The sequence below is a fragment of the Bacteroides luti genome (genome assembly GCF_900128905.1).
In the GTDB taxonomy this organism is placed as follows: Bacteria; Bacteroidota; Bacteroidia; order Bacteroidales; family Bacteroidaceae; genus Bacteroides; species Bacteroides luti.
Window position 1 is genome coordinate 57,672 of record NZ_FQTV01000009.1, and the last position, 57,671, is coordinate 115,342.

48 protein-coding genes and 1 tRNA gene (2 of these 49 cut by a window edge) are annotated in these 57,671 nt (G+C 36.7%); 20 read left to right on the forward strand and 29 right to left on the reverse strand.

All coding sequences use genetic code 11. The features are described from left to right. A protein-coding gene (locus BUC21_RS09560) for an aminoacyl-histidine dipeptidase (RefSeq protein ID WP_073401640.1) crosses the window boundary here: on the forward strand, positions 1-1,066 show its 3' portion. 395 nt of this gene lie to the left of the window's left edge; only the last 1,066 of its 1,461 coding nucleotides appear in the window; the start codon falls outside the window, past its left edge; the stop codon is at positions 1,064-1,066. Between the two features lie 136 nt (positions 1,067-1,202). Here the strand turns inward: BUC21_RS09560 and BUC21_RS09565 are convergent, their stop codons facing one another. The 7 genes from BUC21_RS09565 to BUC21_RS09595 are packed head-to-tail and all read right to left on the reverse strand — an operon-like array spanning position 1,203 to position 8,710. Next, positions 1,203-1,928, reverse strand: coding sequence for an MBL fold metallo-hydrolase (locus BUC21_RS09565; protein ID WP_073401641.1), 726 nt, complete (start codon positions 1,926-1,928; stop codon positions 1,203-1,205). A gap of 26 nt (positions 1,929-1,954) precedes the next feature. Further along, positions 1,955-2,764 carry a 3-ketodihydrosphingosine reductase gene (gene kdsR, locus BUC21_RS09570; RefSeq protein ID WP_139261386.1) on the reverse strand — a complete coding sequence of 270 codons (810 nt, stop codon included), beginning with the start codon at positions 2,762-2,764 and terminating at the stop codon, positions 1,955-1,957. A gap of 29 nt (positions 2,765-2,793) precedes the next feature. Continuing rightward, positions 2,794-3,552, reverse strand: coding sequence for a creatininase family protein (locus BUC21_RS09575; RefSeq protein WP_073401644.1), 759 nt, complete (start codon positions 3,550-3,552; stop codon positions 2,794-2,796). Positions 3,553-3,604: 52 nt separating this feature from the next. Beyond that, positions 3,605-4,327 (reverse strand): LytR/AlgR family response regulator transcription factor, encoded by a 723-nt coding sequence (locus BUC21_RS09580; RefSeq protein WP_073401646.1) that lies wholly within the window; start codon positions 4,325-4,327, stop codon positions 3,605-3,607. 12 nt (positions 4,328-4,339) lie between these two features. Continuing rightward, positions 4,340-5,404, reverse strand: coding sequence for a sensor histidine kinase (locus BUC21_RS09585; RefSeq protein WP_073401648.1), 1,065 nt, complete (start codon positions 5,402-5,404; stop codon positions 4,340-4,342). A 2-nt stretch (positions 5,405-5,406) separates the two neighbouring features. Continuing rightward, positions 5,407-6,339 carry a DUF4249 domain-containing protein gene (locus BUC21_RS09590; protein WP_073401650.1) on the reverse strand — a complete coding sequence of 311 codons (933 nt, stop codon included), beginning with the start codon at positions 6,337-6,339 and terminating at the stop codon, positions 5,407-5,409. Between the two features lie 4 nt (positions 6,340-6,343). Beyond that, positions 6,344-8,710 (reverse strand): TonB-dependent receptor, encoded by a 2,367-nt coding sequence (locus BUC21_RS09595; RefSeq protein WP_083547667.1) that lies wholly within the window; start codon positions 8,708-8,710, stop codon positions 6,344-6,346. Positions 8,711-9,390: 680 nt separating this feature from the next. Here BUC21_RS09595 and BUC21_RS09600 point away from each other — a divergent pair. The 3 genes from BUC21_RS09600 (at position 9,391) to meaB (ending at position 17,496) form a co-directional block, all read left to right on the forward strand. Continuing rightward, a complete protein-coding gene (locus tag BUC21_RS09600) occupies positions 9,391-15,219 on the forward strand; it encodes an alpha-2-macroglobulin family protein (RefSeq protein ID WP_073401797.1) in 5,829 nt (1,942 codons plus the stop codon). 91 nt (positions 15,220-15,310) lie between these two features. Continuing rightward, positions 15,311-16,396, forward strand: coding sequence for a DUF1573 domain-containing protein (locus tag BUC21_RS09605; RefSeq protein WP_073401652.1), 1,086 nt, complete (start codon positions 15,311-15,313; stop codon positions 16,394-16,396). Next, positions 16,396-17,496: a methylmalonyl Co-A mutase-associated GTPase MeaB gene (gene meaB, locus BUC21_RS09610; protein ID WP_073401654.1), complete on the forward strand. Its 1,101-nt coding sequence runs from the start codon at positions 16,396-16,398 to the stop codon at positions 17,494-17,496. Before BUC21_RS09605 ends, meaB begins: the two co-directional genes overlap by 1 nt. A gap of 93 nt (positions 17,497-17,589) precedes the next feature. On the opposite strand, the gene pfkA is transcribed toward meaB, so the two are convergent. From pfkA to porQ, 4 genes are all read right to left on the reverse strand, one after another. After that, the gene (gene pfkA, locus BUC21_RS09615) at positions 17,590-18,570 is read right to left on the reverse strand and encodes a 6-phosphofructokinase (protein WP_073401656.1); all 981 of its coding nucleotides are present in this window, start codon (positions 18,568-18,570) and stop codon (positions 17,590-17,592) included. A gap of 102 nt (positions 18,571-18,672) precedes the next feature. Beyond that, positions 18,673-19,542: a 4-hydroxy-3-methylbut-2-enyl diphosphate reductase gene (locus tag BUC21_RS09620; protein WP_073401658.1), complete on the reverse strand. Its 870-nt coding sequence runs from the start codon at positions 19,540-19,542 to the stop codon at positions 18,673-18,675. A 4-nt stretch (positions 19,543-19,546) separates the two neighbouring features. After that, positions 19,547-20,239, reverse strand: a complete 693-nt coding sequence (cmk, locus tag BUC21_RS09625; RefSeq protein ID WP_073401660.1) for a (d)CMP kinase — start codon at positions 20,237-20,239, stop codon at positions 19,547-19,549. Positions 20,240-20,255: 16 nt separating this feature from the next. Next, positions 20,256-21,233 (reverse strand): type IX secretion system protein PorQ, encoded by a 978-nt coding sequence (porQ, locus tag BUC21_RS09630; RefSeq protein ID WP_073401662.1) that lies wholly within the window; start codon positions 21,231-21,233, stop codon positions 20,256-20,258. 206 nt (positions 21,234-21,439) lie between these two features. Between porQ and BUC21_RS09635 the strand changes: the two genes are divergently transcribed. From BUC21_RS09635 to BUC21_RS09675, 9 genes are all read left to right on the forward strand, one after another. Next, positions 21,440-22,177 (forward strand): energy transducer TonB, encoded by a 738-nt coding sequence (locus BUC21_RS09635; protein WP_083547669.1) that lies wholly within the window; start codon positions 21,440-21,442, stop codon positions 22,175-22,177. Positions 22,178-22,211: 34 nt separating this feature from the next. Beyond that, a complete protein-coding gene (locus tag BUC21_RS09640; protein ID WP_073401666.1) occupies positions 22,212-23,186 on the forward strand; it encodes a polyprenyl synthetase family protein in 975 nt (324 codons plus the stop codon). 24 nt (positions 23,187-23,210) lie between these two features. Then, entirely contained in the window at positions 23,211-23,912 is a 702-nt protein-coding gene (locus BUC21_RS09645; protein ID WP_073401668.1) for a hypothetical protein, read from the forward strand. A gap of 8 nt (positions 23,913-23,920) precedes the next feature. Further along, complete coding sequence (locus tag BUC21_RS09650) at positions 23,921-24,691, forward strand: TatD family hydrolase (protein ID WP_073401670.1); 771 nt, start codon at positions 23,921-23,923, stop codon at positions 24,689-24,691. Positions 24,692-24,759: 68 nt separating this feature from the next. Continuing rightward, a tRNA-Ser gene (locus tag BUC21_RS09655) sits at positions 24,760-24,847 on the forward strand. Positions 24,848-25,564: 717 nt separating this feature from the next. After that, complete coding sequence (locus BUC21_RS09660; RefSeq protein WP_073401800.1) at positions 25,565-26,365, forward strand: MotA/TolQ/ExbB proton channel family protein; 801 nt, start codon at positions 25,565-25,567, stop codon at positions 26,363-26,365. 15 nt (positions 26,366-26,380) lie between these two features. After that, the gene (locus BUC21_RS09665) at positions 26,381-26,839 is read left to right on the forward strand and encodes a hypothetical protein (RefSeq protein WP_139261378.1); all 459 of its coding nucleotides are present in this window, start codon (positions 26,381-26,383) and stop codon (positions 26,837-26,839) included. 2 nt (positions 26,840-26,841) lie between these two features. Beyond that, positions 26,842-27,426 carry an ExbD/TolR family protein gene (locus BUC21_RS09670; RefSeq protein WP_073401674.1) on the forward strand — a complete coding sequence of 195 codons (585 nt, stop codon included), beginning with the start codon at positions 26,842-26,844 and terminating at the stop codon, positions 27,424-27,426. Beyond that, positions 27,423-27,878, forward strand: a complete 456-nt coding sequence (locus tag BUC21_RS09675; protein ID WP_073401676.1) for a biopolymer transporter ExbD — start codon at positions 27,423-27,425, stop codon at positions 27,876-27,878. The genes BUC21_RS09670 and BUC21_RS09675 overlap by 4 nt, the downstream gene beginning before the upstream one ends. Positions 27,879-27,888: 10 nt before the next feature. Here BUC21_RS09675 and BUC21_RS09680 read toward each other — a convergent pair whose 3' ends face one another. Together BUC21_RS09680 and BUC21_RS09685 are read right to left on the reverse strand one after the other, a co-directional pair. Next, the gene (locus tag BUC21_RS09680) at positions 27,889-28,425 is read right to left on the reverse strand and encodes a GNAT family N-acetyltransferase (protein WP_073401678.1); all 537 of its coding nucleotides are present in this window, start codon (positions 28,423-28,425) and stop codon (positions 27,889-27,891) included. A 10-nt stretch (positions 28,426-28,435) separates the two neighbouring features. Next, complete coding sequence (locus BUC21_RS09685; RefSeq protein WP_073401680.1) at positions 28,436-29,680, reverse strand: M64 family metallopeptidase; 1,245 nt, start codon at positions 29,678-29,680, stop codon at positions 28,436-28,438. A 174-nt stretch (positions 29,681-29,854) separates the two neighbouring features. Here BUC21_RS09685 and BUC21_RS09690 point away from each other — a divergent pair, with 174 nt between their 5' ends. Further along, entirely contained in the window at positions 29,855-30,352 is a 498-nt protein-coding gene (locus tag BUC21_RS09690; RefSeq protein ID WP_073401682.1) for an Lrp/AsnC family transcriptional regulator, read from the forward strand. Here the strand turns inward: BUC21_RS09690 and BUC21_RS09695 are convergent. The 3 genes from BUC21_RS09695 to BUC21_RS09705 form a co-directional block, all read right to left on the reverse strand. Further along, complete coding sequence (locus BUC21_RS09695) at positions 30,337-30,831, reverse strand: dihydrofolate reductase (protein ID WP_073401684.1); 495 nt, start codon at positions 30,829-30,831, stop codon at positions 30,337-30,339. The two genes, BUC21_RS09690 and BUC21_RS09695, sit on opposite strands and share 16 nt — an antisense overlap. Positions 30,832-30,842: 11 nt before the next feature. Next, entirely contained in the window at positions 30,843-31,637 is a 795-nt protein-coding gene (locus BUC21_RS09700; RefSeq protein WP_073401686.1) for a thymidylate synthase, read from the reverse strand. 103 nt (positions 31,638-31,740) lie between these two features. Further along, on the reverse strand, positions 31,741-32,664 hold the full coding sequence (locus tag BUC21_RS09705; RefSeq protein WP_073401802.1) for a DMT family transporter: 924 nt from the start codon (positions 32,662-32,664) through the stop codon (positions 31,741-31,743). Between the two features lie 245 nt (positions 32,665-32,909). On the opposite strand from BUC21_RS09705, the gene BUC21_RS09710 reads away from it, so the two are divergent. Together BUC21_RS09710 and BUC21_RS09715 are read left to right on the forward strand one after the other, a co-directional pair. After that, a complete protein-coding gene (locus tag BUC21_RS09710) occupies positions 32,910-34,175 on the forward strand; it encodes a hypothetical protein (RefSeq protein ID WP_073401688.1) in 1,266 nt (421 codons plus the stop codon). A 29-nt stretch (positions 34,176-34,204) separates the two neighbouring features. Next, positions 34,205-35,011 carry a PstS family phosphate ABC transporter substrate-binding protein gene (locus tag BUC21_RS09715; RefSeq protein ID WP_073401690.1) on the forward strand — a complete coding sequence of 269 codons (807 nt, stop codon included), beginning with the start codon at positions 34,205-34,207 and terminating at the stop codon, positions 35,009-35,011. A 66-nt stretch (positions 35,012-35,077) separates the two neighbouring features. Here BUC21_RS09715 and porE read toward each other — a convergent pair whose 3' ends face one another. Further along, positions 35,078-37,060, reverse strand: coding sequence for a PorE family type IX secretion system protein (porE, locus tag BUC21_RS09720; RefSeq protein WP_073401692.1), 1,983 nt, complete (start codon positions 37,058-37,060; stop codon positions 35,078-35,080). 104 nt (positions 37,061-37,164) lie between these two features. Next, positions 37,165-39,174, reverse strand: a complete 2,010-nt coding sequence (locus tag BUC21_RS09725) for a DNA topoisomerase 3 (RefSeq protein ID WP_073401694.1) — start codon at positions 39,172-39,174, stop codon at positions 37,165-37,167. Between the two features lie 175 nt (positions 39,175-39,349). Between BUC21_RS09725 and BUC21_RS09730 the strand changes: the two genes are divergently transcribed. Further along, positions 39,350-40,582 carry an ROK family protein gene (locus BUC21_RS09730; RefSeq protein WP_073401696.1) on the forward strand — a complete coding sequence of 411 codons (1,233 nt, stop codon included), beginning with the start codon at positions 39,350-39,352 and terminating at the stop codon, positions 40,580-40,582. A gap of 672 nt (positions 40,583-41,254) precedes the next feature. On the opposite strand, the gene scpA is transcribed toward BUC21_RS09730, so the two are convergent. Next, a complete protein-coding gene (gene scpA / locus BUC21_RS09735) occupies positions 41,255-43,402 on the reverse strand; it encodes a methylmalonyl-CoA mutase (RefSeq protein ID WP_073401698.1) in 2,148 nt (715 codons plus the stop codon). A 7-nt stretch (positions 43,403-43,409) separates the two neighbouring features. Further along, a complete protein-coding gene (mutA, locus tag BUC21_RS09740; protein WP_073401700.1) occupies positions 43,410-45,314 on the reverse strand; it encodes a methylmalonyl-CoA mutase small subunit in 1,905 nt (634 codons plus the stop codon). Positions 45,315-45,554: 240 nt separating this feature from the next. Between mutA and BUC21_RS09745 the strand changes: the two genes are divergently transcribed. Further along, the gene (locus tag BUC21_RS09745) at positions 45,555-47,234 is read left to right on the forward strand and encodes a putative transporter (protein WP_073401702.1); all 1,680 of its coding nucleotides are present in this window, start codon (positions 45,555-45,557) and stop codon (positions 47,232-47,234) included. 137 nt (positions 47,235-47,371) lie between these two features. Here BUC21_RS09745 and BUC21_RS09750 read toward each other — a convergent pair whose 3' ends face one another. The 6 genes from BUC21_RS09750 to BUC21_RS09775 form a co-directional block, all read right to left on the reverse strand. Continuing rightward, on the reverse strand, positions 47,372-48,001 hold the full coding sequence (locus BUC21_RS09750; protein ID WP_073401704.1) for a cytidylate kinase-like family protein: 630 nt from the start codon (positions 47,999-48,001) through the stop codon (positions 47,372-47,374). A 113-nt stretch (positions 48,002-48,114) separates the two neighbouring features. Beyond that, on the reverse strand, positions 48,115-48,876 hold the full coding sequence (locus BUC21_RS09755) for a LytR/AlgR family response regulator transcription factor (RefSeq protein WP_073401706.1): 762 nt from the start codon (positions 48,874-48,876) through the stop codon (positions 48,115-48,117). Further along, complete coding sequence (locus BUC21_RS09760; RefSeq protein ID WP_073401708.1) at positions 48,873-50,918, reverse strand: histidine kinase; 2,046 nt, start codon at positions 50,916-50,918, stop codon at positions 48,873-48,875. The genes BUC21_RS09755 and BUC21_RS09760 overlap by 4 nt, the downstream gene beginning before the upstream one ends. A gap of 72 nt (positions 50,919-50,990) precedes the next feature. Then, positions 50,991-51,317, reverse strand: coding sequence for a DUF5056 domain-containing protein (locus BUC21_RS09765; RefSeq protein ID WP_073401710.1), 327 nt, complete (start codon positions 51,315-51,317; stop codon positions 50,991-50,993). Then, the gene (locus BUC21_RS09770; protein ID WP_073401712.1) at positions 51,304-51,849 is read right to left on the reverse strand and encodes an RNA polymerase sigma factor; all 546 of its coding nucleotides are present in this window, start codon (positions 51,847-51,849) and stop codon (positions 51,304-51,306) included. The genes BUC21_RS09765 and BUC21_RS09770 overlap by 14 nt, the downstream gene beginning before the upstream one ends. Beyond that, the gene (locus tag BUC21_RS09775) at positions 51,846-52,439 is read right to left on the reverse strand and encodes a DUF6249 domain-containing protein (RefSeq protein ID WP_139261380.1); all 594 of its coding nucleotides are present in this window, start codon (positions 52,437-52,439) and stop codon (positions 51,846-51,848) included. Before BUC21_RS09775 ends, BUC21_RS09770 begins: the two co-directional genes overlap by 4 nt. Positions 52,440-52,619: 180 nt before the next feature. Between BUC21_RS09775 and BUC21_RS09780 the strand changes: the two genes are divergently transcribed. After that, the gene (locus BUC21_RS09780; protein ID WP_073401716.1) at positions 52,620-54,002 is read left to right on the forward strand and encodes a methyltransferase RsmF C-terminal domain-like protein; all 1,383 of its coding nucleotides are present in this window, start codon (positions 52,620-52,622) and stop codon (positions 54,000-54,002) included. Between the two features lie 83 nt (positions 54,003-54,085). Next, complete coding sequence (locus BUC21_RS09785; protein ID WP_073401804.1) at positions 54,086-54,817, forward strand: SDR family NAD(P)-dependent oxidoreductase; 732 nt, start codon at positions 54,086-54,088, stop codon at positions 54,815-54,817. A 523-nt stretch (positions 54,818-55,340) separates the two neighbouring features. Here BUC21_RS09785 and BUC21_RS09790 read toward each other — a convergent pair. The 3 genes in view from BUC21_RS09790 to BUC21_RS09800 are tightly spaced (at most 12 nt apart) and all read right to left on the reverse strand, a layout consistent with a single transcriptional unit that may run on beyond the window. After that, complete coding sequence (locus BUC21_RS09790; RefSeq protein ID WP_073401718.1) at positions 55,341-55,751, reverse strand: secondary thiamine-phosphate synthase enzyme YjbQ; 411 nt, start codon at positions 55,749-55,751, stop codon at positions 55,341-55,343. A gap of 12 nt (positions 55,752-55,763) precedes the next feature. Further along, a complete protein-coding gene (locus BUC21_RS09795) occupies positions 55,764-57,401 on the reverse strand; it encodes an ABC-F family ATP-binding cassette domain-containing protein (RefSeq protein WP_073401720.1) in 1,638 nt (545 codons plus the stop codon). A gap of 11 nt (positions 57,402-57,412) precedes the next feature. Next, positions 57,413-57,671, reverse strand: the final stretch of a protein-coding gene (locus tag BUC21_RS09800) for an RNA degradosome polyphosphate kinase (RefSeq protein WP_073401722.1). It continues 1,823 nt past the right edge of the window; only the last 259 of its 2,082 coding nucleotides appear in the window; its start codon lies beyond the right edge, outside the window — the gene reads right to left on this strand; its stop codon occupies positions 57,413-57,415.

Genomic DNA, 57,671 nt, shown 5'->3' on the forward strand with positions numbered 1-57,671 from the left:
GAAACATGGTCCACTCGAAGCATTGATTACTGTAGATGAAGAAACTGGAATGTTTGGAGCCTTTGGCTTGAAAAAGGAATCAATTAATGGTGAAATCCTTTTGAATCTTGATTCAGAAGAAGAAGGTGAACTTTACATTGGTTGTGCCGGTGGCGAAGATGTAACTGCTACTTTCCAATATAAAGAGGTAGAACCAGAAGATGGTGATATTGCTATCAAAATAAACCTAAAAGGTTTACGTGGTGGTCACTCTGGCCTGGAAATAAATAAAGGACGTGCAAATGCCAATAAATTAATGGTTCGTTTTCTTCGTGAAGCTGTTGCTTCTTATGAAGCCAGACTTGCTACATGGGAAGGTGGAAATATGCGTAATGCAATTCCACGTGAAGCGCATGTTGTTGTTACAATCCCTGCAGAAAACGAAGAAGAACTGATTGACCTTGTACAGTATTGTGAAAATCTTTATAACGAAGAGTATGCGGGACTTGAAGAAAAGATCAGCTTCAAGGCCGAAAAAGTAGATATGCCAAAAGGACTTGTTCCTGAAGAAATTCAAGATGATATTATCAATTCCATTTTTGCTTGTCAGAATGGTGTAATGAGAAACATCCCTTCTATTCCGGATACAGTAGAAACATCTTCAAATCTTGCAATTGTAAAGGTTGTAGATGGAGTGGGAGAGGTGAAGATCCTTGCCAGAAGTGCTTCCGACTCAATGAAGGAATATCTTACAACAAGCATTGAATGTTGTTTTAATATGGCTGGAGCCAAAGTAGAGATGTCTGGTGCTTATTCAGGATGGGATCCGGATGTGAATTCTCCTATTCTGCATGCAATGAAAGCTTCATATAAATCACAGTTTGGTGAAGAAGCAAAGGTGAAGGTTATTCATGCCGGTTTGGAATGTGGTATTATTGGTGCAAATATCCCAGGATTGGATATGATATCTTTCGGACCAACACTGCAGTCTCCTCACTCACCAGATGAATGTGTTTATATTCCTTCTGTGAAGAAATTCTATGATTTTCTTATTGCTACTCTTGAACAAACACCTGTGAAAGAATAAGATGCTATTTTAACAATAAATATGTAGTGCGGTATAGAGATAATCTGTACCGCATTTTTTTATTATTATACTTCTTATGGTTTTACTTAAAATACCAGGCTATCTATATTTTATATAAAGAATATCGATTTACAGTCTATTCCATCTTTCTAAGTCGAACATCAATAGAAGTGTCCTTCAGCTCTTCCTTTATCTTTTTTACATCTGTATTACCAAAATGATAAGGATAAAGAACTTTCGGCAAGAACATTTTTGCAGCATGTACAGCTTCAGCAACAGTCATTGTGTAAGGTTGATTCACAGGAAGAAACGCTATATCAATATTTTTAAGTTCCTTCATTTCGGGAATATCTTCCGTATCACCAGCAATATAGATGCGTAACCCATCAATAGTTAGTATATAGCCATTATCCCGATTGCGGGGATGAAACATCTCTCTGCCCGGTGTTGTGTTATAAGCTGGAACTGCTTCAACTTTTATATTGCCGAAGATCTCTTTTTTATCCCCATTATTCATGATTGTTCCTTTTCCAAGTTTTTTCTGACTGGAGGCATTTAGAATTACAGTTGTTTCCTTTTTACTCAACATGTCAATGGCTTTAGCATCAAGATGATCTCCATGTTCATGAGTAATCAAGATAATATCGGCCTTAGGAAACTTTGAATAATCGGCATATTCAGATACGGGGTCTACCTGAATGGTATGCTTGTTATAAGTGAGCATAAGACTGCCATGCTTAATAAAAGTGATAATAACCTCCTTTTTACTTTTAGTCTTAAAAGTATCAGTATCAAACGAACCTGCTAATGCAAACTCAGCAGATAGTATTCCAAGCACAAGCATTAAATATTTAAGTTTCATACTATAAAGTTTTAAATGGCAAATTATCATTTAATATCATAAAAACTACGAAGTATAAATTGAATAACCTTATTAGGTAAATAGCTTTTGACACGAGCAAATAAGATTTGTTCCAAAGGACCTACCAATGTACGGAAAGAAGGTTTTTTCTTTTCAACAAGCTTACATATTGCTTTTCCTAATAATACAGGGTTGCTTCCCTGATTCTCTGCTTTTTCAATCAGGGCTAATGCCTTTGCAAATCTTTCTCCATAATCACTGTCATTAAATGTGGCAGTGGAAATATTACGACTGGCGGTGAACCCCGTCTTAAAGTCACCAGGTTCTACCAAACATATTTTGATGTTAAACGGATGTAATTCCAGAGCTAAAGCCTCACTGTATCCTTCTATTGCAAATTTAGATGCAGAATAAAAGCCTTGATAGGGAACAGCCATTATGCCCGCAATAGAACTGAGATTTATAATTTTTCCTTTTTGAGCTTTACGCATAAGTGGAAGAACTGCTTTGCACATATTAACTACACCAAAGAAATTTGTATCCATTTGCAGAGCTACTTCCTCTTTAGTCGCTAATTCCAGGGCACCTCCAATTCCCATTCCTGCATTGTTAATAAGTACATCTATTCGCCCATGTTTCGAATAGATTTGATTAACTGCTTGTTCAATAGAAGAAGGATCTGTTACATCAACAACAAGCATTGTTACTTTTCCCGAACTTTCAGTTTGTTTTCGGCTTGTTCCATAGACAATATGTCCACGTTCAGCCAACATTTGTGCACTTATTTTTCCAAAACCAGAAGAAGCTCCTGTAATAAGTATAACTTGTTGTTGCAATTGCATATCAGATATTGTTTAATTTATATTTAATAGAGTTCTTCTTTTCCTACTTCTGCAAATAATTTTGCAACGATTGGTATAAGATCATTCAGGTACTTTTCTCCTTTTTCTGCGGTAGCTTTTCGTGGATCACCCACACCGGTATCTTTTGTAGCACGATTCCAATGCCTTGGTGTCCAACCAACTTTCTTGTTCAATGAAGAAATTGTAAATGGCCGATAATCTCCATCACCTGCCATATTCAGATCAACAAGTTCTGGCTGCAGATACATCATTACAGATGTTTCCTGCTCTCCGGCATGATCGTCAATTTCAGCTTCGAAATAACCTTTGCATGGTAAAATGGCGTACCAATCCGATTGTATAATCAGAAAATCAGGATATTCAAAGGCCAAATCACGAATCATATTCTTAAAATTATTACCTCCGTGTCCACTAAAGATTATTAGTTTTCTAATGCCCTGAGTATGCAAAGAATCAACTACATCTTTTAAAATGGCAAATTGAGTTTCATAGCGTGCATGAATGCAGAAGCTTAATTCCTTCTGACCCGGATTTTGTGATCCCAACGATATTGGTGGCATTACCATGCAACGAACACCGTTTTCTTTTAAGGCCAAAGCTGCAGCTTTTACAGCTATCATTCTTGGAGCAATACAATCAGTGAGGTAAGGCAAATGGTAATTATGAGGTTCTGTTGCTCCCCATGGAAGAATAGCAACGTCATAGCGCAAATCTTTCACAGCACCATAGCAGCTAACTGAAAGATCTAATTCTTTATTCATCTATTTAGTTTTTAAATTATTATCAATTGAAAGCAAAGATAATATTTATAAACTATTTACTATTCAAAATATTTTTAGAAATAAACTCATCGAAAAGATAATCCCGGAAACTATTACCAATAGGTATTTTTTGGTTGCCGATAAGAATATCATTATTATCCAGAGAATCAATATGCTCAAAATTCACAATATACGACTTGCTAACCCGGATAAAAATATTCTGTGGTAACTGCTCATAGATATTCTTCAGATTAATAGCAGTAATAATCTTCGCATCCTGAGTATAAATCACTACGTAGTCTTTTAGTCCTTCGATATAACGTATATCCTTAAAGTAGATCTTAAAAATGCGTCGTTCCGACTTTACAAAAATAAAATCCTTTTCAACAGACTCTATTTGACTGTTTACTTTGGATTGCAACATTTCATGATATGAGAAAGCTTTATCAACAGCTTTTTGAAAGCGACTGAAAGTAACCGGTTTCAAGAGATAATCGATGGCATCTACTTCATAACTGTCTAAAGCATATTCTGCATAAGCTGTTGTGAAAATAACAAGTGTATTCTCTGATATTGTTTTGGCAAACTCTATACCATTGGTTCCGGGCATTTGAATATCGAGAAAAACAAGATCTACAGATTCTGTATCCATAAACTTAGCTGCAACATTTGCACTATTCAGACTAGCTAATAAATTCAAACCTTTTATCTTCTTGACCAGAAGCCCCATTCCTTCTCTGGCTAGAGGTTCGTCATCAATCACAATACAATTCATGTCAGTCGTATTTTAAAGAATCAAGCACAAGTTTACTTGATAAGTCTTTTCATCTTCTTTTATATCAAGAGTATATTTCTCATTGTAAATTAATTCAAGACGCCTTTTTACATTAGCAAGTCCCAGGCCACCACTCTTTTGCGGTTTTATTTTCTTGTCTGGTTTTGAATTAATGCATACAAAATATAAGATACTTCTTTCTACTTCAAAACTGAGGTAAATGTAAGATTTATTTTCCGAATCTAAACTATATTTAGCTGCATTCTCCACAAAAGGTATAAATAACAAAGGAGGAATAAGCTGATTGGCGATATCTCCTTTTGTTGATATACTGAACTCAAAATTGTCTCTCCGTATCTTTTCCAGGTTCAGATAGTCGGTAAGAAAGTGAATATCTGCATTCAGAAATATTTGCTCTTTCACACTATCATATAACTGAAAGCGAATTAAATCACTTAATCTGGTGAGTACCTGCGAAGCTCTTTCGGGATCCGTTTGTGTTAATACATTCACATTATTCAATGTATTGAATAGAAAGTGCGGATTAACTTGTTTCTTCAGTTGTTCCAGTTCCGATTCTATAGTAGCCTTTTCTAACTCATGAATCCGGTTTGTATCTCTCATCCACTGTTGAAGGAGCTTGAAAAAAGTAGATGGACCTATAAACACAGTAAAAATAAAGCAAAACCCTAAAAGATTAACCATCATATCGGGAATATTGAATGGTCTGTGAATTAATTCATAGGGTCTTAATATAGAATATTCCACACTTAGAAAAAAGAAGTAGGTGCCTAGTGTAACTCCTGCCATGGCAAACAGATACAAAGCCGCTCGCTCACGGAATAACAATTTAGGAACCAATACATACATATTAAGATAGATGATTCCCACAAAGTAATTGAACATGGCAGCATTAACATATATGTCCCAATTGCCGGTATAATTTTTCTTTGTATCGGTAAGGATAAATCCTAAGACAAACAATATCAGAGATATATGATGTAATCCTCTGTACTTTCTGTTTGTGGCAAAGTTTGTTAGAAAATCTTTTGAGAAATCGTTTATCTTACTTTTCATCCTTAATCTTGTTTTGGAGCCACGTCTCTAGCTTCCGATATGGCAAAAGCTGCAAAGTAGCCCACTCCTCCATTTGAAATATTTGTTTCGATATTGCTTAACGGTCCGCCAAAGAAGGGATCTTCGCCATCTTTTTCAAACTGGCACTGCTGTAAGAATCTGTAATATCCTTTAGTTATATGGCATAATTCAAATTTTACGGAATCATTGTCGGCCATAAAAGTCATATTCTTTATATCGTCGTCACTAAATTTACTTTTATCCTTTACATCAGGGAAATATTCAATTGGTAATCCATTTATATACTGACCATTTACACTTGTGTCATCAAAAACTATATATCTGCTTATTTTATTGTATATAGAGTCGTTTATCTGATAACGGCACAAGTAATAATCCTCATCAGAAGAATCCTGTGCATACAAATTTACAGAAAAATAGTTATACTGAGAAACCAATTGTCTCTTTATGTTGATAGAGTCCAGAGATACTTTGCTTTCCATATAAGCGGAAGACGTGTATTCCTCATTAACTCCATCGCTATTATAATCTACTTCAACTTTCAGTTTATAAGTATTTCCCGGAATACCTGCCATCTTGGTGGTAGTTTTGTATAGTCCAGGAGTATCACTAACTTCTGTCAGTGTATATACATTATTGCCCGAAGTTATAGTAACTTTTGCTCTCGAAATCTTTGGATTAGTCTTATTGTCAAAATAGCCGGCTGAACTGCTAATGTGTATTTCCTGATATGTAAGTTGATCTGTAATTGTACCATAAATAACAATAACAGGTTTTGAGTTGTCGGTATCTATATCGATAGTCTCGGTACAGCCTGTAAATGTCAGTAGTAAGAATACTGATAATAACCCTAATACGTATGAAGAGTAATTATAGCATTTTGAAATGCTTGAAAAAGAACTATGGTGTAGCATTGCTTTAGAATTTAAAATTGTAAGTAATAGAAGGTACTGCTCCAAAAAGATAAGTCATCTTGGCATCCGGTACTCCGGAAGGAGTATTCTGATCATACGTTATAATCCACGGATTCTTGTGACCATAAGCATTATACAAAGAGAAATTCCATTCTCCTGTCCAGAATCTTTTTGGATTGTGCTTTGGTACATAGTTAGCCGATAGGTCCAGACGATGATAATCTGTGCGGCGATATTCGTTTCTTCCAGAGTAGATAGGGAAATATTCACCGTTTACCTCAAATCGTCCGGTTGGATAAGTTGTTGGATTTCCTGTTGAATATACCCAATTGGCCGAGATATTCCATTTCTTTGAGAGTTCATAGGATAAGGATAAGTTCACACAATGAGTTTTATCGTATGGAGACAGATAAGTTTTTCCTTTATTAATTTCGGGAATAGTGCGTTCAGACCTTGATAAGGTATAATTCAGAAATCCGGTCAGTTTTCCGGTATTCTTTCTCACCATAAACTCCACGCCGTATGCCTTTCCGGTACCAATTCTAATTTCACCTTCCAGTTTTGAATTAAGCAACAATTGTGCATGATCGGCAAAATCTATAACGTTATTCATCTTCTTGTAATAAACTTCAACCGATGTTTCATATTCATTTTTATTGAAATTATGGAAATATCCGGTTGAAACCATATCTACTTTCTGAGGTTTTACATTAGGACTGCAGGGAAACCATAAATCTAGTGGTGAGCCCGATGATGAACTATTTGCCAGTTGAATAAACTGAGTGTTACGGGCATAGTTGGCTTTCACGGAAGAATTATCCGTGAGCTTGTAAACCATTCCAACTCTGGGCTCAAGCGCATAATAAGTGTGATAAACTTTTCCGGAACCATAATAAGTAGAATCACTCACCTCGTGATTTGCACCATAAGAATAAGAAGTAATGCTACCCATATTCTGAAAAGCAGAAAGACGAAGTCCGTATCTCACGGTTAAGTTCTTAACCAGATTATGTTCAGCAGAAAGATATACTCCATGTTCCAACGCATGATACAAAGGCATTTTGTAGTCGGGGTAATCAGGGCGAGTAATTAAACCCGGATTAAAGTTATGGTACGTACTTGATGCACCATAAGTTAGTTTAAGAATATCCGATACTGAATGATCTAAATCCCACCTTAAAGTCACGTCTGTTATATCCGATTTCCACTTAACTTTAGAATCGGACATTTTAGACTGAAGGGTATAATGATAATTTGTAGTGTTCAGACTCAGACTGGAATATAGATTCTCATTGAAACCATGTCCCCAGGTTAAAGAAGCTACCCGGTTGCCGTAGTTGAACTGGCCTACCGAAGAACCAAAATTGTCCTTACCAAGGTACGTATTCAGCGACAGACGATCTGTTGAAGAAAACCGGTGAGTAATTTTTGCATTCAAATCATAAAAGTAGATAGAACTCTCTCTGAGAGCTTTGTCGGACGACAGTTTCAGGAAAAGGTCTGCATAACTTCTTCTTCCCCCAACCATCCATGATGTGTTCTTTCCAATTCCACCTTCCATCATCAATCGGCTCGAAATAAGACCTATACCACCAGTTCCTCTTACTTTGCCGGTATAATCGTCTTTCAATTGTACATCAAGCAAAGAAGACAAACGTCCGCCATACTTCATAGGAAGATCGCCTTTATAAAGCTCCACATTGTTCACAACGTCGTTGTTGAACACAGAAAAGAAACCAAACATGTGAGATGCGTTATATACTGTTGCATTATCAAGAAGAATAAGATTCTGGTCTGCCGATCCTCCACGAACGCTATAACCCGAACCACCTTCCGATGTAGCCTGAACGCCGGGTAAAAGTTGAATAGCTTTTATAATATCCACCTCACCCATCAGTGACGGCATCTTTCTTATCTGACCAATACTGAGCTTTTCCACACCCATTTCTGTGCGGGTAATGTTCTGGTCTTTCTTGTTAGCATATACTACAACCTCATCAAGTTGAGTATCCGATTCCAATCCGAAATTCTTTTTCACGGAAGAGGGTGGTACTATCACCTGTTCTGTCTTTGTTTTATACCCCACACAAGAAACCCTGAAAGTAAACTTACCTTGAGGAAGTGCAACGCTGAATTCTCCATTGCTGTTTGTTGAAGTACCCGACCTTAATTCTGTAATGTAGATATTAACGCCCGATATAGCCATTCCTGTTTCTGTGTCTTTTATAACCCCTGAAATCTCTGATTTGCGTTTTGTGTTTTCTGAATCTGTTTCTGTATTAAGCACATGATTATTCTTGGACATCAACGTCCCGGAATCTGCTATCACTAAAAACGCCAATAATGTTGCCTTAAAAAAATAATTATTCATCGCTCGAATAGTTTTGTTACCTTATTTTAAACTGAATGCAAAGATATATCATTTAATTTTACCAAAAGTTGTATTTATACGAACTATATGAATTATTGGATAAAACAGCATCTTTATACTACAAAAGTATTAAATGCCAATAAATTTGTTTTGTAAACTGTATCAGCACTTTAAAAGCAGACCTGAATAATAATTATCTCCACCCGGGTGGAGGGATAATTTACATCCGGGTGTAACTTATTGGTCCACCCGGGTGTACAAACCCTCTACATCCGGGTGTACAGAACAAAAAATGGAATATGATTTGATATTGAATAAGGTGAGTATAATAAATGCCGGATAGAACTTTGAAAAGTTAACCCAAACTAGAACGATCTAGGTGCTAGATTGCTAGATCACTGCTAGATTAAATTATTTTGATCTAGCGCTTTTATCTTGTTAATTACTAAATAGTTATATGCTTACTGCTAGATTGCTAGATCATTTTCGCAAAATTAAATTTTATTTAGCGTAAACTTTTAGAGTTGTTTAGATGATTGTAAACTAAAACGGATTTAGATATAATTGACATTTAGTTTATTATTCCTAAAAAACGGCTTAAATCTTTTATGATTGGTGCATGATTTTTAAGTTTAAATCGTTTACTTTGTTGAAACATGCTAAAACTAAAAAAAACAGATATGAGAACCAGACTATTAGCCCTTTTGGTGTTTGTAATGACAGGACTATCCTTATTTGCTCAGAAGCAGACTTATGAGAAGATGTGGAAAAGTGTTGAGGCTTCTGAAAAGAAAGATTTGCCTCAATCGGTTATAAAGAAGACAACAGAAATCTATCAGAAAGCACTTGCTGAGAAAAACTCTCCGCAGATGTTTAAGGCATATCTTTATAACGCCAATACAAAAGTAAGGATTGATGCGGATAGTTTCTACGTCAACCTGAAAGGATTGGAAAAGTGGGAAGCAGAATCAACCGTTCCTATGGATAAAGCAATCCTGAATTCCATGATAGCTGAACTTTATACAGAATATGTTCAGAATAATTCCTGGCAGCTGCGTAAAGGAAAACAGTTAACCGGGGAAACTCCCGAAGATATTCGCGAATGGAGTACCAATCTTTTTGTTCAGAAAGCTTTTTCATGCTTGCGTCTTTCGTTGAAAGATCAGAAACTATTGCAGGAAACTTCTTCCTCTGCTTACGACCCAATCGTGTTTAAAGGTGAAGCAAGTAACTATTTCCGTCACGATATGCTCCATTTGCTGGCCAAGCGTGCACTCTCTACTCTTTCAGACCTGCAAAATATTTCTAAAAATATTTATCCACAGGTATTGTTGAAAACTGAAATTGCTTTTGCAAATACTGCAACTTTCGTGAAAGCTCAGATTCCTGCAGCAAGTGAATATGATGTAGTGGCCGAAAAATTGCATATCTATCAAAGCTTATTAAATTATTATCAGTCTATAGGGAATAAGGATGCTGTGTTGCTTACAGATTTGGAACGGTTGGAATATACAAAATCTCAGTTTGCAAGTAATAATGCTGATGAATGGGAAAAGATTCAAGAAAAGGAAATATCTGGTGATCCCTATATTGCAGCGCTTGATCACTTAATTGCTCAGAATTCATCCAATGAAGTTTGTGCAGAAGCTTATTTGGCAAAAACAGATTACCTTTCCGAAAAGAAAAATCTGCCTCTGGCGTTGGATTTCTTAAACGAAGCAATCCAAAAATATCCCAAATATAAACGGATAAATGCGCTCAAGTCGCGAAAAGAAAATATTTTGAATCCGTTTTTATCGGCCGAATCGTCTCAGATAGTTTATCCGGGCGAACAATTTAATCTCAAAATATCCCATAAGAATCTTAATGGATTTAGTGTTCACTTCTATAAAGTGAATCTTTCGGTTAATTCTCCGGTATTGAATAACGAACTGGATAAAAAGTTTTATGATAAATATGCCAGACTAATATCGTCAGAACATTATTCATTAACCCGTCCTGCCAATTATCAACCGAAGGATTCTGTGTTTAAAGTAAAAGCTCCTTTGCTGGGACTATATGTAATGAAAATAGTTGCTGATGAGAATGTGAAGAATCCAGAAAGCCGACTTCTGTATTCTTCTGCATTTAAGATTCTGACCAGAAGTCTGTCGCAGAATAAACTGCAGATTCTTACACTTGATGCACAAAGCGGACACCCAATACCTGAAGCAACAGTAAGTTTATATGTTAATAACAAAGGAGATCAGAAAGAATTCTTAAAGGTTCAGACCGATGCTGAGGGAAGTGTGGTAATTGACAAAATAAAGAACTTAAGCAGACTTACTGCCACAAAGGGAAACGATATTGCTTTGCCTTTACAGTACGTGTACTTTTACAATAACAATTTTTTTGAAACGAAGGAGGAGAGAGAAGTCATTTCTTTGCTTACAGACCGAAGCCTTTATCGTCCGGGACAAACTGTTTTTGTAAAAGGCATTGCTTATCGTTCATCTTCAGATTCAGCCCATGTGGTGGCTAACAAAGAATATGCCTTAAGATTGTATGATGCCAATAATAAGATGATTTCTGAGAAAAAACTGCAAACCAATGATTTTGGTTCGTTTACTACAGAATTCTTATTACCAGGCTCTACGTTAAATGGTCAGTTTAGATTGGAAACAGATTTTGGAAGCACAAATATTCGTGTGGAAGAGTATAAGCGACCAACATTTGAAATAACTTTCCAGCCTTTGGAAGGTAGTTATACTTTTAATGATTCTGTTACTGTAAAAGGCTCTGCAAAAACTTTCTCAGGAGTAGCTGTTCAAGGCGTTTCAGTAAAGTATAGCATAACCCGTGTTCAGCCTTATTGGTGGGAATGGCGTCAGGAAAATGAAACAACATTGACTTCTGGCGAAGCAGTTCTTGATGAGAAAGGTAATTTTGTAATTCCTTTCCGTTTAATTCCTGATCTTAGCGATGACCTTGACGATTGTTTCTATACCTATAAGGTTAAGGCTGAGCTTACTGATGCTGCGGGAGAAACACAAATGGCCGAAACATCTGTTTCTGTGGGTAGCACTTCATTGGTTCTATCAACAGATATGGAAGATGAAATATGTAAAGACAAATCTATCAGTGCAACGTTTAAAGCTGAAAATCTTAGTCAGAAACCTGTAAATATTGAAGGCACCTATCAATTATTTACGAAAGGTAATAAGAAACCTGTGCTCGAAGGGAAATTTGTTTCAAATAAATTGCAGGAACTCACAGACTGGAAGGAATTGCCTTCAGGAGAATATAATCTTATTCTTTCGGCTTTGGATGAAAAAGGCAGAAAGGCTACTTCTGATAAGCTATTGGTGCTTTATTCTGTAAATGATAAACAGTCACCGGTTTCCAAATCTGTGTGGTTTAAGAAGATGAGTGATACTTTTGCTCCTGGAAAACCGGTTACCATTTTGTTTGGATCAAAAGAGAAAGATTTGCATGTGCTTTATGATATATTCGCAGGCGGTAAACGGATAGAAAGTCGCCGACTTACATTGTCTGATGCTGTACAACGATTTGATATTCCTTATAAAGATGAATATGGAGATGGCATTTATGTAAATTTCTGTTTTGTGAAGAACGGTCAGGTTTATCAGCAGGGAGAGCAAATTAAAAAAGCTTTGCCGGATAATAATCTTACTTTAAAATGGGATGTTTTCCGTGATAAATTGAAACCGGGACAAAAAGAGGAATGGAAGCTGACAATTAAAAATAAAAACGAAAAAGCAGCAGAGGCTGAATTTATGGCTGCAATGTATGATGCTTCATTGGATAAAATATGGAAAAGATATCAAGGACTGAATGTGAACTTCGGAAGGTATATTCCTATAGTAAACTGGGTTTATCCATATTCCGGTAACAATAGCTATTATTTTAATTTCCCTTCAAAATTATTGTATAATAGCGATAGCTTCTCCTATGACAGATTAATGAGAACTTATATTGAAAGATTTTGGAGTACATCAGCACTGAATGAAGTAGCAGTAGTTGGATATGGTACTAAAACAAAGGGTTTGAAAATACGTGGTACAAGTAGTGTCGTGTCTATTGTCGAAGTTAAAGGAAATGATGAAATTAAGCAGAAAGAAGAAATAGAGCAAGTTGCATATGGAATTTCTGTTGTAAAGGAAGACTCTGAAGAGATATTAGATAAAAATGTCGCTGTTCGTGAAAACTTCAACGAAACAGCATTCTTTTACCCTCAGCTTCACACAAACGAAAAGGGAGAAATAAGTTTTTCTTTCACCATGCCCGAAAGCCTTACCCGCTGGACGTTTAAGGGAATTGCTCATACAAAAGATATGCAGATAGGAACTATTGATGGCGAAACAGTAACAAGTAAAGATTTTATGCTGACTCCCAACATGCCACGTTTCGTCAGGGTGGGAGACAATAGTTCAATATCGGCTCGTATTATTAATGTTTCTCAGAAAGATGTGAAGGGAGAGGTGAAAATGCAATTGTTCGATCCGGCTACAGAGCAGGTAATCCTTACAAAGAAACAACTATTCTCGGTTAAGGCTGGCGAAACAGGTAGTGCTTCTTTTGAATTTACTACCGATGCAAACTATTCTCTTCTGGGATGTCGCCTTGTTGCTGATGGTGGAGAGTTTAGTGATGGCGAACAACACTTGCTTCCTGTATTGAGCAATAAAGAACGAATCATTGAAACATTGGCAATGCCTATCCGTGGAAATCAAACTCGTGAGTTTTCTATGAAGGAGCTCTTCAATGGAAATTCGAAAACTGCAACCGATCGTAAGCTTACAGTTGAATTTACTGGTAATCCGGCTTGGTATGCTGTACAAAGCTTGCCTAGTTTGTCTAATCCTACCAATGAAAGTGCTATATCATGGGCAACTGCTTTTTATGCTAATTCATTGGCTGCCTCTATTGTAAACTCACAACCTCGCATTAAAGCAATCTTCGATCAATGGAAAGCGGAGGGTGGAACTAAAGAAACTTTATGGAGCAATCTGCAAAAGAATCAGGATGTGAAGAATATCTTGCTGGAAGAATCTCCCTGGTTAATGGCAGCAAAAAATGAAGCCGAACAAAAACAGCGTGTAGCTCTGCTTTTCGATTTGAATACTATTCAATATAACAACACTCAGGCATTAGCCAAACTGAAAGAATTGCAACTAAACAGTGGAGCCTGGTGCTGGTACAAAGGAATGACCGGAAGCCGTTACATTACTCAATTTGTACTGGAAACAATGGGACGGTTAAGCAAACTGACTAGTGAAACATTGAACGGTGATGCATTAGAAATGCAAAAAGCTGCTTTCAACTATCTGCATAGTGAAATGCTTCAGAAATACAAAGAAATAAAGAAAGACGAGAAGAAGTACGGACCAACTTTAGGATTAGATGATGAATCATTGCATTATCTTTACTTATGTGCTCTCACAGGAGAGAAAATTCCTGCTGCTAATAAAGAAGCTTACGCTTTTTATCTGAGTAAGGTACGTCAGACATTAACCAATCAAACTTTGATGGGAAAAGCACTTTCTGCTATTGTTCTGGCAAAAGCTGGAAAAACTGTTGAGGCTAAGGAGTTCTTAAGTTCAATGAAAGAGTATGCTGTAAAGACAGATGAGATGGGAATGTTCTATGCATCGAGCGTAAATCCGTACTCATGGTATGGTAACAAGATGAAGATGCAGACTGCCGTAATGGAAGCCTTTGATGAAGTGGCAAAAGATAATGCTACTGTGGAAGAAATGAAGATGTGGCTGTTGAAACAGAAGCAGGCACAATCATGGGATTCTCCAGTTGCTACGGTTAATGCGATTTATGCTTTGCTGAATCGTGGAAGTAATCTCCTTGATAATCTTGGTGATGTGAAAATCTCCTTTGGAAAGCAAGCTTTTGGAACTAATCCGGTTAAGACTCCTAATCCAACACTGGGATATATAAAGAAATCGTTCGAGGATACAGCTACTACATCTAGTCTGGGACAAATTAAAGTTGAAAAACGAGATGCCGGTATTGCCTGGGGAGCTGTTTATGCTGAATATATGGAAGATGTTGACAACTTAAAGCAACAAGGAAAAGAACTAAATGTTTCTAAGGCTTTATATGTAGAACAGTTAGTGAATGGAGTGAAAGAACTGAAACCTCTGAAGGATAATAATAGCCTGAAAGTTGGAGATAAGGTAGTTGCCCGCATCATTATCAAGGTAGATCGTGACATGGACTTTGTACAATTGAAGGACCAGCGTGCTGCATGCTTCGAACCACTAGAATCTCTCTCAGGTTATCATTGGGGAGCAGGAACAGGATATTATGTGGCAGTGAAAGATGCTTCTACTAATTTCTTCTTTGATTCATTAACAAAAGGAACTTATGTATTGGAACATTCGTTCTTTGTAGCGAGATCGGGAAATTATTCATCTGGAATTGCAACTTTGCAGTCGGCTTACGCACCAGAGTTTGCTTCACATTCTTCCTCACTACGTGTGGTTGTAAAATGATGCAATATTTTTTAGCAGAATGAATTCTTGTATGTGAAGGAAAAAACCTAAATTTGTCAGCAAAAGTTTGAACACAAATAAAAAGATATACATGAAACGTTTCCTTTTGCTCACATATTCTCTGTTTTTTCTTTCACTTACAGTTTGGTCGCAGGCACGTATTTCTACTAATGTAGATGTTTACGACTTTGGAATAATACCCAGAAATAAACCGGTAACGAAAGACTTTACAGTTACCAATACAGGAAATAAGCCGTTGGTTATATCCGATGTTACTGCATCTTGTGCTTGTACGGCTACGGGCTGGACAAAGCACCCGATAGCTCCGGGTGATACCGGGACCGTTAGTGCTACATTTGACGCTAAAGCGATGGGACGTTTTTATAAAACAATCAATATCTATAGTAATGCTGCCAATAGTGTAAAGTATATCGCAATAAAGGGAGAAGTAGCTCTTGATGTTGTAAACTATAAAAAGGAACTGGCTTTCGAGATTGGACCAATGCGTCTGGATAAAAAGTATATTGAGTTTCCTCCTGCAAATAGTGGTGAAATGCCTACTGCAGAGATTCAGATAGCAAACACTTCTGATAAATCAATAGAAGTAACTCTTATGCATTTACCTCCATATCTGAAAGCTGAGGCTAAACCGAAAGTTCTCTATAGGGGAAGAAAAGGTAAAATTACTCTGACACTCGATACTAAATTACTGAAAGAATTGGGATTAACCCAAACTCCTATTTATTTGGCACGCTATGCCGGAGATAAGGTAAGTCCTGATAATGAAATCGATGTTTCGGCTATATTACTTCCTGGATTTTCGGGGATGACTGCTTTTCAGAGTGATAATGCTCCAAAGATTAAGTTGTCTTCTACTAATTTGAATATGGGTGAATTGCTTCCTAAAGGAAAAGCATCACAAACCATTCTTATTACGAATACCGGAAAATCTCGCCTTGAAATAAAGAAGCTTCAAGTCTTTAATTCTGCAGTGGGTGTTGGTTTGAGTAAAAAGTCTATTTTACCGGGACAATCAACCAAGCTGAAGGTGGACTTAAGTGCTAAATGGCTAAAGAAAACCAAAGGGGAAACTAAAGTACTTATGATTACTAACGATCCTGCTAATCCGATGGTAATGATTAACCTTAAAGTGAAAATAAAAGAGGAGGCTAAATAATGGAACATCCTGAGAATTGTGAAGATTACAAAGGACTAACTGTAAATAAGGGTATTGAACAACCTTCTTCTGTTAATCCTTACCTGAAGTTGCGTCGCATACCCAAAAAACGTAGATTGTCGGTGGCTGAATATGTTGAAGGCATTGTAAAAGGTGATGTGACAATTCTTAGTCAGGCAGTAACGCTGGTTGAAAGTGTCCGTCACGAACATCAGGCTATTGCGCAAGAGGTGATAGAAAAGTGCTTACCTTATTCCGGTAATTCCATTCGTATAGGAATCAGCGGTGTTCCTGGTGCAGGAAAAAGTACATCGATAGATGTGTTCGGTTTGCATGTTCTTGAAGAAGGTGGTAAACTGGCTGTCCTAGCTATTGACCCTAGCAGTGAACGCTCTAAAGGAAGTATTCTGGGAGATAAGACACGTATGGAACAGTTGTCGGTTCATCCTAAATCCTTTATTCGCCCTAGTCCGGCTGCAGGTTCTCTTGGTGGCGTGGCAAGAAAAACCAGAGAAACAATAATTCTTTGCGAAGCAGCAGGATTTGATAAGATATTCGTTGAAACAGTTGGAGTGGGACAGAGCGAAACGGCTGTTCACTCTATGGTCGATTTCTTTTTACTTATTCAACTAGCCGGTACCGGAGATGAACTTCAGGGTATTAAAAGAGGAATTATGGAAATGGCTGACGGTATAGTTATTAACAAAGCAGATGGTAATAATATCGAGAAAGCAAAATTAGCCCAGACACAATTTCGTAATGCTCTTCATCTTTTTCCTGCAGCAGATTCTGGCTGGACGCCTCAGGTGTTAACCTATTCCGGCTTTTACAATATTGGCGTGAAAGAGATCTGGGATATGATTTACGAATACATGGATTTCGTGAAAGCAAACGGATATTTTACTTATCGCCGTAACGAGCAATCAAAATATTGGATGTATGAATCAATTAATGAACAGTTGCGCGATAATTTCTATCATAATCCGATAATTAAAGAGATGCTTCGGGAGAAAGAACATCAAGTGTTGAATGCGGACTTGACCTCATTTGTGGCAGCAAAGAAATTGCTTGATGCTTATTTCAAGGAATTGAAAAAATAGAAACCCGAAGAAAAAAACATAAAAATGGGGTTGTTCCAGTTTTTTGGACAACCCCATTTCTTATTTAGTAGAAAATACTCTCTTAATTAAAAATTAGATAGACAATGTGCGGAGCACATTTACTAATTCCTTGTTGATTGGTTTATCGTTTTTAATTGCTTTAGTGAAAGGCACATAAACAATTTCATCGTTTTCAATACCAACCATCACATTGCGTTGTCCTTCCTGAATTGCATCTATACTTGCTGCACCCAGACGACTTGCTAAAATACGGTCGTTTGCTGTTGGGCTACCACCGCGTTGTAAGTGACCTAGAATTGTTACACGAACATCATATTGAGGATATTCGTTCTTTACACGTTCAGCATAGTGCATTGCTCCTCCGGTGATTTCACTTTCTGCAACAATAACAATACTACTGTTCTTAGATTTTCTATATCCACTCTTGATGAATTCTTCCAACTGGTCGACTTCAGTACTGAATTCAGGGATAATAGCAGCTTCAGCTCCAGATGCAATAGCACCATTCAAAGCAAGGAAACCGGCATCACGTCCCATAACCTCAACGAAGAAAAGTCTTTCGTGTGATGTTGCTGTATCTCTGATTTTATCAACAGCATCAAGGATAGTATTCAATGCAGTATCGTAACCAATAGTAGTATCAGTTCCGTATAAGTCGTTATCAATTGTTCCAGGAATTCCGATACAAGGAACATCATATTCCTGAGCGAAAATACGTGCTCCTGTTAATGAACCGTCGCCGCCGATAACAATTAAAGCATCTATGCCTTCTTTTACCATTGTTTCATGAGCGATTTGTCTTCCTTCAACAGTCATGAACTCTTTACAGCGAGCTGTTTTAAGAATAGTTCCTCCTAATTGAATGATATTACTGACATTCTGACTCTTGAATTCTTGAATCTCGCCTGTTACCAGACCTTTATATCCGCGATAAATACCTTTAACTTGTAGTCCATTGTATATTGCAGCGCGAGTTACTGCGCGAATTGCCGCGTTCATACCTGGAGCATCACCTCCGGAAGTTAGAATTCCAACACATTTTACCGTACTCATACCTTAATGTTTTAAATTGTCGTTGCAAAGTTAAAAAAAACCATGATTAATAAGCTTGTATTACCTTTAATTTATCTAAATATCACAATTTAGTGGATATTGCTATCTAATAATTATCTGGTTGATGTGTGCCTGCACTTCTTCCATTAACCATTTAGGGGTTGAAGTTGCTCCGCAAATACCAATAGAATGTACTCCGTTTAATAGCTGTGGATCTATTTCATCCGGACTATCAATAAGATGAGAATTTGGATTCACCTTATAGCACTCGTTAAAGAGCACTTTCCCATTAGAACTCTTTTTTCCGCAAACAAAGAATATAAGATCGTGTGATGCGGCAAATGTTCTGATGTGAGGCATACGGTTAGCCACTTGTCTGCAAATGGTATCATAGGACTCAAATGAGGCTTCAGGAGAAATATGTTCTTTTATGTATTCTACTATTTTTTCAAACTCATCCAGCGATTTTGTTGTTTGAGAATAAAGGCGAATGTTTTTGCTAAAATCCAGCTTTTTAACTTCTTCAAGCTTTTCAATAACAATGGCTTCTCCCGAAGTTTGTCCAACTAATCCCAAAACTTCTGCGTGGCCATTTTTGCCATAAATTACAATCTGATTGTTTGCGCTTTTCTGGGTTCCATATTGTTGCTTAATTCTCTGCTGTAGTTTCAGCACCACGGGACAAGTAGCATCAATAATTTCAATATTATTTTCTTTTGCTATGGCATAAGTTTCGGGCGGTTCGCCATGAGCTCTTAAAAGAACCTTTGCATTATGAAGCTCTTTAAATTCGTCATGGTTAATAGTGATCAGTCCCATTTCTTTAAGTCGCTCCACCTCTTTACTATTGTGGACAATATCTCCCAAACAGTAGAGCGTTTCTCCTTTAGTAAGTTCTTCCTCTGCTTTCTTTATTGCAGTAACTACTCCAAAGCAGAAGCCGGAACCTTTGTCTATTTCTACCCTGACCATATTATTAATTTTGTTGAGTTGCTTTCTCGAATTGTTTTAGTAACCATTCTTTCTGTTCTTCAATAGTCAGAAGACTATTATCTAGTAAGAGTGCATCTTTGGCTCTTTTCAGAGGACTAACTTTTCTGTTTTGATCAATATAATCTCTTTCCTTTACGTTTTGCAGAATCTCTTCGAATTTAACTTCTTGTCCTTTGGCCTGAAGTTCGTCATAACGGCGAAGTGCGCGTATATCTGGCGAAGCTGTAACATATATTTTTAATTCAGCTTCAGGAAATACAGTTGTACCTATATCACGTCCATCCATTACAATACCTTTTTCTTTGCCCATTTCCTGTTGCAATGATACCAATGCCGAACGTACAAAATCAATAGCACTTACCGGACTCACTTTTGAAGAAACTTCCATCGTGCGGATTGCATCTTCCACATCTTCCCCGTTCAGGTAAGTTCTGGGAAGCTGTGTTTTCTCATCAAGTTTAAATGTGATGTGAATATCTTTAATATGGCGTTCCAGCTCCGGTATATTTATTTCATCACCTGAAAATAATCCATTTTTAATGCAATAAAGAGTGACTGCACGATACATTGCACCGCTGTCTATATAGATATAACCAATTTCTTTGGCCAAGTCTTTTGCCATTGTGCTTTTTCCGCAAGAAGAGAAACCATCAATTGCTATTGTAATTTTTTTCATTTGTATTTCTATGTTTTTATAATGTCATTGCAAAATTAAATAAAAGTGAGGAACTTGATGTATGATATTTAGCATACGAAGCTCCTATTTTTAGTTTTTTAATTTGTATACCTGCTCCTAAAGCCATACCCGACCATCCGCTGGAACCATTAATTTTCATATCGCTAGCCCGCTTACAGTTATATCCCCAGGAAACATAGGTTGTTTGAGTGGGAAGAAAATCAAGTCCAAAGATAAAATGGTTTAGAAAGGTTTTGCTAAACTTGTCCTTCACCTCACTGCCCGAAGAATCAGAAGAAGAATCCCAGTCTGTAAGGTTATGCATTGTAATAGATAAACGAAAAGGAGCATGAGCAAGCTTTTTACTGATCCCTACCAACAGATCTACAGGTAAATTTTCGTGTACTTCATCAAAAGCTTTTATTTGTCCACCCAGATTCCTTGCAAGAATAGAGGCCGAGTAGCCAGAATACTCATTGTAATAGTTTAACCCTAAGTCTACACCTATAGCGAAAGATGAATATTTTTCATAAGTGGAATAAATCATTTTAGTAGAAACACCACCACTCCAATAGTCTGTCAGGTCATAAGAATATATTCCGGTAAAAGCCATATCTTTTGCCGAGAAGGTACCCAATTCTACATTCTCATCGGTTGTTTCTTTAAAGTTTCCGTAGTTTACATATTGAGCGGCAACTGCCCAGGTTGATCTTTCGCCTAATGTTCGTGAAAACGCAGCACTTCCAACTCCAACTCCATCAATGTAATTCATGTAGTTTAAATTAAAAGTTTTATCAGTGACACAAGATAATAACGCAGGGTTGTGAATTGCCATTGTAATATCATCTTCAATAATGGAAATATTGTCACCTCCCAATGCAGATGCATGCGAAGAAAAAGGCAATTCCAAAAATTTAAATACACTTCCTCCGCTTTGAGCCTTTACAGCTAAAGACGAAAAAATCAGCAGTATAATAAGAAGGCGATGTTTCATCAATTGTTATAAATTGCTGCCAAATATACATCATTTTTAAGAACCGCTAAGTTAAATTCTCGTGAATATTCGGACAGTCTGTTTTGTTTTATTTTTTAATAACGTGAAAACAAATGTTTTAGGGTGCTATAAGGATTAAAAAAAACAAAAAAGGAATATAGCTTCAGGAAAAAGTATATATAGAGGAAGATGAATCTTAAAAAATAATGCTATTTTTGCCAAACTGGGAGTATTTAAAAACAGGAGATATTTGTATGGAAGTGAAGAAAATGCCTAAATTAGATTTAGAAAGGAAGAAGCCTATTGGTTTCCTTATAGGTCTTGCTATTGCATTAATTCTTCTTTTGGGAGCTTTTCAGATGAGAATTCCCAAGATTATAACTGATGATAAAATTGCGGCGGTAGCTGTAGAAGAAGATATTGTTCCTATAACAGTGCAGGAAGAAAAGCACGTGCCTTTACAATCTAAAATAGAAAAAGAGGATTTACCTTTGCCTTCAACGGATAATTATGCTCAGCAAGTTGAAGAGATGGATAATTCATATACCGAAGAACCACGTACGGTTATTATAACAAGTCACTACTCTGTTCAGCTTACACAACAACAGTCAGATGAACTTGAAAGTGAAGAATCTATTCAATTTACAGAATATCAGCCGGAGTTTCCAGGTGGGCAAGCTGCATTGCTCGATTTCTTAAGACGAAATGTTCATTATCCGGCTGCTGCCCAGGAGAGTGGTATTCAGGGACGGGTAATTGTTCAGTTTGTTGTTAATAGAGACGGACTGGTTACAAATCCGGTTGTTTTGCGTAGCGTAAATTCTCTGTTGGACAGAGAAGCTATCCGTGTTGTATCATCTATGCCACGATGGCGGCCCGGCATGCAGGGAGGAAGAACTGTACGAGCAACCTATGCTGTTCCCGTCACCTTTAAACTGAAATAATAATAGGATATTACATCCTTAATCTGAAAAAATAATGTATACACAAACAACAGCACTTAGTTTAGTCAATCAATATATTTCAGAATTATCATATACACATGCTCCTAAAAGCCTTTATGATCCGGTGGAATATGTCCTCTCTTTAGGAGGTAAACGTATCCGTCCGGTTTTAATGTTGATGGCATATAACATGTACAAGGACAACGTTGCCGAAATATTATCGCCGGCCGTAGGTCTGGAAATCTATCACAATTTCACTTTGCTTCACGATGATTTGATGGACAAAGCAGTTATGCGAAGAAATAAGCCAACTGTGCATAAGGTGTGGGATGATAATACAGCAATCCTTTCGGGTGATGCAATGTTGGTATTGGCATACCGCTATGTTTCTGATTGCTCATCTTGCAATCTGAAGAATGTATTAGATACTTTTACACAAGCCGCACTTGAAGTATGTGAAGGTCAGCAATATGATATGGACTTCGAGCACAGAAATGATGTGAGAGAAGAAGAATATATTGAAATGATTCGCTTAAAAACTTCTGTATTGCTTGCTGCTGCTCTAAAAATGGGAGCGCAACTTGCCGGAGCATCGGCAGAAGATGCGCAGAATCTTTATGATTTTGGTGTAAATATAGGAATTGCATTCCAGCTCAAGGATGATTTGCTGGATGTTTATGGCGATCCGAAAGTTTTCGGAAAGAATATAGGTGGAGATATTCTTTGTAACAAAAAGACATATATGCTGATAAAAGCATTAGAAGGAGCTGATGAACAACAGGCTGTTGCCCTGCAAAGCTGGTTGGATAAAGATAGTTATGAGCCGAAAGAGAAAATAGAAGCCGTAACTGCTTTATATAACCAAATAGGGGTAAAGCTTTTGTGTGAGAATAAAATGAAAGAATATTATGCCAAAGGAATAGAGAGCCTTGCTCGTGTTATTGTATCAGACGAGAAAAAGAAGGAACTAAAAACTGTGGCCGAACATTTAATGTACAGAGAAATGTAAACACGACCTATTTATTCTCATACTATGCCTTACAGAAGATTACCAAACACAGATCAAGCACGAATTAATGCATTAAAGAACGCTGTTGAAAACGGACACTCTTTTAGTTCTTATAGTGATCAGATTATTTCTACCAAAACACTGATTGAGGCAGAAAATTTCCTGATTCGTTTTGAACAGGCTCATGATTATTATAAACAGTGTTATAATAATCAGGTTACTTCCAGTAGGAAGTTTCAGTCGAGTACTAAAATAGCCCGACTTTATATTTCTCACTTTATACAAGTGTTGAATCTTGCTGTAATTCGTTCTGAGATAAAATCGGAGCTTAAAAATCTTTATGGATTGGAGCCAGGTAATTTTTCTGTTCCCGATTTGACTAACGACTCTTCCGTAATAGAATGGGGAGATAAGATTATTAAAGGAGAAAAAGAAAGAACCCGTCGTGGAGGTTCTCCAATTTATAATCCTACTATTGCCAAGGTCTGTGTGCATTATGAAATCTTCAAAGACGGTTATGAACAGCAGAAGAATCTGCAGTGGCAGACTTCCAGAAGCCTTGAGCTGTTGTCCTCTCTTCGTGGTAAGGCAGATGAGATTATATTGGATATCTGGAATCAGGTTGAAAAATATTTTGAGAACTTATCTGGAACAGAACGTTTAGATACATGCCGTAAATACGGCGTGATTTATTATTATCGAACAGGCGAAAAAAAGCCTCAATAAAAGTTTAAATGAATTTTATAGATACACATTCGCATCTTTTTTTAGAAGAATTTGCCGAAGATCTCCCGCTTGTTATGCAACGAGCCAAAGCAGCCGGCGTAAGCCGCATTTATATGCCCAATATAGATTGTTCAACTATTAAACCCTTATTGGATACGGTTGCACAATATCCCGATTATTGTTTTCCTATGATCGGTCTTCATCCAACGTCTGTTAATAGCGATTTCAGAGAGGAACTGAAGGTGATGAAAGAATTGCTTGACCAATCTCATCCTTTTGTTGCAATAGGAGAGGTGGGCATGGATTTGTATTGGGACAGAACCTTTATTAACGAACAGTTCGAAGCATTCGAAACACAGATTCAATGGTCGGCCCAATACCGGTTACCCTTAGTTATTCACAGTCGCGACTCTTTCGAAGAGGTTTATCAGGTAATTAAGCGTAACGAGCATAAAAATCTGAAAGGAATATTTCATAGCTTTACGGGAACAGTGGAAGAAGCCGAACGACTTTTGCAGTTCGATGGTTTTTATCTGGGCATTAACGGAGTGGTGACGTTTAAGAAATCAACACTTCCCGAAGTATTGAAAAATGTTCCTTTAGAGAGAATCGTTTTGGAAACAGATTCACCCTATCTCACTCCGGCTCCTAATCGTGGAAAAAGAAATGAAAGTGCCAATGTGAAAGATACTCTCATGAAATTGGCCGCAATTTACCAATGCTCTCCAGAAAATGTGGCCGATGTAACAACAATGAATGCTTTAAAGATATTTAGTTAGAAACTTTTCCGGCCGAATTAGGTAGAAAAACAAAAAATAACTTATCTTTGCATCGCAATCACACAAAAGGAGAGATGCTCGAGTGGTTGAAGAGGCACGCCTGGAAAGCGTGTAAACCTCTAAAGGGTTTCGCGAGTTCGAATCTCGCTCTCTCCGCACAGAAAGACAGTTTCAGAATAAAGAGGCTGTCTTTTTTATGCATTTTCTTAAAAAGATCTGCCACCTGCCACTAAATTGGATTTAATCCTTTGGAAACTAAATGATTAACTTGGTGGTAGATAATCTTTTTAAACAATTCATCTGCCACTGTTTTCATCCATCTGCCACTAATATTTTGCTGTGAACAGCAATTATAAATGCTGATTTGCTCTTTATTCACAGATTAAAAATAGCTTTATTAACAGACTATTCACCGGTTATCCACAATCTTTCAACAGGTAATTCACAAGTTATTCACATAAGAATTGCAAATTATTCACCTCCTATTAACAGGTTATCCACATCTTATTAATAGTTTATCAACGGTGTTTTAACAGGTTGTTCACCTGCTATTAACAAGTTATTCACCGGTTATTAACAAAGTATTCCTGAATTATTAATATTAGGGTCCCGAGGCTAATATTTTATCCTCCAGACCCTAATATTCTGGACTCCCGACCTTATTGAATTAGCCTCCCGACCCTAATTTTAGTTACTCTAGTTAGATTTTTAGTTTTCCTAATAGAATATGTTAGTGATACCCTGCTTTTAGACTAGATAATCTATATTTCCCTATTAAATCTGCTTAATAAATTAGCGTCATCTTTGTATAATCCAAAAAGATAATGTATTTTTGAAAGTTAAGATATGATATAAAACTAATTGAACAATATTATGAAAAGAATATTGATGGCGCTTGCTTTATCAGGAATCTTTTTCTTTTGCGGAACACAAACCATTTATGCGCAAGACGGAGTGTCTGCCAATCAAGGGGAAACTGCTGTAACTGATGGCAATGCTGTTGCCGAAGATGGCTCATCTGCTGTACCTAAAGAAAGTGTGGGCGTAAAGCTGAAAGAAAAATTCGTGGAAGGTAATCCTTTCTATATGGGGTTAGTTGCTTTCTCTTTGGTAGTTGGACTTTCTATTTGCATTGAACGAATTATCTATTTGAATCTTTCTGAGGTAAACACCGAAAGACTTCTCGAGGATGTAGAACTTGCATTGGAGAAAGGAAATGTAGATGCAGCGAAAGAGATTTGCAGAAATACGCGTGGCCCAGTTGCTTCAATTTGTTATGATGGATTAATGCGTATAGAGCAAGGGGCAAAATCTGTAGAAAAAGCTGTTACCACAAGTGGTGGTGTACAATTGGGATTGTTGGAGAAAGGATGTTCATGGATTTCTTTGTTCGTTAAGATTGCACCGGCTTTAGGTTTTTTGGGAACAGTGGTTGGTATGGTTCAGGCTTTCGATAGTGTTCAGCTGGAAGGCAATATTTCTCCAGCGGTAATAGCCGGTGGTATGAAAGTGGCGCTGTTGACTACCATTTTTGGTCTTATTGCAGCTGTAATTCTGCAGATATTCTACAACTATATTCTTGCCAAGATAGAATCTTTGACTCACGAAATGGAAGAGTCAACTAATACTTTAATTGATTTTGTTATTAAGTACAACATGAAGTATAGACAATAAAATGAGGAGTGTAAAATGATACCGACTAAGTTTTCTAAATACTTTTTCTATCTACTCTTAATCATTTGTGTGATTACCGGTGGACTTTACTTCTTTGGAGGCAAGGTTACTACTGTAACAGGAACAGAAGTTCCGGTTTATACTAACTTGCTGCTTATTGTGCTTTGTGGAATGGTTGGCGCAGCGGTTACTTTAACCGTACTTGCTGTAATAGTTAAACTGATAGAACGGTTCCGTCGGTCGCCTAAATATGCTATACGCTCTGTTCTTGGCTTTTTTTCTTTAGCATTTCTTATGTTCTTTTGCTGGCTTTGTGGTAGTGTAAATGCTCTTCCATTGCAAGAATATAATGGTACTTACAATACTCCCTGCTGGCTTAGACTGACAGATATGTTTATTTATACCACATTTGCACTTATCGGTGCAGCTGTTTTGTTGATAATAGGTTTTTATATCGGTCGGAAAGTAAGATAATAATGAGAAGATTTAAGAGGACAATACCCGATGTGGACGCTGACTGGACAGGATACATTGTTGTTCTGCTGCTTATTTTCTTTATTGTAATCACATCTATGGATGTTGATCAGGGGTTGGCCAGGCGTCTTCCACCGCCGATAGGAAAATATCAACCGGCTAAAGTTGAACCTCGCAATATCTTAAATGTTTTTTTGACAGATACAGATGAGCTAATCTGTGGAAATCAGGTAATAGGTATTGGCGAATTGAGGGAAGTGGCCAAAGCGTTTATTGCAAATCCTAAAGATGATAATAGACTTCCCGAGAAGGTAACGAAAAAAATCCCCTTATTAGGTAATATGCAAGTAACTGCAAACCATATTATTTCTGTGAAATGTGGAAGGAATACTACTTATCAGGCATATATTGATGTGCAAAATGAATTAATAGGTGCATATAACGAACTTCGTAATGAATTAGCAGGAAAAAAATGGGGAAAGAAATTTATTGAACTATCTCCTGATAAACAACAGGCTGTAAGCGCTTGCTATCCGGTACGTATTTCAGAAGCTGAGCCCCAATCAAGTATAGGAGGAGTAAAATGAAAAGAAGATTCGTAAGTCGTGAAAAGCTGGAAATTCCAAGAATAAATGCAATAGCTTTACCTACAATTTTCCTTATTCTGCTTTTCTTTTTTATAATGCTGACCAGTATTAGAAAAGATAAAATAGTGGTTGGTGAGGTTGATGCTCCACAGGCAACCGAATTATCAGCATTGGGAAAGAAGGCTATCATTACTACTATATATATAGGTAAGCCAAATGAAAAAGCAAAATCACTCAATTGTATTCAATTAAATGATCAGGTTATGACGGTGGCTCAGGTGGAATATTATATGAAAAAGAAGCGGGCATCACTAAATCCTAATGAGTATTCATTATTAATGGTGAAACTGAAGATTGATAAAGATACTCCAATGGGAATTGTTTCGGATGTAAAGCAGGCTTTGCGTAGAGCAAATGTGCTGAATATTTTTTATTCAGCTCGTCCGGAGTAACTTCTTGTTTTTATAATTCTATCTGATAAACTTCTCTATATAAAGTCTTTTTAATAAGCTCGAAATCTGTCCGGCTATTCAGTTCTCCTTTTGCCATAAGTTTCATTGGAAGATAATTGTCTCCTTCCCGGTAAGGAGGTTGCATATATTCATTCTCCCATAACAGGAATCCCAGACGTTGGTAGAAGTTTATACGGCGTTTGCTTATTTCATCCTCAGGAAGCTCAACTTCCAGAATGATAGCCCCCTTTAGCATCTCCTCCAGTTCGCAAAGCGCTTTCTGGCCATACTTATGGTTTCTTATGGTTTCATGAATGGCAAAGTGCTCCACATAAAAGAACTTGCCAAAGTTCCAGTAAGAAATAAATCCTACCGGCTCATTCTCAGCCAGTAGGATATTATTATAAAATAGCTTATTACCGTCAGTATACTCCCGTTGCAAAGTAATATCTCTCCGCTCATTTTTTGGAAAAGCTTTCGTAAAGAGATTCTCTACAAAACAATAATATTCCTTGTCGGTTGTATGAATACGCTGTATTGAAATCATAAACAAAGATCTATGGCAGCGTATAGAAATCAATCAGTCTTTTTATCGCTCTCTGGCAAACAGGGCAGAAAGCTTGGCATGTATTTGTTTTCATTCTGCAATCTTCTGCACCGCGATAAATTCCTTTAGATGAATAACCTCCTCCTTCTATCAGTTTGGCTGTTCCGTTATCAACCATATCCTTCCATTTGGCAGGGAAGTTAACTTTTGTGGTAATGTTTTGTTCCCAGGGCTCAACATCAAATGGATATACACCATTAAATAAATCTTCGTCATAGTAATATTCATCTCCAAGACCTGCAAAGCTATGTCCGAACTCGTGTACCACTACCGGGCGGAAATGTTTGTGGTGGGCAGTAGTTAAAGTAAAGGAGTTGTAGATACCTCCACCACCATATTGCTCTGTATTTGCTAAGATAATAATATGTTCATAAGGAATTCCTGCCAGAGAATTATGAATGTCTGTAATGTTGCTGCTGGTTAAATATCTGTCAGAATAAAAACTATCGAAGTGAGAACTGAAAGCCGTATTCTTCCAGATACCATTTTTTGGTGCACTTACGCCACTGTCTTTCGAAGGACTTTCCACTGCTACGATATTAAATCGACTTTTCATGGAGCGGAAAGGTTCGTGGCTGAACAGTGCTTCGCAAGCTATTTTTGCATCTTTAATAAATAACGCCATTTCCTGTTTTGTATAGCCTTCTGCCATAATAGCTACATCAATACAATTTTCCGGCGTTCCACTTTTCTGCAGATATACATAAGGAGTAACATGAGTATTTCCTTGTTTTCTAATCAGAATATCATCTGGTTTTACAATATGCTTAAGCAATGTATTGTAATTGCCTTTTTTATCTCTGAAAGAGACACTTATTTCTACCGGCTGTTTTGGGTAAGGAACAAGATAAGTGTTTTCGAATCCGCGAGAAACACTTTTGGCTTCATCCGTGTCTAACCATTCCTGAAAGAGTGTGCTGAATGATGTTTTATAGATGCAATTACCAGATTTTAAATCTTTTACAGTTATTTGCCCGTTACCATCTAATGGAATTTCCGACAAATGATGGCGTCTTCCAGCCCAGGTAGGTAACTGTGATAAATTCTCTACAGATATTTCCTGCTGATTAGCAGTACCTGAAAATATATAATCAATACGTAGGGTGTTATCTGTAAAATAGTCGCTAAATGATTGAGCATATGAAGATATGCACAAGAAACAACAAAGTGTTAATAGAAGAATGTTTTTTTTCATATAAATATGTATTTGACACAAAGTTAAGAAATTTTAGAGTAAGAAGAGAAAAACTAAACTGTAGAATTAGTATAAGTATGAAATTATAATTTTTTTAAGAATAAAAGTGATAGTTTACGTATTTTTTTGCTAAAAAAATACGTAGCTTTGCATTCGTAATTATAAAATAAAAATATGGGATATCATCAATTAGATCGTTTGGATAAAGAAATTCTTAGACTGATAGCAGATAATGCTAGAATTCCTTTCCTGGAAGTAGCACGCGCATGTAATGTTTCTGGAGCAGCAATTCATCAACGCATACAAAAACTAACCAATTTAGGTATATTGAAGGGATCTGAATATGTGATAGATCCGGAGAAAATTGGTTATGAAACATGTGCATATATTGGACTTTACTTAAAAGATCCATCTAGTTTTGAGGCGGTAAGAAAAGCCTTGGAAGATATACCTGAGGTTGTGGAATGCCATTATACCACCGGCCAGTATGATATGTTTATTAAGATTTATGCAAAGAATAATCACCATTTACTAAGTGTTATTCATGATAAACTTCAGCCACTTGGCTTGGCGCGCACAGAAACATTGATTTCTTTCCACGAAGCCATCAAACGTCAGATGCCAATCCTGGATGATGAAGATGATGAAGAAGGCATTCAACGCCTTTCGTAATTAATAAAAGTATACGGGTAGTGGTGCTTTTCATCAATAGGATGAGGCTCTCTGCCCGTTTCTTTCCATTCTTCACTTTTTATTTCAGGGAAAAATGCATCTGCATCTTTTGTTATGTCTTCAATTAACGTCAGATAAATTGCATCTGCCTTAGGCATTGCCTGTTTATATACGCTATCTCCTCCTATAATAAATACTTCTTTCTCATCTTTGCAAGCTGCAATAGCTTCATCTAACGATGAAAATCTTTCAGCTCCGGTAAATTCTGCATTAAGATTTGTAGAAAGAACAAGGTTTCGTCTGTTTGGTAAAGCACCCTTTGGTAAGGATTCAAAAGTTTTCCTGCCCATAATAATTGTATGCCCCGTTGTTAGTTCTTTAAAACGCTTCATATCATTTGGGACTCTGTATATAAGCTGATTACCTCTGCCGATGGCATTATTTAGTGATGCTGCAACAATAATTGAGACTTTAGTCATACGGTTTTCTTTTATACAGATACTATACCTTTAATATGAGGATGTGGATTATAGTCGGTAAGTTCAAAATCTTCGAATTTGAAACTGAATATATCTTTCACATCTGAATTAATTTTCATTTTAGGAAGCGGGCGAGGCTCTCTTGAAAGTTGAAGCTTCACTTGTTCAAGGTGATTTACATAAATATGTGCATCTCCAAGTGTATGAATAAAATCACCAGCTTTAAGTCCAGTAACCTGTGCCATCATCTGAAGCAATAAAGCATAAGATGCAATATTAAATGGGACTCCTAAGAATATATCAGCGCTACGTTGATAAAGTTGTAAACTCAATCTTCCGTCGGCTACGTAAAACTGAAATAAAATATGGCAAGGAGGAAGCTTCATGCTATCAATATCTGCAACATTCCAGGCACTAACAAGCATACGGCGAGAGTCTGGATTGTTTTTAATAGTATCAACAATCTCTTTTATCTGGTCAATATGTCCTCCTTTATAGTCAGGCCATGAACGCCATTGATAACCATAAATATGTCCTAGGTCACCATTCTCGTCGGCCCATTCGTTCCAGATTCTTACACCATTGTCCTGAAGATATTTAATGTTTGTATCTCCTTGCAAAAACCAAAGAAGTTCATGGATTATCGATTTCAGATGAAGCTTTTTGGTTGTTAAACATGGAAAACCATCGTCCATATTAAAACGCATCTGATGTCCGAATACACTAATAGTTCCGGTTCCCGTACGATCGCTTTTCTGGGTACCTTCTTTCATGACTCTGTCGAGTAAATCCAAATATTGTTTCATTGGTGTTTTTATTTTGAATGCAAACTTAATCAAAAAAGTTCTTTTGATGAAAGATTTGTAGCTGAAATAGATTCAATGAATAAACCTTTCCTTGTGCATGCTCTTATTTGGATGCAATCTTTTTGAACCAGGGAAATCCTTTCTCCGCTATATATACTCCGCTTAGGATAAGTAATGCTCCTGCAATAGCAAATGGTGTGATTGTTTCGTTTATGATTATGGAAGAAGTTATAAGAGTAACCAGCGGAACAATATATACGTAATTAGTAGTACGAACTGCTCCTAAATGCTTGATACACATATTCCATAATATGTAACAGAGCATGGAAGCTACTACTCCAAGAAATATAAAATTCCCTAAAACGGTTGGTTGAAAAAGTATATGAGTATCTGTTGTCAGCGGTGAAATGAGAAAAGTAGGCAATAAAGTTATTATTCCGTAAAAGAAAACTTTTCGGGTTATAAGTAAAGTTGAGTATTTCTTATCCAGTCTTTTTAAAATTATACTGTAAAAAGCCCACATTAATGCAGCAGTGATTGTTAGAAGATCTCCAGCCGGGTTAATTTTCAAAATAAAGCTACCGTTGAATACAACAAAAGCTACACCTGCCAAAGCAATAAAAGAACCCGATATAAGATTTTTCTTAAATTTTTCACCTTTGATGAATAGATGTGATAGAATAGCTGTAAAGATGGAAGCTGTACATACTATTAGCGATACATTGGAAGCTAAAGTTATTCCTAGTGCTCTGTTTTCGGCAATAAAATAGAGTGAGCCTCCGCATAAGCCTGTTGCAATAAATAAAAGCTCATCTTTTAGATTGTTTGCAAAGAGTTTACGTGGACAAATTGTCCAGATGCAGATATATGCAATTAAGAAACGATAGAAAAGAATATCTTCGGGAGAGAGACCTTGCTTAATAAGCACTTTGGTTGATATAAATGTAGTTCCCCAGATTATTACCGTAAATAAAGCCATGATATGGTAAACACTATTGTTTCCCTGCTTGTTTATGATGATGCTCATACTCTGATAATTTATTTTTTTGATAGGCTTACCTATCATTTGCAAAGATAAATAAAATCCTGTCAACTTGGAAATAATGATTTAATAGCTTGAATCTTAGTGATGTATGGCTTGATATACAGCTTCTTAGCTATTGTAATATTATAGTAACAATAATGACTTTATAATGTAATTGATGCGAAATGACAATGAAATATTTCAAACCTTACTTTGCAGTGTCAAAATAACAATAAAAACACTTAGTTATGAAAAAGATTTTAGTAGGCTCTCTTTTATGTCTTTCAACTGTGTCAGTGCTGGCTCAGGAAGTTGAATTAACACCGCTCGAAAAAACGCAGGCAGAGACTGAACGAATAAGTTCGCTTGTTGATAACTTAAATAAATTAAAAATATCTGGTTATATTCAGAGCGATTTACAGTTCGGTCAAAAAGATGCAAGTTTAAAAGTAGGAAGTGCAAAAGCAAGTACGGAAGATAATTATACACGTATAGGTTTACGTCGTGGTCGTCTGAAATTTACTTATTCAGATTTATTTGAAGGCGCTCCTAATACTGCGGTAGCTCAGTTTGAAATGACAGAAAAAGCTGTAGAAGTAAAGGAACTATATTTAAGTGTAACAGAACCATGGACTAAATGGGTATCACTTCAGGCTGGTGTGGCTAACAGACCATTTGGATATGAAATTCCTTATTCATCAAGTTCTCTTGAAACTCCCGAAAGAAGTACAGCTTGTAATATCCTTTTTCCAAATGAAGTCGATTTAGGAGGTATGTTAACTATTCAGGCTCCAAAAGATCATGCCTTGAATCCTTTTAAACTTGAAACAGGATTATTTGCGGGTAATGGCATGAAACAAGATATTCACAACAGAAAAGACTGGATTTCTCATCTTTCATATAAAAAGTCTTATGACAATTTACAATACGGATTGGGTGCTTCTTTATATTTAGGAGGTACATATCAGGGAACTGCTAATGTGTATGAAATGTCTGGAAAACAATTTGTGAAAGTAAATAATGCAAAAGTCGGTGATTATTCAGATCGTACTTATTATGGTCTTGATGGACAATTACTTTTATCCACTGGTGCTGGTATGACAACCTTACGTGCTGAAATGATGGCTGGAAAACAACCTGGTGCGCTAGGTGATTCAAAGAGTCCTAATGCTTCTTCTCTACCTACAACCGACACTTATCGTCGTAACTTTATGGGATACAATATTTATTTGATTCAAGACTTGGGACAAACAAAACACTCTTTAGTTGTGCGATATGATTCTTACGATCCTAATACAAAATTATCAGGTGACGAAGTTGGTATTGGTGGTACTGGCAAGGGAGATATTGCAAAACACAATATTGGTATAGGCTATCTTTATAGAATGAACAATAACTTCAGATTGATGGCATATTATGATATGGCCTTTAATGAAAAGTCTAAGAATCTTACAGGATATAATTCAGACCTGAAAGACAATATTTTCACATTAAGATTACAATATAAATTTTAATAGATAACACTTTAACAATAAAAATAAAGATGAAAAAGATTATTTTAGCAATAGCATTGATTTGCAGTATAGCTCAAGGATCATTTGCTCAACGTGTGAAAGGTAGTGATACAGTGTTGCCATTGGCCCAGAAAGAGGCAGAAGCATTTAATAAAAAAGGTGGAAATGTAACAGTAACAGGTGGCGGTAGTGGAGTAGGTATAGCTGCTTTGCTTGCCGGAACAACAGATATAGCTTCGGCATCTCGTAAAATTAAGTTTGATGAAAAAGTAAAATTCCAGCAGGCTGGTAAATCTCCTGTTGAAAAGATCATTGCTTTCGATGCTTTGGCTGTAGTTGTTAATCCTGGAAATAAAGTAAGTGAATTAACTCGCCAACAATTGGAAGATATCTTTACCGGTAAAATTACTAATTGGAAACAAGTTGGTGGTGCAGATCTTGCTATCGTTGCTTACTCAAGAGAAACAAGTTCCGGTACTTACGAATTCTTTAAAGAACATGTATTGAAAAACAAGAACTACAAGAAGAATATTCTTTCTATGCCTGCAACAGGAGCAATCATTCAATCTGTAAGTCAGACTAAAGGCGCAATTGGTTACGTTGGTTTAGCTTATTTGGAGAATGATGTGAAAGCAATCAAGGTTTCTTATGATGGTAAAAGTTTCGTTGCTCCATCTGTAGCAACAGCTAAGAATAAAACATACCCGATTGTTCGTCCATTATTCTTCTACTATGACAAGAAAAATACTGCCAAGTTAACTCCATTTATTAACTTTGTAGAATCGGCTCAGGGACAGGATATAGTTGACAAGGTTGGATATATTTCTTTAAAATAAGAATTCTATTCTCTATATTATTTTCAAAAAAATCATTCTTTGGTAAGAGTACCGGAGGATGATTTTTTATTTGTATAGCTTATAAGTAGTTCTTACCACTTTGAATTCTGTACGTCTGTTTATTGCATTGCAGATTTCTTGCTGTTCGGCAGGAAGTTTAAGTATAAAATCTTCAGTGAGTACATCACCTTCTTTTAGGAACTGGTGTTTTTTTGCAATACGCTTATTTATTACTTTAGGCTGTGACTCTCCATATCCTTTTGCTGTAAGCCGATTTATATCAATGCCTCCTGCTACCAGGAATTTAACAACAGCTTCGGCTCTACGTTGAGAAAGCCCTTCATTATAACTATCATTCCCAAAATAGTCACAATGAGCATTAAGTTCAATTGTTATATTAGGATTATCATTCAGCATCTTGATTAAATCATTCAGTGCTTTGGTTGATTCTGCAGTTAAGGTTGCTTTATCAAATTCGTAAAAGATATTATCGATTAACACCGGGCGAGTTATGGAAGCCAAAGGAAATTCTAATTCATAGTTCTTGCTTTCATTTATGGAATCTGTTGTAAGCTCTTGCTTACAATTTAAATAGCCACGGCAGTTGGCCAGCATTACGTAACTTTGTCCCCGCTCTAGCTTTTGTGTGAAAGAGCCATCTCCTTTTACACTAACTCTCAGATTTGTTCCATCTTGTCCCACAATACTGACAGTTGCTTCGGGCAGAGCGTCACCTTCTTTATCATATACCCATCCGGTGACAGTATGAGCTATCTCAGGTAATTCGAATGTGTAAATATGATCCCACCCGCGAGCATCTTTTCGGTTAGAACTGAAAAAGCCCCGTTGAAGCCCGGGCTCAAAAGTCATACCGAAATCATCGCTTTCTGAATTCATTGGTGACTTTAAATTTTCAACCGTCCAGTTTCCCAAACTGTCTTGCTGAGCCCGATAGAGATCCAAGCCACCCATTCCCGGATGTCCGTCCGATGAAAAGTATAAATCGCCGTTATCCTTTATAGTCGGGAACATTTCATTACCGGGGGTATTAATTGCATCTCCAAGATTTTCTACAGCTCCGAATCCTGAATTAGAAACAGGTACTCTCCAAATGTCTTTGCCACCATATCCTCCAGGCATGTCGGAAGAAAAATAGAGATAATGACCATTGGGAGAAATAGCCGGATGTGCAAAAGATGATAATGTATCTTTTGTTATAATGCATTTTTGCGGAGCCCCCCAGTTAGCGCCGGTACGTTGTGATACATAAATCTCGGCATATACAGGAGAGTTTGCATCAATTCGGCAACGGGTAAAGTACATTGTTTTTCCATCAGCAGTGAATGAACATGCGCCATCCTCAAATTCAGTATTAACTTCCGATTCGAGTCTTTCGGGTGGTAACCAGTTCCCTTTCTCATTCTTTTTAGCCATAAAGATATCAGCGCTTTTCATTCCTGTAATTCCATTCAGGTTATTTCCCTTAGCCTTATCTCGAGTAGAAGTAAAATATATCTGATCTATATCTTTACCGGCATACATTGGTGAGTATTCACTACGGTTGGAGAGGAAAAGAGGAAACTTTTTCACGATGTATCTCGTAGGATTCTTTTTCCATTCAGGAGCCAGTTTGCAGGATATCAGTCCGTTCTTTGCAAGTATATTACCGGGCTTATAAGATAGAAATTGCTCATAACTCTTAATAGCAGACTTATAATCTCCTGTTTCCTTTTGCGATTCTGCCAGATAGAAAAGAGCAATGCTATCATGGTATTTGTAACGAATGGCATTGATGTATGCAGCTTTGGCACGAACAGAATAATTTGTGAGCCGATAACAATCGGCCATTTTGTATGCTATCTCTCCCTTTTTCTTCCGTTCTTTTGCAGGTATATTAGTATAAGCTTTTTTGTAAAACTTAGCTGCATCATAATATTCGCCTAAAGCATAACTTTCATCACCTTTCTTAATGCTGCTTTCCCAACCACATGATTGAAGTAGTGAAAGCAGAAGACAAATAGTGGCTATTTTACTAAGAATCTTTTTCATTTTACTGATGACGAATTACTTAATAATAACTACAATCTGTCTCGTTTATTGTGATTTGTAACTGTTATAAGTTAAAATAAAATAGGAGCAAGGTCTGATTTATTCTATTCATCGAATCCTTTTCGGAATGTACAGCCCGATTTCCATTCAGAACAACCGTAAGCCGATTTTCCTTTAATTATTACTCCTTTTCCACAAAGTGGGCATGGCTGACCGATGATGTTATCTTTGTTCTCTTCCGGCACAGGCTTCTCCTCTTTTGGTTTTTTAGGAGTAGGTGCCTTTTTCTCTCGTTTCTTCGGTTCTTTTTTTACCTCTTCTTTAACAGCATTCTGAATTGTAATATGTCTGTTAGTGTTGTCCGATAATACATTGTTAACAACCTCTGTAACCATTTGCTTTAACTCCTCCAGAAACGTTTTTGCTTCATAGTTCTTTTTCTCAATTTCCCGAAGCTTTTTCTCCCAGATTCCAGTTAATTCAGCTGATTTTAGAAGCTCTTCATGAATAATCTGAATAAGCTCTACTCCGGTTGGAGTGGCAATGAGGTTCTTTTTTTCCTTACGGATATAGTTTCGTTTAAACAAAGTTTCTATAATGGCAGCACGGGTTGAAGGACGGCCGATACCATTTTCTTTCAATGCATCGCGCAACTCATCATTGTCTACAAGCTTTCCTGCTGTTTCCATAGCGCGTAGTAAAGTAGCTTCGGTATATGGCTTAGGTGGCTGAGTCCATTTTTCATTAAGATCCGGTTGATGAGGTCCGCTTTCTCCTTTTGTAAAGCTAGGAAGAGTACGTTCTTCTTCATCTTTTTCGTCCGATTGACTTTTGGCAAAGACTTCGCGCCATCCCGGTTCAAGAATCTGTTTTCCGGTTACTTTGAATTCTATTTTTTCAACTTCGCCAAGCACTGTTGTTGTTGATACCTTGCAATCAGGATAGAAAGCTGCAATAAAACGTCTTGCAACCAAATCGAACACACGTCTTTCCATATCAGATAGATTCATAGGGTGAACTCCGGTTGGAATAATGGCGTGGTGATCTGTAACTTTCGAAGAATCGAATATCTTTTTTGATTTTGGAAGTTTTTTCCCTTCCAATTGTGCTGTCAGAGTTGTATAGTCTTTTATACCCTTTAATATGGCAGGGCATTTGGGATAAATATCATCACTCAGAAATGTGGTGTCTACACGTGGATAAGTAGTGACTTTCTTCTCGTAAAGAGATTGAATAAGTTTGAGTGTCTCATCTGCCGAATAACCAAATTTTTTATTGCATTCCACCTGCAAGGAAGTAAGGTCGAAAAGCCTTGGAGCATATTCAACTCCCTTTTTCGACGAAACATCCGTGATCGTAAAGTCTGAGTATTTAACTTTTTCAAGGAATTCATAACCTTCCTCTTTAGATGTAAATTTACCTTTTGTTGCCGAAAATGTAGTTTCCCGATAAATAGTCTTTAGTTCCCAGTAAGGCTCTGGTTTAAAATTTTCTATTTCCAGCTGACGGTTTACAATAAGTGCCAGTGTAGGAGTCTGCACACGTCCGATAGACAATACCTGTCTGTTCTGCCCATATTTTAAGGTATATAATCTTGTGGCGTTCATTCCTAAAGTCCAGTCCCCGATAGCACGTGATAATCCAGCTTCGTAAAGAGACTGAAACTCCGACTGGTCTTTTAATTTGGCGAATCCCTCCCGGATTGATTCTTCAGTTAGCGAAGATATCCATAATCTTTTAACCGGACATTTAGCACCAGCTTTTTGCATTACCCATCGCTGAATCAATTCCCCTTCCTGTCCCGCGTCACCGCAATTGATAATTTCATCGGCATTAGCCATTAAACTCTCAATTATTTTAAATTGTTTTTCAATGCTTGGCGATTCTATTAATTTAATGCCGAATCGGGGAGGAATCATTGGCAGATTAGCCAAGCTCCATCTTTTCCATTCGGGAGTATATTCGTGTGGCTCTTTAAGTGTGCAAAGATGTCCGAATGTCCACGTAACCTGGTATCCGTTTCCTTCTATGTATCCATCTTTCTTGTTCTTAGCTCCAAGAATATCAGCTATATCTCGTGCAACACTTGGCTTTTCGGCAATGCAAACTATCATTTCTTTATTTTGTTTTTGAAGACAAAGGTAGTTATTTCATAATAAATGAACAAAATTGTATGTCTGTTTATAAAAAAATGTAGAAAATCAAGTTAATCATAGTTAAAGAGTGTGTTAAATGATATAATTACATTACTTTTGTAAACTTTGTATAAATAATCTCGGGAAATAAATTATGACTCTTTCAAAATTATTTAATTCGCAGGAAGGAATGGCTCTTTCTGCGTTAAAAATGGCTCGACTTAAAAAAAATGTTATCCAACAGCTGATGCTTGAGGGCGGAACGACTATTGCAGATATCTGTAAAGAAACAGAGTTCAGCGTTCCTACTGTGACAAAAGTTATTGTTGAGTTAATAGAAGAAGGAATCGCTTTCGAAAAAGGGAAAATAGACACAGCAGGCGGACGTCGTCCATCTGTTTATTGTATAAACCCAAATTCAGCTTTTTTTCTTGGAGTCGATGTTAGGCGTGATTGCGTAAGCATTGGTTTGCAAAACTTTAAGAATGAATTTCTGGAACTTAAGACCCGAATTGATTTTGTATTTAAAAATACTCACGAATCTTTAGATAGTTTATGTAATCTGATTAATAAATTTATCGATGATTCAGGGTTAGATAAAAGCAAGATTCTTGGTGCATGTGTAGTTCTGTGCGGACGCATTAATTCTGCAAAAGGATATAGCGACAGCTATTTTTCTTTTGAAAAAGAACCTTTAAGCAATCTTATTGAGCACAAAATAGGCATTAAAACTATTATCGAGAATGATAGTAGAGCAATGGGATATGGAGAATACTGTTGTGGTGCCGGTGCCGGATCGTCTGAAAAGGACGTTATTTTTATTAGTTTGAACTGGGGATTTGGTATTTCAATGATTTGCAATGGCGTGCTTTATTATGGAATGTCAGGTTTCTCTGGAGAATTTGGACATAGTCCTGTTCTGGATAACCAGATACTTTGCCAATGTGGCAAGAAGGGATGTCTTGAAACTGAGATTTCCGGTCAGGCTCTTGTAAGACGATTTAAAGAGAAACTGGCAGATGGATCAACTTCTGTAGTTACAAGCAGAAAGAAACCTTTCGATATTAATATGTATGACATCATTGATGCTGCAACAAAGGATGAAGATCTTCTTGCTATTGAAGTTATAGAAGAAGTAGGAGAGAAGCTAGGACATTACATGTCTCTTCTATTGAATATATTTAATCCGGAACTTGTAATATTAGGCGGTGAGCTTTCGGCTTGTGGTTCTTACTTAACATTACCACTCGAAACAGCTCTTCATAAATATTCTCTGAATCTGGTATTACAGGATATGAAACTTAAGACAGGAGAACTTGGAGATACCGCAGGTGTTGTTGGTGGTTGTTATATTCTTCGCGACCGCTTATTTGGTATTATCGAATAATTATAATAAAAGCAGAATATATAAAAGCAATCCACTTCCGGGTTGCTTTTTTTGTTTCTATTCATTGCTCAATTAATCTGAATTATTCACCAATAATTTTTATTTATTCACCAGCAAATTTTGTTTATTGGCCAATAAAATTGAAGAGGATGGTCAAAAGAAGTAAGATAGCCCATTTCCAAAGTATGAAAAGCCACTAAAATATAGAGATTTGTTATAGTATTGCCAGGTTTTTATATGTAATCTATTTTTAATTTGGATTTAAATATTTTACAAATATAATTTGCTTATTCTAAATGGTTGTATTTAAAGTGGATATCTTTAGTAGGTTAACTATGTATAAGGCCTTTTTTTACTTTGTGAGAGCTTTTTATTGGGGATTTTTGTAATGTTATATAAAAATGCTTGAAATTTAGTCCTTTTTTATCCCTCTATATAGTGCTTAAAATCAATCATGAAACACTTTTTAACTCGTTCTTGCTATCTTTCATAGAAACTATAAAGGAAGTTTTCTGACAATCCGTTTTACTTTTTAAGCTAATTACTTGATTATAAGCTGCGGGCTTTTTTATTTCACCCCCTATAAATACAGAAAAAAGAAGAAAAAATCCGCGCATATAAAAAGGGTGCCCTTTGGGGGCACCCTCTTATAATAGATTATTAATTCTTAGTTTATTCTTCTTCAAGTAATATCTCAAGAATCTGGCATGCAGCTTTTGCTACTGGCGAACCAGGACCAAAGATTGCTGCAACTCCGGCTTTATACAAGAAATCATAATCCTGTGCAGGGATTACACCACCGGCAATAACAAGAATATCTTCTCTTCCAAGTTTCTTAAGTTCATCAATAATTTGAGGAATCAATGTCTTATGACCAGCAGCCAATGAAGAAACACCAACAACATGAACGTCATTTTCTACAGCATCGCGGGCAGCTTCTGCAGGAGTCTGGAACAATGGTCCCATATCCACATCGAAACCACAGTCAGCATAACCTGTTGCAACAACTTTTGCACCACGGTCGTGACCGTCCTGACCCATTTTAGCAATCATGATACGAGGTTGACGTCCCTCTTTCTTAGCAAACTTCTCGGCAAGTTCACAAGCACGTTTGAAGTCTGAATCGTTTTTACTTTCTGATGAATACACGCCTGATATAGTTCTAATTACAGCTTTATAACGTCCTACAATCTTTTCGCAAGCGTCGGAGATCTCTCCTAGGGTTGCTCTTACATGTGCAGCTTCAACAGCTAACTCAAGTAAGTTGCCTTCTTTGGTTTCCACACATTTGGTAATAGCTTCAAGAGCAGCCTGAACTTTAGCTTCATCACGACCTTCTTTTAATTCTTTAAGACGTTCAATCTGATCCAGACGAACAGCTGTATTGTCAATTTCAAGAATGTCGATAGGAGCTTCTTTCTCTAAACGGTACTTGTTAACACCTACAATGGTTTGACTACCAGAGTCGATACGAGCCTGAGCACGTGCTGCAGCTTCTTCGATACGAAGTTTAGGAACACCGGTTTCGATTGCTTTAGCCATACCACCCAGTTTTTCAATTTCCTCGATACGTTCCCAAGCTTTGTGAGCAAGCTCATTAGTCAAGCTTTCAACATAATAAGAACCACCCCATGGGTCAACATTCTTACAGATGTAAGTTTCTTCCTGAATATAAATCTGAGTATTACGTGCAATACGTGCTGAAAAGTCGGTTGGCAATGCAATAGCTTCGTCCAATGCGTTGGTGTGAAGTGATTGAGTGTGTCCCAATGCAGCAGCCATAGCCTCGATACAAGTACGACCTACATTATTAAACGGATCCTGTTCTGTTAATGACCAACCAGAAGTCTGGCAGTGAGTACGCAGTGCAAGAGACTTTGGATTCTTTGGATTGAACTGTTTAACAATTCTAGCCCATAGCATACGTGCAGCACGCATTTTGGCAATTTCCATAAAGTGGTTAGTACCAATAGCCCAGAAGAAAGAAAGACGAGGTGCAAATGCATCAATATCAATTCCTGCAGCAACACCGGCACGAAGATATTCAAGTCCGTCGGCCAAAGTGTATGCTAATTCAATATCAGCAGTAGCTCCAGCTTCCTGCATGTGGTAACCTGAAATAGAAATTGAATTAAATTTAGGCATCTTCTGTGAAGTATATTCGAAGATATCAGAAATAATCTTCATAGAGAATGCAGGTGGGTAAATATAAGTATTACGAACCATGAATTCTTTCAAGATATCATTCTGAATAGTTCCAGCCATTTCTTCAAGCTTAGCTCCCTGTTCCAGTCCTGCGTTGATATAAAAAGCAAGAATAGGAAGTACGGCACCGTTCATAGTCATGGAAACAGACATTTTGCTTAATGGAATACCATCAAACAAAGTTTTCATATTTTCCAATGAACAGATAGAAACCCCTGCTTTACCAACATCACCCACTACGCGTTCATGATCCGGGTCGTATCCGCGGTGAGTAGGAAGGTCGAATGCAACAGACAAACCTTTTTGTCCGGAAGCAAGATTTCTGCGATAGAAAGCATTTGATTCTTCAGCAGTAGAGAATCCGGCATATTGGCGGATGGTCCATGGGCGAAGAGTATACATAACTGAATAAGGACCGCGAAGATAAGGAGGAATACCTGCAGCATATTCAAGATGCTCCATTCCTTCAAGATCTTCTTTTGTGTAAACAGGCTTTACGTTGATGTGCTCCGGAGTCTTCCAGTTGGCTTCAATTCCGTTAGCCTTTTGCCATTCAGCACCATCTACGTGCTTGAATCCGGCATATATATCTATATTTTTAAAATCTGGTCTCATGATGTCTTTACTTAATTCCTAGTTTAGCATTATATTCTTTCAGGGTGTCTAATACATTGACACGAACATTGATAAAGTTCTCAATACCCTCTGCTTTCAAAGCATCCGCGCAAGCCGGAGCTCCGGCAACAATAAACATAGCACGGTTATTAACAGCTTTAAATGCCGGAACAGCATATTCTGCATATTCATCGTCACTGGAACAAAGTACTACAATATCAGCTTTAGCTTCCATTGCAGCTTCTACTCCTTCTTCTACAGTTTCGAATCCCAGGTTATCAATTACTTCATAGCCGGCACATGCAAGGAAGTTGCAAGAGAACTGAGCTCTAGCCTGGCGCATAGCCAAATTACCAATAGTCAGCATGAATGCTTTCGGGCAATGATCAGCAGCCTCAGTTTGTAGACGTAGTGCTTCAAATTCACTTGCAGCACGGTCGGAATTAAGTACTTTTACAGTGCTTTCGCAAGAACTACTTTTATCTGAACAGCAACATTTATTTTCAACCTGTCTCTTATCTCCAACTTTTTCAGTGAAGTTAGGGAACTGGTTAGTTCCTAAAAGAATTTCTTTACGGCTTGATAAAGCAATATGTCTTGCTTTACCAGATTGATTAATATCTTCCTGAACACTTCCTGCTTTTACTGCTGCATAGAAACCTCCTTCTTCTTCAACCTTTAAGAAAATGTTCCATGCTTGTTGAGCAATTGATGCTGTAAGATTTTCAATATAGTAAGAACCAGCAGCTGGGTCTACAACTTTATCAAAGTTCGATTCTTCCTTTAATAATAATTGTTGGTTGCGGGCAATACGTTCAGAGAAATCATCAGGAGTTTGATAAGCTTTATCAAACGGAGTAACAGTTAATGAATCTACTCCGGCAAGAGCCGCACTCATTGCTTCTGTCTGAGTACGAAGCAAGTTTACATGTGCATCCAGCATCGTTAAATTGAAAGAAGACGTCTCTGCATGTACTTTCATTTTTGCAGCGCAACGACATTCACCATCTTCAGCAGTATTAGAACAATTGTCTCTTGTACAAACAGGTTTGTATGAGCTTACAATGTTAGCCCATAACATACGTGCTGCACGGAACTTAGCAATTTCAAGGAAGTAATTAGAACTGATACCGAAGTTGAATTTAATTTTTTTAGCAGCAATAGTTGGTGTAATTCCTGCTTCAACTAATAAATTCAGATATTCATTACCCCATGATAAAGCATATCCCAGTTCCTGAGAAATATAAGCTCCTGCATTATTCAGAGACAATGCATTAACACTGATAACTCTGTAGAAAGGCAGCGTTTTTGTTGCTTCAATCAAAGCCTTAGCTGTTTCTACCAGATTACCTTTTTCTTTGCCTTTAGTCAGCATTTTATTAAAGTAATCATAATTGATAGAGCCTTTTAGTTTTGTTGAGTCATAGTTCTTTTTCTGGAAATAAGCAACCAATAACTCTGCCAATTCTACAGCATGGCTTTGACATGTAGAAAAGTTTAATTCTACACATTCAGCACAAATATCATTGAGTAACGTTTCAATAAAATCAGCGTTTACATCTTTTCCTTTGATGCTGAATCCTAAGGAATCAATACCTTTATTTAAAATGTCTAACGCTTTGGTATTAGCCTCTTTAGGACATTCAACGCGAATGTTTTGGCGTACAAACCAAGTATTGTCTTTTTTTGTTCCCCTAAGATAAGGAAACTCTCCTGGTAAGCTGTCGGTTGTTTTCAGACCTTCCAGATCTTCCATCCTGTAGAATGGTTTAACTTTAAAACCTTCGTTTGTTTTCCAAACGAGCTTCTTTTCGAAGTCAGCACCTTTTAGGTCGGCTGTTACTTTTTCCATCCATTTGCTAGTGCTTACGGGCGAAAAGTCCGAAAAGAGTTTTTCATTACTATCTGCCATAGTTTATTGTATTAATTACAAGATTAATAAATGTATTTAATATATTAATTTATCTAAGTGTGAGGTGCAAAGATACTTATTTACTTATAATAGGATACTTTTTTTTAGGAAAATTCAAGTAGCTTAATATATTACTTGTCATTTTAATAATTTTATAATAAAACAAAGATAGAAATATTTGATCTGACGAGATAGAATAACTACCTTTGCGCAAAATTTTAAATTGATACTTTATACACTATGGATTGGTTGTTTAAATTGCTAACAGACCCTAATTCAGTGGCTCACATTGTTCTTCTTTATTCATTTGTGATAGCTGCTGGAGTCTTATTAGGGAAGATTAAATTTTTCGGGATTTCTTTAGGTGTTACTTTTGTGCTGTTTGTCGGCATTTTAATGGGACATTTCGGTCTTAATGTTAACACGGAAGTTCTTCATTTTATGAGGGATTTTGGTTTAATTTTATTTGTTTTTTGTATTGGTTTGCAGGTAGGACCTTCTTTCTTCTCTTCATTTAAGAAGGGTGGTATGACTATGAATATGCTTGCCGCTTCAATTGTTCTGCTAAATATTGCTGTAGCATTGGGATTGTTCTATGCTCTTAACGGAAGAGTTCAATTGCCAATGATAGTTGGTATTCTTTCAGGCGCAGTTACAAACACCCCAGGTCTTGGTGCCGCTCAGGAAGCATTAAACCAGCTTCAGGCATCGGGTATTATTCACGAAGTTCCAAAAATTGCGTTAGGATATGCAGTTGCTTATCCACTTGGAGTTGTAGGGATTATTGGTGCTATTATTCTGATACGCTTTATTTTTAGAATTGATTTTGCTAAAGAAGAAGCAGAATGGAATGCAGTGGCAGATGATAACCAAAATAAGCCTCGCTTGATGCACCTGGAAGTAAATAACTCAGCTGTTTTTGGCAAAAAAATATCTGATGTTATGAATACTGCAGGATGCGCATTCGTTGTATCTCGTATTCTTAAAAATGAAAAAGTTTCAATACCAAGTTCTGAAACTGTTCTTGAAGAAGGTAATCAGATATTTGTAGTTTGTTCAGAAGGTGATGCCGATACTATTATTTCTTTAATAGGAAAAGAAGTATTTGTAAACTGGGAAGAACTTGACTCTCCGATGGTTTCAAGACGAGTATTGGTTACAAAATCTGAAATGAACGGAAAGAAACTAGGACAGCTGAAACTTCGCAATCTTTATGGTGTGAACGTTACTCGTATCAACCGTTCAGGTGTGGATCTTTTTGCTAACCCAAACTTGGTTCTTCAGGTTGGTGACCGTGTTACAGTTGTTGGTTCTCAGGATGCTGTTGAACGTGTTGCTACTGTAATGGGTAACTCAATGAAACGCTTAAACGAACCTAATATTGTTACTATCTTTATCGGTATATTATTTGGTATATTGTTTGGTAGTCTTCCATTTGCTTTCCCTGGAATGCCTACTCCTGTTAAATTAGGTTTGGCTGGTGGACCTCTGGTCGTTGCTATTATTATTGGTCGTTTCGGTTACAAATTTAACCTGGTAACTTACACAACCCAAAGTGCCAACCTTATGCTACGTGAGATTGGTATTACTTTATTCCTTGCCAGTGTTGGTATTGGTGCAGGAGGTGAATTCTTTAAAACTGTGGTTGAAGGAGATGGCTTGTTGTGGGTAGGTTGTGGATTCCTTATTACTTTTATTCCATTAATAATTGTTGGATCTATTGCTCGCAAAATTTTCAAGATTAACTATTTTATGTTGATGGGACTTATTGCCGGTAGTAATACAGACCCTCCTGCATTAGCATATTCTAATCAGGTTTCAAGTAGTGATGCTCCGGGCGTTGGATATTCTACAGTATATCCGTTGGTAATGTTCTTGCGTGTGCTATCTGCACAGTTGATTATACTTATGTTTATGTAAACGAATATATAATTATATATGGAAAGGGGTTGTTCGAATGGAACAACCCCTTTTTTATGCTTTTAAGTATCTATCTGAAACTGATTATTTACAAATACTTAATTTTGTTTTTTATATGACCTCTTTTTTAAGTTTGGCTAGATTCCCAGTTTCTTTTCTATAAATTGTTTAATGAATGCAACAGTTTCATCAATGCCAAGCGATGATGAATCAATGCAAAGGTGATATGTGGCTGCTGCTCCCCATACTTTGTAGCTGTAATAATTATAATAAGCTGCCCGTTCACGATCGGTCTTCTCTATCAAGTCTTCTGCTTTCTCTGTATTAATACCTTTCTCTTTGCAGAGGCGTTTAATCCGCTCTTCCTTAGAAGCCGAAATGAAGATGTTTACACACCTGGGATGATCACGTAATATATAATCGGCACATCTTCCTACAAAAAGGCATGATTTTTTTTCTGCCAATTCACGAATTACATCACTCTGTATCTTGAATAAAGCATCATTGCTCAAACAATTATTATTAGGGATTGAGCCATCATTAATAAAAGGGAATCGCATTCCAAAAAGTCCACCAAAAATGGTTTGCGATGTTTTCTCATCAGCTTTTTCAAAGAATTCTTTGCAGAGTCCACTTTCTTTTGATGCTATATTAATAAGTTCTTTGTCGTAAAAATCAATGTGTAGTTGTGCGGCAAGCTTAGCACCTATTTCCCGACCACCACTTCCTAACTGACGGCCAATATTTATCACATATTTGTTATTCATGTTGAATATGTTTGGTTAAAGCAAATATAATGATTAGACAAATAGATGCAAACTTTATTAATCAAAATTCCACTTATTACGTCTATATAAATAATATTTAAACGACGTTTCCTCTATAATATCTCTAATTGTTCTTTTAATTTCGAATAATATCTTCTTGAAGCATGAATGTCCAAATCATTGAATGGAGGGTATAAAATGCATTTTAATGTTTTATTCTCAATAGATGAGATATAGTCAACATTTAGTATGCATTCCTGATTAATTTGCATGAATGAAGGGCTAAATGCAAGTAAATCTTTGGCAATAATACCTGTTCTTAGTTTCTGTACAGATAAATCGGTCATTGTTATTTGCCAGCTTCTAAATCCATCTATATATTGAAAACAAAGAACTTCGCTTGCTTTTAGAAATAATAGCCCTGAGATTGTTTGCAGAGCAAATTTCTTATCATTTTTCATTAAGCGCAGAATAGATTGTTCAATATTTGTTCTTTCTTTCTCCGGTTGCATTTTAATACGCTCTATGATTGCTGAAAGTTCTTCTGGCAGATAAGGTTTCATTAAATAGTCGAAAGCTGATGAACGCAATGCTTCAAGCACATATTTATCGTAAGCACTATAGAATACGATATACATTTCAGGATGTATCAACGTTCGGATTTCGTGTAATAGTTCAAACCCATTCATTTTAGGCATTTCAATATCCAAAAAAAGTAGATCGGGCTGGTGCTGAACGATTATTTTTTTTGCTTTTTCTACAGATGTAGTAGTTTCAATTATCTGAATTTCAGGATAATTTTCAAGATCTTTGCTTAATGTTGCAATTGAATTACTTTCGTCATCGACTATAATTGTAGTTATCGTTTTTTTCATAGCTCGAAATTATATTTATAAGGAATAATAACTGTAACTCTTGTACCATGTAAATCGGGTGAAAAGTTCTTCATGTCTTCAATATTGAAAAACATTTTTTCCTGATTCTTTTGATTTAATAATTCTATAGTCTGGAATATAACCTTAAGTCCTGTTCCGGTACTGTTTTTATCTCCAATATGTGCTCCCGGGTTATACCCTGATCCGTTATCAATAATAGTGATATAAAGAAAACTGTTATCAGCAGAAATGTCAATGTTTATATGTGCATCTTTCATCTCCTCTCTGAAAGCATATTTAATGGAATTTTCTATTGGTATCTGGATAATCATTGACGGAATTAACGTATCAAAGGGAACATTCTGAGATATATTCCAATTGATATCTACTTTTCTACTATTGATATTTTTGCGGAATTCAATATAGTTTTTTACAAATTCAATTTCTTCTTCAAGTGATACAGCCATTTTTTCGGAAGCAATCAGGTTACTACGTAACGACTGAGCTAATAGTCTGAACAAGTGTACAAGGTTATCGTCTTGTTTGAAAGTTGGCATTACAGCATTTAACATGTTAAACAAGACGTGCGGAGAAATCCGATTACGAATGTTTTCCATACGTAATTTAGCTATAGTAGAGAACTGCTTGGCAAATCTGGATTCTCTTTTTTTACGATTTAAATGAATTGCAATGCCGATTATTATTGCACCAGTTATTAATAAAGATAATGAGAGTATACTTATCAATCTCATTTTCTGCAGATCAGCTTTGTTTTCTGAAAGAATGATGTTGTGTTTAAGTTTGCTGGTGTCTTGACTATATCGGGTGGTTAGTTCTGAAATTGCGCTAGACAGTGTTGTTCTTCGGACAGAATCATTATAATTATCAACTTTTGTTCTATAATAATATGCATTATGAAAATCGCATTTTTTTTCGTAATATAATTCTAATCTCTTATTGTAAAGATGAATATATTGAAGGGCTATTTTTGATAAATCATATTTCTTGTTTAATAATTTATGTGCGTTTCTTAAATCGTTCTTTAGTAATGCCAATTCGGCATAAAGACCATTGAGATAAAAAGAATAATTTATATTTTGATTTGATTTGGAAAAAAATAAATTAGCTTTATCCAAATGATACTTAGCTGAGTCGGATTGATTGAGCAATAGATAAATACTTCCTACATTACATTCTGTAATTCCTCTGTAAATGCTGAATTTAAAGTTTTGAGTTTTTACATTTGCTTCTTTATACCATCTCTGGGCATCTTTGTAGTTTTTAATTGCTTCGTAATAGCTAGCTCGTAAACTGGCGAAAATAAATTGCCTGGATGGTGGCATTTCTTTATATCTTTTCTCAGCAAAATTGAAATAAATATTAGATTGGTTATAATTATTAAGACTCAAATAGACCTTGGCCAATCCTGTCTGAATTAAGAAATATGCTTCGCTGTTGTCGCTTAAAATATTGGCTGTTTCTTGTGCTCTTTTATAGTAAACAGCTGATGACGTATAATTCCCTTGTGATATATAGTTGTAAGCAATTCGAATGCAAATATTCACTAACGTATTATAATCTTTTGTCTTAACAGCTTTTATATATGCTTTATTCAAATAATATTGTGCAGAATCAAAATTACTTATAATTGAAAGATAAAGACCTCTATTATAATAGGTCTCAGTTTCTAACTTATTAAGTCTTGTTGTATCTGATAGGTTCTTATTACAAAAATGAATAACTTTATTATTTAACAGTAGTGCAGAGTCTATTTTGTTATCAAAAAAACAGGTATAGCTTATATTCTGAGTTACTTTGTAGTAATTGATACTGTCTTTAATTACTTGTCTGACTTTTAGTAGTTTTTGTCTTACAAGATCCGGATGTTCTAATGCCAGTTCTTTAAAATGTTCTGTTAAAGAGTCTGCATAAGCATATTTGTCAGCTGTTTTTTCACTATTTTTAGTGTGGCAGCTAACAATGAATAAACATAAAATACAAATGAAAAAAGTACTTCCTCTCTGTTGCAGCATATAATTCATCAGTATCAATTCAAGTGTATACCGCAAATATATGCAAAAAAAAGTAAATATTATCTTTTTTTATAACTATTTTTAGTCAGAATAGCAAACTTTTTTTACCCCCAGACTTATAAGTACTATAGCGGCAATAAGTAATGATTTTAGATCAAGATGTGCAATACTGCTTTGCATTGTTCCATTGTATGCTTCGCGCAATATATTGAGTATTGCTTCCAGGCCATTGAATACAAAGAATAAAATAATAGCAACAGCAGTACAGAATGCTGCCCACATATTTGAAAGTTTATCTACCCGGTTGGGTAAATGGCGCATAACTCTGTTAGAAAAGCCATTATCTTTAATCTCCTTCTTCTCATTCTGGAAGAATTGGCTAATCATTTTATCATCAATTTCTGTCATAACCATTTTGTTTTAAGTAAATCGCTAATTTTTCTTTGCCTCTTGACAAGTGTGATTTTACTGTACCTGTCGGGCTTCCAATAATCCCTGCTATCTTATCGATACTCACATCCTCCATGTAGAATAATGTGATGCAGGTTCGTTCCACTTCTTTTAGCATCTTGAGTGACTTATAAATATCCATCTTTTCTCCCACATTCTCTTGCTCTGTGCAGTGCATAGCATCTACTTCCCGTGCGTCAATTTCAGATGTCTCTTTACGGCTGCGAATATAATCATAAAAGACATTATATGCAATTCTGTAAAGCCAGGTTGAGAAATTTGAAAGATTTTTAAAGGATGATATATTTGTATAGGCTTTAATAAATGTATCCTGTGCCAAATCGTCACTTAATTCGCTGTCGCCCAATGTCTGATTAAGGAAAAACCTTCGAACTTGCGATTGGTATTTCTTAACCAACGTGTCGAAGGCCTTGGTGTTTTTAAACACCACGACCTGTGCGACTAACGATATATCGTTCAATAGGCTCATTCTTCGTCTGACTTTTGTTCTGGATTATTCTTTTCTAAAGGTTTCTGCTTGTTTTGTGTATAATGGATTACAATTTGTCCAATACCCATAAACATAACCATAAAGCCAATACATCCAAGTCCAAATTCACCGGTCAATGCCCAGAGGAAGATACCTAATCCTAAACCAAGGAAAGCGTTTTTAACTCCTTTGGCATGGACATCTGTGGCGCCCTGTACTTCTTTAAATAACCCTTCCGGAATGTCTTTTCCATTCTCTAGTGCTTTTTCTGCTAAGCGGTATTGGGCTTGTTTATCTTTATGTCTATACCAGAAAATGAAGAAAATGATCAATACCGGAACTGCGCACCCAAAAATAATTGCTACGATTGGAATTAATAGTCCTTCAGAATCTTCAAAAGGAATTCCATGGAACTCTTCTTTCAGTGACTTTAATTCACCATTGTAGTTTTGTGCTGCAGAATCAGTTGCGGCTGAGTCGGCAGATGTGCTTTGCACAGTCAACGTAACATTTGATGTGTCTTTTGTAACTGTAGCCTTCTTTGGTGAGGCTTGCCCCATCATTGAGATGCTAACTGCGAACATCATCATGAATGCAATCATAAATTGTTTCATATTCTTTGGTTTTAATTAGTTTAATACTTCATTTATTTAAACTTCAACTATTAGACGTAGCATGTTGCATGGAAAGTTGCAAATAGACGAATTATTTTTTATTTTTCCATAAGAAAAATTGAGAATAAAGTATATTTGCACCATAAATACAATCAGATGAAGCTACCTCAACCCTTTATAGAACAAACAAAAGCACTTTTGTGCGAAGAATATGCAAACCTTGAAAGCGCATTACAGGAAGAATCACCAGTGAGCATTCGTGTGAATAAAACAAAGCCTTTTTTGCACAATGAAACTATGAATGTACCATGGTGTTCCAGCGGTTTTTATTTAGGGGAACGTCTTACTTTTACTTTCGATCCATTGTTTCATGCAGGTTGCTATTATGTACAAGAGGCATCTTCTATGTTTGTGGAGCAGATTATTAGAAACTATGTAACCGAACCGGTTGTGGCACTCGATCTTTGTGCGGCTCCCGGAGGAAAATCTACTCATCTCCGCAGTCTTTTACCGGAAGGGAGTTTTCTTGTTGCTAATGAGGTTATTCGTAATCGATCTCAAATTTTAGCTGAGAATCTTATAAAATGGGGGCATCCGGATGTTGCTGTTACTAATAACGATCCGGCCGACTTCTCTGATTTAGGTACACTCTTTGATTTGATTCTTACTGATGTGCCATGTTCAGGCGAAGGAATGTTCCGTAAAGATCCTGGTGCCATTGAAGAGTGGAGCCCTGAAAATGTAACAATCTGCTATCAACGCCAACGTCGTATTATTGCAGATATATGGTCTGCCCTGAAACCGGGAGGTATTCTTATCTACAGTACTTGTACCTATAATCTGATGGAAGATGAAGAGAATATTGAATGGATAAAGAAAGAATTGGGTGCAGAGTCATTGTCTGTTGATGTTCCTCAGGAATGGGGGATTACGGGAAACCTTGCCGGAACAGATACTCCTGTTTATCGCTTTCTGCCTCACAAAACAAAAGGAGAAGGCTTTTTCCTTGCAGCCTTGCGTAAGTTAGGAGATGATGAAATTCAACCTATGCGGACTAAATCATCAAAAAAGAATAAAAAAGAAAAACCTTTAGAGATTCCTCAACAAACGAAATTGTGGCTTCAGCATCCTGAAGATTTTAATTTTGAAAGAAGAGGTGACTTTATCGTTGCATGCCGGAAGAACAATGCAGAATTAATCAGTCTTCTGTACCAGCAGTTAAGAGTTGTTCATTCCGGTATAATTATAGGTGAAGTTAAAGGAAAAGACCTCATACCTCACCAATCTTTGGCAATGAGTAATGAATTGAATGCCAATAAATTCTCTTCTTGTGAACTGACTTATGAACAGGCTATCTCTTATTTAAGAAAAGAAGCTATAGTGTTGGATGCAACAGTTCCTAAAGGATATTTGTTATTACAATATAAAAATGTACCGCTAGGGTTTGTGAAAAATATAGGTAACCGGGCTAATAATCTATATCCACAGGAATGGAGAATTCGTAGTGGCTATCTGCCTGAAGAAGTTCGCTGTATCTAATTTTGTTCAAAGATATATTCTTTCATAATTCAGATGATCAGAATTTGAGTCATTAACAATATAAATTGCATCTTATGAAAACAATGTCTGGAAAGCGAGTATTCGTTACCGGCGGATCACAAGGAATTGGCCGGGGAATTGTGGAGGCTTTTGTTTCAGCAGGAGCAAATGTTGCTTTTTGCGATATCAATGAACCCGATTCTTCTTTTCTTTCGTCAGAAAATAGTCTCTTCTATAAAGTTGACGTAACAAACGAGAAAGCACTAACGGAAGTTATGAAACAGCTTTTTGCCAATTGGGGCGATATTGATATCCTGATAAACAATGTTGGTATTGGGGGATTTTCCTCATTGCTTGATGTTACAGTTGAACAATTTGACCGAGTTATTGCCACTAATTTACGACCAGTCTTTATTACTTCCAGATTATTGGCATTACATCGTTCAGAAATGGAACCATTACCTCGTTATGGTCGCATTGTTAATATTGCATCTACCAGATACTTAATGAGCGAGCCGGGTACTGAGGGATATGCTGCATCGAAAGGAGGAATTGTTTCGTTGACTCATGCTTTGGCTGTTTCTTTATCGAAATATCATATAACGGTTAATTGTATTAGTCCCGGATGGATTGAGACAAAAGATTACGATTCTCTGACTGTGGCCGATCATGAACAACATCCATCAGGAAGAGTTGGAACTCCTCAAGATATAGCCAGGGCATGTCTCTTTTTGTGTGATCCGGATAATAACTTTATCAATGGTCAGAACATGGTCATTGATGGAGGTATGACTAAGAAGATGATTTATGTGTAATTAGATATCTAAATCCTCCTCTCCAAATAAAAAGGTTCTTCGTCACTTTAGGTGCAAGCAAACAGTCTCAAATACTTATCCAATCAAGATTATACATGCTTTTTGATAAGCCATTTATTGAATCTGATAAAAAGTCTGCAAAACACCAGAAATAAGAGGCTCAATATAATATCTTGCACCTAAAGTGACGAAGAACCAATAAAAAAATATTTTCATCCCTCACCTCTCACTTTTTGAGTTTAATTATCTGGAAATAAGACTCCTGTAAAAGTGAGGGATGAAAATGAACCATCACTTATCCCTCACTTTTGCTGTGATCCCTCACCAATTTGCTTCTTATATTCTTGAATTGGAAATCCATAAACTGAGTTTTGCAAAAAAGGCAAGCTCCCGCCTGCTTTCAAAAAGCAGGCGGGAGCTTGAAATATAATTCACCAATGTTTTTTTAATCATTGACCATTAAATAAAATCCATTGCCCAATAATTTTTAATCATTGGTCAATAAATTAAATCCATTCACCAATTATCCCATTACAGTGGCAACAACCCTTCTTTCTCCACCATAATTGCGGAATTCACAAAGATAGATACCTTGCCATGTTCCCAGGTTTAACCGACCGTTGGTTATAGGAATTGTAATGCTTGAGCCAACTATTGTTGACTTAGTATGGGCAGGCATATCGTCATCGCCTTCAAGTACATGTTCATAATAGGGTTCTCTTTCTTTAACCAGGCGATTGAATGTGGATTCTAAATCTGTTCGCACATCAGGATCGGCATTTTCATTAATGCTCAAAGCTGCAGAAGTATGCTTGATAAACAAATGAAGCAATCCTGTTTTTGGCAGTTCAGGCAGATTTCTTATAATCTCCTGAGTAACCAAATGAAAACCTCTTTGTCTGGCTTTTAGTGAGAATTCTGTTTGAGCAACCATGCTTATTTCTTTTTATTTGTTTCTCTCAAGCTCATTTAATGAATCCATTTTCTTCTTTTCAAGGAATTCATAAATACCGCATAGATGCTCAGTAACTTTCTTGTTGCCGAACTCATAAACCTTGGTTACCAGTCCGTCAAGGAAATCACGGTCGTGAGATACCACGATAAGTGTTCCGTCGAAATCCTTCAAAGCCGATTTTAAAATATCTTTTGTTTTCAGGTCGAGGTGGTTGGTTGGCTCATCGAGAATAAGCAAATTAACCGGCTCAAGCAATAACTTAATCATAGCCAGTCGCGTACGTTCACCACCCGATAAGACCTTAACCTTTTTCGTTGATTCTTCACCACCAAACATAAATGCTCCCAGTAAATCGCGTATTTTATTTCGGATATCTCCTACAGCAACATCGTCAATGGTTTGAAAAACGGTTAGATTTTCATCTAACAACGAAGCTTGATTCTGTGCGAAATAACCAATCTGTACATTGTGTCCTAAAGTTAGCGTTCCGGTATGCTCAATTTCTTTCATGATACACTTCACTAAAGTAGATTTACCTTCACCGTTCTTTCCTACAAAAGCTACTTTATCGCCACGTTCTATAGTTAGATTGGCATTGCTGAATATCAGCTTCTCACCATAAGTCTTGCCCACACCATCCATAGTTACAGGATAATTACCAGAGCGTGGAGAAGGAGGAAACTTTAAACGCAGAGCGGAAGTATCTTCCTCATCTACTTCAAGTATCTCAAGCTTTTCCAGCATCTTAACCCTACTTTGTACTTGGTTGGTTTTTGAATATGTACCTTTAAAACGTTCGATGAATTCCTGATTCTCAGCAATCATTTTCTGCTGATCTTCAAAGGCTTTTTGCTGTTGCTCGCGTCTTTCTGCACGAAGCTGCAAATATTTGGAGTAATTAACTTTATAGTCGTATATACGTCCCATGGTTACTTCAATGGTACGTGTGGTAATGTTATCCACAAATTTTCGGTCGTGACTGATAAGGATTACAGCTTTGGCGCTGTTAATAAGAAAATCTTCCAGCCACTGAATAGATTCAATATCGAGGTGATTAGTAGGCTCATCCAATAAAAGAACATCGGGATTTTGCAATAAGAGCTTGGCAAGTTCAATACGCATACGCCATCCACCGCTGAAATCGCTTGTCTGTCGGTTGAAATCTTCACGCATGAAACCTAGTCCTAAAAGTGCTTTTTCCACATCCGCTTCATAATTGGTGGCGTCAATGGCATAGAATTTCTCGCTTAAAGCAGAAACGTTTTCAATAAGCTCCATGTAGCTGTCACTTTCGTAGTCGGTTCTTGTTTCAAGTTCCTTGTTCAGCTTTTCAATTTCAGCTTCCATTTCATGAAGGTGAGAAAAAGCCTGCGCTGTCTCTTCAAAAACAGTTCGTCCGTCTTCCGTCATCAAGTGCTGAGGCAGATAAGCAATCACGCTATCTTTCGGAGCTGAAATTTTTCCTCGGCTGGGTTGACGTGCACCGGCAAGAATCTTTAATAAAGTACTCTTTCCTGCACCATTCTTACCCATCAAGGCAATACGGTCTTTTTCATTAATCACAAAAGAAACGTCACTGAAAAGGGTGGTTCCCCCGAACTCTACTGTTAATCCGTCTACTGAAATCATTCTTATTTTTGCTAATTAGGGCGCAAAGGTAGTGAATTTTTGTCTTTCAGAAAATTGTAAATAGCATATTGTGACCTAATTGGTGGTTCTGATGGGTTATATTTAAATTTGTTTTGCAGGTCGGCATCCACAAAACAGGCTTTTTGGTTATCTTTTAACTGAATATTCAGAATATCAATGACATCTCTTTTTAAATTTTTATCCAGAATCGGAGTAACTGCTTCTATTCTGTGGTAGAGATTTCGCTTCATCCAGTCGGGAGAACCAATA

What these genes read in the sequence shown, in the direction of transcription:
- BUC21_RS09565 (WP_073401641.1), bottom strand. Translation starts at nt 1,928, where the DNA reads ATGAAACTTAAATATTTAATGCTTGTGCTTGGAATACTATCTGCTGAG.
- BUC21_RS09575 (WP_073401644.1), bottom strand. Translation starts at nt 3,552, where the DNA reads ATGAATAAAGAATTAGATCTTTCAGTTAGCTGCTATGGTGCTGTGAAA.
- BUC21_RS09580 (WP_073401646.1), bottom strand. Translation starts at nt 4,327, where the DNA reads ATGAATTGTATTGTGATTGATGACGAACCTCTAGCCAGAGAAGGAATG.
- BUC21_RS09585 (WP_073401648.1), bottom strand. Translation starts at nt 5,404, where the DNA reads ATGAAAAGTAAGATAAACGATTTCTCAAAAGATTTTCTAACAAACTTT.
- BUC21_RS09590 (WP_073401650.1), bottom strand. Translation starts at nt 6,339, where the DNA reads ATGCTACACCATAGTTCTTTTTCAAGCATTTCAAAATGCTATAATTAC.
- BUC21_RS09595 (WP_083547667.1), bottom strand. Translation starts at nt 8,710, where the DNA reads ATGAATAATTATTTTTTTAAGGCAACATTATTGGCGTTTTTAGTGATA.
- BUC21_RS09600 (WP_073401797.1), top strand. Translation starts at nt 9,391, where the DNA reads ATGAGAACCAGACTATTAGCCCTTTTGGTGTTTGTAATGACAGGACTA.
- BUC21_RS09605 (WP_073401652.1), top strand. Translation starts at nt 15,311, where the DNA reads ATGAAACGTTTCCTTTTGCTCACATATTCTCTGTTTTTTCTTTCACTT.
- meaB (WP_073401654.1), top strand. Translation starts at nt 16,396, where the DNA reads ATGGAACATCCTGAGAATTGTGAAGATTACAAAGGACTAACTGTAAAT.
- pfkA (WP_073401656.1), bottom strand. Translation starts at nt 18,570, where the DNA reads ATGAGTACGGTAAAATGTGTTGGAATTCTAACTTCCGGAGGTGATGCT.
- BUC21_RS09620 (WP_073401658.1), bottom strand. Translation starts at nt 19,542, where the DNA reads ATGGTCAGGGTAGAAATAGACAAAGGTTCCGGCTTCTGCTTTGGAGTA.
- cmk (WP_073401660.1), bottom strand. Translation starts at nt 20,239, where the DNA reads ATGAAAAAAATTACAATAGCAATTGATGGTTTCTCTTCTTGCGGAAAA.
- porQ (WP_073401662.1), bottom strand. Translation starts at nt 21,233, where the DNA reads ATGAAACATCGCCTTCTTATTATACTGCTGATTTTTTCGTCTTTAGCT.
- BUC21_RS09635 (WP_083547669.1), top strand. Translation starts at nt 21,440, where the DNA reads ATGCTATTTTTGCCAAACTGGGAGTATTTAAAAACAGGAGATATTTGT.
- BUC21_RS09640 (WP_073401666.1), top strand. Translation starts at nt 22,212, where the DNA reads ATGTATACACAAACAACAGCACTTAGTTTAGTCAATCAATATATTTCA.
- BUC21_RS09645 (WP_073401668.1), top strand. Translation starts at nt 23,211, where the DNA reads ATGCCTTACAGAAGATTACCAAACACAGATCAAGCACGAATTAATGCA.
- BUC21_RS09650 (WP_073401670.1), top strand. Translation starts at nt 23,921, where the DNA reads ATGAATTTTATAGATACACATTCGCATCTTTTTTTAGAAGAATTTGCC.
- BUC21_RS09660 (WP_073401800.1), top strand. Translation starts at nt 25,565, where the DNA reads ATGAAAAGAATATTGATGGCGCTTGCTTTATCAGGAATCTTTTTCTTT.
- BUC21_RS09665 (WP_139261378.1), top strand. Translation starts at nt 26,381, where the DNA reads ATGATACCGACTAAGTTTTCTAAATACTTTTTCTATCTACTCTTAATC.
- BUC21_RS09670 (WP_073401674.1), top strand. Translation starts at nt 26,842, where the DNA reads ATGAGAAGATTTAAGAGGACAATACCCGATGTGGACGCTGACTGGACA.
- BUC21_RS09675 (WP_073401676.1), top strand. Translation starts at nt 27,423, where the DNA reads ATGAAAAGAAGATTCGTAAGTCGTGAAAAGCTGGAAATTCCAAGAATA.
- BUC21_RS09680 (WP_073401678.1), bottom strand. Translation starts at nt 28,425, where the DNA reads ATGATTTCAATACAGCGTATTCATACAACCGACAAGGAATATTATTGT.
- BUC21_RS09685 (WP_073401680.1), bottom strand. Translation starts at nt 29,680, where the DNA reads ATGAAAAAAAACATTCTTCTATTAACACTTTGTTGTTTCTTGTGCATA.
- BUC21_RS09690 (WP_073401682.1), top strand. Translation starts at nt 29,855, where the DNA reads ATGGGATATCATCAATTAGATCGTTTGGATAAAGAAATTCTTAGACTG.
- BUC21_RS09695 (WP_073401684.1), bottom strand. Translation starts at nt 30,831, where the DNA reads ATGACTAAAGTCTCAATTATTGTTGCAGCATCACTAAATAATGCCATC.
- BUC21_RS09700 (WP_073401686.1), bottom strand. Translation starts at nt 31,637, where the DNA reads ATGAAACAATATTTGGATTTACTCGACAGAGTCATGAAAGAAGGTACC.
- BUC21_RS09705 (WP_073401802.1), bottom strand. Translation starts at nt 32,664, where the DNA reads ATGAGCATCATCATAAACAAGCAGGGAAACAATAGTGTTTACCATATC.
- BUC21_RS09710 (WP_073401688.1), top strand. Translation starts at nt 32,910, where the DNA reads ATGAAAAAGATTTTAGTAGGCTCTCTTTTATGTCTTTCAACTGTGTCA.
- BUC21_RS09715 (WP_073401690.1), top strand. Translation starts at nt 34,205, where the DNA reads ATGAAAAAGATTATTTTAGCAATAGCATTGATTTGCAGTATAGCTCAA.
- porE (WP_073401692.1), bottom strand. Translation starts at nt 37,060, where the DNA reads ATGAAAAAGATTCTTAGTAAAATAGCCACTATTTGTCTTCTGCTTTCA.
- BUC21_RS09725 (WP_073401694.1), bottom strand. Translation starts at nt 39,174, where the DNA reads ATGATAGTTTGCATTGCCGAAAAGCCAAGTGTTGCACGAGATATAGCT.
- BUC21_RS09730 (WP_073401696.1), top strand. Translation starts at nt 39,350, where the DNA reads ATGACTCTTTCAAAATTATTTAATTCGCAGGAAGGAATGGCTCTTTCT.
- scpA (WP_073401698.1), bottom strand. Translation starts at nt 43,402, where the DNA reads ATGAGACCAGATTTTAAAAATATAGATATATATGCCGGATTCAAGCAC.
- mutA (WP_073401700.1), bottom strand. Translation starts at nt 45,314, where the DNA reads ATGGCAGATAGTAATGAAAAACTCTTTTCGGACTTTTCGCCCGTAAGC.
- BUC21_RS09745 (WP_073401702.1), top strand. Translation starts at nt 45,555, where the DNA reads ATGGATTGGTTGTTTAAATTGCTAACAGACCCTAATTCAGTGGCTCAC.
- BUC21_RS09750 (WP_073401704.1), bottom strand. Translation starts at nt 48,001, where the DNA reads ATGAATAACAAATATGTGATAAATATTGGCCGTCAGTTAGGAAGTGGT.
- BUC21_RS09755 (WP_073401706.1), bottom strand. Translation starts at nt 48,876, where the DNA reads ATGAAAAAAACGATAACTACAATTATAGTCGATGACGAAAGTAATTCA.
- BUC21_RS09760 (WP_073401708.1), bottom strand. Translation starts at nt 50,918, where the DNA reads ATGAATTATATGCTGCAACAGAGAGGAAGTACTTTTTTCATTTGTATT.
- BUC21_RS09765 (WP_073401710.1), bottom strand. Translation starts at nt 51,317, where the DNA reads ATGACAGAAATTGATGATAAAATGATTAGCCAATTCTTCCAGAATGAG.
- BUC21_RS09770 (WP_073401712.1), bottom strand. Translation starts at nt 51,849, where the DNA reads ATGAGCCTATTGAACGATATATCGTTAGTCGCACAGGTCGTGGTGTTT.
- BUC21_RS09775 (WP_139261380.1), bottom strand. Translation starts at nt 52,439, where the DNA reads ATGATGATGTTCGCAGTTAGCATCTCAATGATGGGGCAAGCCTCACCA.
- BUC21_RS09780 (WP_073401716.1), top strand. Translation starts at nt 52,620, where the DNA reads ATGAAGCTACCTCAACCCTTTATAGAACAAACAAAAGCACTTTTGTGC.
- BUC21_RS09785 (WP_073401804.1), top strand. Translation starts at nt 54,086, where the DNA reads ATGTCTGGAAAGCGAGTATTCGTTACCGGCGGATCACAAGGAATTGGC.
- BUC21_RS09790 (WP_073401718.1), bottom strand. Translation starts at nt 55,751, where the DNA reads ATGGTTGCTCAAACAGAATTCTCACTAAAAGCCAGACAAAGAGGTTTT.
- BUC21_RS09795 (WP_073401720.1), bottom strand. Translation starts at nt 57,401, where the DNA reads ATGATTTCAGTAGACGGATTAACAGTAGAGTTCGGGGGAACCACCCTT.